Raw genomic sequence first — 57671 nt, forward strand, 5'->3', positions numbered from 1 at the left:
AGGGTAACCATAGATGTAGGAGCGGCCTTGCGTCGCGATGCGCCGCGCGGGCGGCGCTCGATCTTGTAGGCGCTGCAACTCTAATGTCGAACACCTCGAAAGGACCAGCGCTCAAAGCCTGCCGATCTTCTCCAGCTCAACCCCAAGCTGATCGCGTCCGAGGCGGTCCAGGGGCAGGGCCAGAAACGCCCGGCAGCGCCGTTCGATATGCGCCAGGGTGGCGCGGAAGGCGGCGTCGATGGTCTGCTCGTCGCCCACCACCTCGGACGGGTCCGCCAGTCCCCAGTGGCACTTCAGCGCCGGGCCGAAGTACACCGGGCAGGTTTCTCCGGCGGCCTTGTCGCACACGGTGATGACGATGTCCGGCGGGTTGTCCGCGAAGGCGTCGTTGCCTTTGCTGCTCAGCCCCTCGATGGCGATGCCGGTCTGTTGCAGGGTGCTCAGGCTGCGCGGCAGCACCTGGCCCCGGGGAAAGCTGCCGGCGCTCACGGCCTGCAAACCCGGCGGCGCCAGGTGGTTGAACAGGGCTTCGCTGAGGATGCTGCGGCAGCTGTTGGCCGTGCACATGAACAGGACTCGCATGGGGCGCTCCGGGTATCAAAGGCTCAGGCGCAAGGCCAGGGCCGAGAGGGTGATCAACAGGACCGGCAGGGTCAGCAGGATGCCGACCTTGAAGTAGTAGCCCCAGGTGATGCGCATGCCCTTGCGCTCCAGCACGTGCAGCCAGAGCAGGGTGGCGAGGCTGCCGATGGGGGTGATCTTGGGGCCCAGGTCGCAGCCGATGACGTTGGCGTAGATCATCGCTTCGCGTACCAGACCCTGGGCATCGCTGGCCTGGATCGACAAGGCGCCGATGAGCACGCTGGGCATGTTGTTCATCACCGACGACAGCAAGGCGGCGAGCAGGCCGGTACCGAGGGTGGCGCTCCACAGGCCGTGCGCGGCCAGGCGGTCGAGCAGTTGCGTGAGCAGGTCGGTGAGGCCGGCGTTCTTCAGTCCGTACACCACCAGGTACATGCCCAGCGAGAAGATCACTACCTGCCAGGGCGCCTCGCGCAGCACGCGACGGGTGGAGATGCGATGGCCGCGGGCGGCGACGGCGAACAGCATCGCCGCGCACACCGCCGCCACCGCGCTGACCGGCACGCCCAGCGGTTCCAGGGCGAACAGCCCGACCAGCAGTACCAGCAGCATCCAGCCGCCGACCACGAAGGTGGCGCGGTCATGGATCGCCGCCTCGGGGGCCTTGAGCGCATCGAGGGCATAGTGACGCGGCAGGTCGCGACGGAAGAACAGCCACAGCACGCCGAGGGTGGCGGCGACGCTGACCAGGTTCACCGGGACCATCACCGCGGCGTACTCGCCGAAGCCCAGGCCGAAATAGTCCGCCGAGACGATATTGACCAGGTTCGACACCACCAGCGGCAGGCTCGCGGTGTCGGCAATGAAACCAGCGGCCATGACGAACGCCAGGGTCGTGGCGGCCGAGAATCGCAAGGCCAGCAGCATCGACATGACGATGGGGGTGAGGATCAGCGCGGCGCCGTCGTTGGCGAACAGCGCCGACACCGCCGCGCCCAGCAGCACGCAGAAGGCGAACAGGCGGTAGCCGCTGCCATTGGCCCAGCGCGCCACATGCAGGGCGGCCCATTCGAAGAAGCCGGCTTCATCGAGCAGCAGGCTGATGATAATGATGGCGATGAAGGTGGCCGTGGCGTTCCAGACGATGGCCCAGACCGCCGGGATGTCCTGCAGCGAGACCGCGCCGACGGCCAGGGCGATCAGCGCGCCGAGTGCCGCGCTCCAGCCCACGCCCAGGCCACGGGGTTGCCAGATCACCAGCACCAGGGTGAAGACGAATACCGCGATCGCGATCAGCATGGGTGTTTTCCGGGGGCAGGTTCAGCAGCAGGCGGCGCGTTGCGGGCGGCCGTCCATGTGCTGCAGGCGGGTGGTGTTGTCGTGCAGCCAGGTTTCGTTGGCTCGCAGGGTCAGTTGCAGCAGGTCATGCACCCAGGCAGGGAGCTGTGGGGCGAGGCGGTAGTACACCCACTGGCCCTGGCGGCGGTCCTGCAACAGGCCGCAGTTGCGCAGTTGGGCCAGGTGGCGGCTGATCTTCGGCTGGCTGTCGCCGAGGGCGCACATCAACTCGCAGACGCACAGCTCGCCCGACTGGGCGATCAGCAAGGTGGCACGGGCGCGAGTCTCGTCGGCGAGGCATTTGAATACCTCAGGAGGCGTGAGCATGGTGAAGGCCTATACATATGGAAAATCGAATATACGTATTTTCGTATGTATCGCGCAACCCCATCACGGGGCAAGCCCGCTCCCACGCTGTGCAAGCTAAATCAGCACGTTATGTTTTGTTCCAGAGGGAAGCTGGCAGCGCGTGGGCTGTTCAGCGACGATAGTAGCGGTGGTCGTCGTCATAGCGATGACGCAGGGCGCGCTCGTGATGGCGTTCCCAGTAACGTTGCCGTTCCATTTCCCGGCGGTGCTGCTCCCGGCGCCATTGTTCGCGGCGCCACTGTTCCCGACGCCAGTCGTCGCGGTGATCGTGCCAGCGCTCGTCGTGCCGGTAGCGGTCGTCATGGGCCAGCAGCGCTGCCGAGGGTGCGCTGGCCAGGCTTGGCCAAGGGTTTTCGCTGGCCTGGCGGTCCGCCAGGTCGAGGGTGTGAGGTGTCGACGTCTTCATCGGTGCGGCGGATGCCGAGCCTGCGGCCGCGAGTGCGAACAGGCCAACGAGCAGCATGCATGGGGCAGGGAATTTCATGAGAGAAGACAACCTCTGAATGGCAGGTGAGCGTGCGTTCGGTGGCTGTTGGAGCAACCGAGGAATGCACTCACCCAATAGACCGGGAAAATGGAAAAAGTTCTGGAGGGGGGGTTGTCCCGATTCTTGTCCTCAAGGTGTTCGCCGTAACCGTTGCAGCGCCTATCAGATCGAGCGCCGCCCGCGCGGCGCATCGCGGCACAAGGCCGCTCCTACATCTGTTTCGGACCAGTCAATCCTGTGCCATCACCTGGTACGCCTTGTGAGTACCGCGCGGTTTCAGCGTGGGCACCAAGGCAGGCAACCATGGCCTGACAGGTTCGGTACGTTGCAACAAATGTAGGAGCGGCCTTGTGCCGCGATGCGCCGCGCGGGCGGCGCTCGATCTGATAGGCGCTGCAACGGTTACGGCGAACACCCCCAGAGCAAGTCAGAGCAACTGGCAAAAAGTAAATGATAAGAATTATCATAAGCACCTTTCGCCCTCCCCAGAGAGTCGCCGCATGTCTTCAACCCACCGCGACCCGGCACTGGACCTGATCCAGAACCGTGACTCCCAGCCCCAGGGTGGCCGGGCGAAGGTGTCGCGGCGAACGCTGCTCGGCAGCCTGACCGCGACCGGCGTACTTCTCGCCAGTGGCTATGGCGTGAACCAAGGTGGCGCGCTGCCAACGCTGTTCAGCGATTGCGCCACCGGCACCGGACAACGACGCGGTTGGCGACTGGCACCGGGCCTTTCGGTGCTACTGGACAGCCGCAGCGCACTGGACAACGCTGGCCGCGCCGTGACCTTGCAACGTGGGCGGGTGCTGCTGGAGGTGACACAGGGCGCCGGTGTCAGCCTGCGAACCACCCAGGTACGGATCATGCCGGGGCAGGCGGCGCGCTTGATCGTCCAGCAACAAGCATCCGCGACCCTGGTGCAGATGCTTGATGGCGTGGCATCGATCGCGTGGGGTTCGGCCGCTCCGCTGGCACTGGAAGCCGGGTGGCAGCAACTGTTCGGCGACACGGGCAGTACCCCGAGGGTCGCACTGCCAACTGGGGCCGGAGCCTGGACCCATGGACACCTGGTGGCCGAGCGCATGCCCCTGGCCGAGGTGCTCGAGGAACTCGACAACTATCGCCCAGGCGTGCTCAGGTGCGACCCGCAGATCGCGCGATTGCAGGTCAGCAGGTCATTGTCCCTCGACCAACCGGATGCCAGCCTGATGCTGCTGACCGAGACCCTGCCGGTTCGGATCCAGCGGGTACTGGGGTACTGGGCCAACGTGGTGCCGGCCTGAGCCCACTCACTTCACCTGGCCGTTGTACACCACGGTCGCGGCGCCATCCTTCTTGATGGTCAGCTTGTTGCCTTCGGCCATGCTTTCGACCATTTCCGAACAGCCGTCCACCTCAGCCTTGCCGTCCACGTACTCGCCGCTGGTATCGAAGCTGAAGACATAGGTGGACGCCGGGCAGGCATTGCCGCCTTCGCCCGTGGACACCACCAGCACATAGCGGCTCGGGCCGAAGGCGTAGGCTTTCTCGATGGCGACGTAGCCGGTGCCTTCGGCGTCGGCGACGACGGACTCCATGACGTTCATCACGCCTGCCCGGGACTGGTAGTTCAACGCGGTGCCCATTTCCATGCCCTGGACGCTGAACGGACCGGCACCTTCGTCGCTGATCGGCAGCGGCTCATAGGCAATGCTCGGCGCCAGCGGTGCGCTGACGGTAGGCTTGGCCAATAGCGCGGCCTGAGGCTGCGGGTTGACGCACTGGCCGCTTTCACAGATGCGCTCACCCTTGCAGTCGGTGTCCTTGGCGCATTGGCCGGTCGCCGCGGTGGTCTGGTCGGCCTTGTCGCAGCCGGCGATGGCCAGGGTGAGGAGGGTGAGGGCAAGCAGTCGCTTCATCAGCGAAGTCCTTTTCATGGATGAGGGCTGAGCAGTATCGCCAAACTGTGGGCCGATGTCGCGGGCTGTATCTCAATCTAGTTGTTCACCAACAACTCCGGCCCCAGGTACCGGTTGATCTGGTCGATGTCGTCATCCCCCAGGCTGCCCACCGCCGAGGCCAGGCGCAGGCGCGACATCAGGTAGCGCAGCTTGGCCTCGAACAGGTCATGCCGTGCCACGAACAGCAGCTCCTCGGCGTCGAGCACATCGGCGTTGGTGCTGGTGCCGCCGGCACTGAAACCCTTGCGTGCCGATAGCAGCGAGCGTTCGTTGGAGGTCACCGCCTTTTCCAGCGCGTGCACGCGCAGGGCGCCGCTTTGCACGCCGCGAAACTCGCGGGTGGTGCCAGTGATGACTTCCTGTCGCGTGGCATCGAGCTCGTCCAGGGCCTTGGCGCTGTTGGCGCTGGCCTGGCGGCTCAGCGCGCTGACGCCGCCGCCGCTGTACAGCGGGATGTTCAGCTCCAGGCCGATCGAACTGTAGTGGTTGCGCTGGTTCAGCTCGGAGATCGACTGGCTCTTGCCAGCGGTGTAGCCGGCGACGAAGTCCAGGGTCGGCCAGTGGCCGGCCTTGGCGCGCTTGACCTCTTCCTCGGCCAGCGCGTAGCTGTGCCGGCGCGCCTGGATCACCGGGCTGTCGGCCTGGGCCCTGGCCAGCCAGTCGCGCAGGTTGTCCGGCAGCAGCGGCGGGGTGGCGAAGTCCGCCTGCAAGGTGGTCAGCGACACGGGTGTCTCGCCGATGTACTCGGCCAGTTTGCGGCTGGCGTTGGCCAGGTTGTCCTGGGCCTCGATCAGCTCGGCCTCGGCAAGGTCGCGCCGGGCCAGGGACTCGTCGATGTCGGTGATGGTGCCGGCTCCAAGCTGCATGCGTCGCCTGGCCGAGCCGAGCTGCTCCTCGAAGGCACCGAGCTTGGCCCGGGCCAGGGTGATGGTCTCGCTGGCCAGGAGCACGTCGAAGTAGCTGTCGGCCAGGCGCACGGCGGCGTCCTGGCTCTTGGCGTCGAATACCGCCACGCTGTAGTCGGCGCGTTGCTGGCCCTGGCGGTATTCGGCCATCTTCTGCTTGTTGAACAGCGGCTGGCGCAGGCGCAGGTTGGCGCCGGTGGCGTCATAGTCGAGGTCGTTGTCGATGCCGTGCTGGCGCTGGCTGCCGTCGATGCGGTTGGCGTAGGCCGAGGCGTTGACCTGCGGCAGCAGGCCGGCCTGGCCGATGGCGCGGTTTTCCAGGCCGGCCTGCTGTTCATGCACCGCGGCGCGGTAGATCGGCCCCTGGTACTGCAGCAGGTCCCAGGCCTGCTTGAGGTCCATGGCGCCGGCCGGCAACGCCAGCGTCAGCAGGCACAGGCCAAGGCAATGGCGATTCATCTCATTGCTCCTTGAACGCGGCGTCGACGCGTTCGAGCAGGGGTTTGAGCAGGTAGCTCAGCAGGTTGCGCTCGCCGGTCTTGATGGTGACGGTGGCGGGCATGCCGGGGCGGATATGGTTGCTGCCGAGTAAAGCCATGCCGTCGGCGGTGACTTCCACCTGGGCCAGGTAGAACGGCTGCTTGCTCTCCTCGTCGAGCAGGCGGTCGGCGGAGACGGTCAGCACGCGCCCGGGAATGTTCGGCGTGCTGGCGTGGTTGAAGGCGGGGAAGGCGATGTCCACGGCCAGGCCCGGGGTCATGCGGTCGATGGCCTGCACCGGGATCATCGCGTCGACCTGCAGTGGCTCGTCGAGCGGGACGATCTCCATGATCCGGCTGCCGGGCTGGACCACCCCGCCGACGGTGGCGATGCTCAAGGCCTGGACCATGCCGTCGATGGGCGCGCGGATGATCGTATGGGTCACTTCGTAGTCCAGGGCGCGCAGGCGGTCGGCCAGGGTGGTGCTTTCCTTGGCGGTGTCGGTCAGCTGCGACTGCACCTCCTTGAGGTAGTCGTGGCGGCGCTGCAGGACGCGCAGCCTGAGCTCGTTGATCTGGCTGCGCACCCGGGCGATGTTGTTGAGGTTCTCGGCCTGGCCGGCGGAGAGGTCGGCGTTGCTGCGCTCAAGCTCCAGCAGGCGGTTGCGCGGTACATAGCCTTCGGCCGCGAGCATGCGCGTGCCTTGCAGTTCCTGGCCGAGGAAGCCGATCTGCGAGGCGCGGGCGCCATACACCTGCTGCAGGCCCTTGAGCTGCACCGCCGAGGCGGCGATGTTCTCCTCGAGGATGCCGATTTCGCCGGCCAGGCCCGCGCGCCGGGTCGCCAGCAGGTGCTGTTGCAGGTCCATGGCCGCCAACAGCCGCGGATCGTCTTCGAACTGGCGCAGCAGGGCAGGGGCGAAGGTCACCGTGTCGTGGCCGTCGCGTTCGGCCTCCAGGCGATTCTCCACGGTCTTGCTGACGATGTACTGGGCGCTGACCGCGCCTTGCTCGGCCAGCGCATGCAGGGCGTCGAGGCGCACCAGCGCCTGGCCTTTGTTCACCCGCTCACCCTCGTGCACCAGGATCGCCTCGACGGTGCCGCCGGTCAGGTGCTGCACGGCCTTGCGATTGCTGGTGACCTTGACCGTGCCGGTGGCGACCACGCCGGCGTCCAGGGGCGCCAGCCATGACCACAGGAGGAAACCGCCGAAGCCGGCGAGCACCAGCCACAGGCCCCAGCGCACGGGTTTGCCGACGTCGAGGTCGATCGGGTTGGCGTCGGCCGGAAGCAGTTCGGTTTGCATGGAATGGATCATGATCGGTCACTCCCGTACCTTGACGGCGGCCAGCGGGGTCGCGGCGCCAGCGGGGATCACGCTGGCCGTGCGCAGGGCGGCGAACACTTCTTCACGGCTGCCGAGCATCTGCACGGCGCCGTCGCGCAGCATCAGCACCTTGTCGACGGCGCAGAGCACGTTGGGGCGGTGCGAGATCAGCACCACCGTGGCGCCGCGGCCCTTGAGTTCGGCCAGGGCGTCGACCAGGGCTTTCTCACCGAGGTCGTCGAGGTTGGCGTTCGGTTCGTCCAGCACGATCAGGTTGGGTTCGCCGTACAGCGCGCGGGCCAGGGCGATACGCTGCTTCTGACCGCCGGACAGCGGGCCGCCGTCGCTGTCCAGGCGGGTGTCGTAGCCCTGGGCAAAGCGCAGGATCATGTCGTGCACGCCGGCGCTTTTGGCGGCGCGGATCACCGCCTCGCTGTCCACCTCGGCGAAGCGGGCGATGTTGTCGGCGATGCTGCCTTCGAACAGCTCGACATCCTGGGGCAGGTAGCCGAGCCAGGGGCCCAGTTCACGCTTGTTCCAGGTGAAGATGTCGGCGCCGTCCAGGCGCACCTTGCCGGCCTGGGCCGGCCACACCCCGACCAGCAACCGCGCCAGGGTCGACTTGCCCGAGGCTGACGGGCCGATCACCCCGAGGCTTTCACCCGGGGTCAGGCCCAGGCTGACACCGCGCAGGATGGTGCTGCCGGTGCCGGGCGCGCCGGCATACACGTTCTCCACCGCCAGCATGCCCAGCGGCCGTTGCAGCGACATGCTCGGCGGGCGCTGCGGATAGTCCTGCAGCAAGCCGTTGAGCCGGCCCCAGGCCAGGCGGCAGCCGAGCAGTGGCTTCCACGCGGCGATCACCTGTTCCACCGGGCCCAGGGCCCGGCCGGTCAGGATCGAGCAGGCGATCATCATGCCCGGGGTGATCTTGCCCTCGATCGCCAGCAGGGCCCCGGTGCCGAGGATCAGCGACTGCAGGGTGATGCGCACGAAGCGCCCGATGCTGCCGATGACGGCGGCGCGGTCGGAGGCCAGGGTCTGCATCTGCAGGATGCGCAGGTGGCTCTGGAACCAGCGCTGGCTGATCGACGCCAGCATGCCCATGGCCTCGATAACCTCGGCGTTGCGCAGGTTGTTGTTGGCGTAATGGGCGCAGGCGAGGGCGGCGTGGTTGGCCTCGCCCAGGGGCTGCTTGGTGGCCTTTTCGGTGAGCCAGGCCAGTGCCGCGAGGATCAGCGAGCCGACCAGCGTGACCAGGCCGAGCAGCGGGTGGATCAGGTAGGCGACGAGCAGGTAGATCGGTGTCCAGGGCGCGTCGAAAAAGGCGAACAGGCCGTTGCCGGTGAGGAACTGACGCACCTGCGCCAGGTCCTGCAGGGCCTGGCCGGGGCTGCCGCCGGCACGGCTGAGGTTGCGCTCGAAGGCGGCGCTGAACAGGCGCCGGTTGAGCGCCATGTCCAGGCGGTTGCCGACCCGCACCAGCACCCGGCTGCGCAGCATCTCCAGGGTGGTCATCAGCAGGAACAGCCCCACCACCAGCACCGTCAGCATGCCCAGGGTCGTGAGGTTGCGGCTGACCAGCGCGCGGTCGTATACCTGCAGCATGTACACGGCGGGCGTCAACATCATGACGTTTATCACCCCGCTGAACACCGCCAGGGCATAGAAACTGCGTCGCAGTTGAAACAGTGCCTCGGCCAGCTCGGAGCGGGTACCTGTCTGCCTGGTCATCGGGGGAGCCTCCCTCTGCGAAAAATGCCGGCCGCCGTTGCGGTGGTCGGGCTAAAAGCCTTGTGGTTGCTGGCCTGCAGAAGGTTTTGTCGCTCTTTTGGCGGGTTATTCCAAATACGCTGCAGGGAGCCCACAAACAGCAGAGTAGGTTGCGTAGAAATATCTTGTAATATCTTTTTGCTCTATTGATTCCTTCAAGTTCCTATTAAAAACAGTGGCTTGATAAGCATTATCGATGCGCGACATTTTTTGCTGACGAGATATTGACAATATTTTGCCACGCAACTTTAGTCTTAATCAGTTCGTGGGAACTTTCGCCGCAGGCCAGCTGTCGCCCCGACCCCTCGCGAATCCTTGTCGACATTCCTGTGGGAGCAGAACATGACTCGTCTCCTGTTCTTGTACCGAGTGAATGGGCTCTACAGGACGTTCCCCTGCCATTCGAGAAACCATGGCCCGCCCCGGGCCCGGGAGCGCCGCGCCTGAGCGACGGCGAGCCCTGAACCTTCGCGAATCCGAGGCACGTAGCCCGCACGACGGGTAACGCTGTCGCGCACCCGTATTCGCCATAAAAAAACCAACTGCATGACCGTGCACGCCACCGACCGGGCGCGACGGGCGCCTGCGCCTCGCTCCCGACAGACAGAGGTCAACCATCATGGCCAATTTCAGCAAGTCCGACCTGCAATTCATCCTCCAGCAGATTTTCATCGCCGAGGCCCACGCCAAGGGCGCCAGCCTCATCGACCTGCTGCCCAACAGCCAGGTGCCGTTCGGCCTGCGCACCGTCGATGGCAGCTACAACAACCTGGTGACCGGGCAGAGTGAGTTCGGCGCCTCGGACAACGCCTTCCTGCGCCTGATGGATGCCCAGTACCGCGCGGCGTATGCCGGCACCGGCACGGTGAGCGACAGCCAGCCGCGCACCATCAGCAACCTGATCGTCGACCAGACCGCCAACAACCCGGCCGCGGTCGACGCCAACGGCGGCGCCGCTCCGGTGCTCAGCCCCGGCATCGACGGGGTGTTCGGCACCGCCGATGACAAAGAGGTGTTCTTCATCCCCAACCAGTCGCCGGACGTCGGCCTGACCGCCGGCTTCAACGCCTGGATGACCTTTTTCGGCCAGTTCTTCGACCACGGCCTGGACCTGGTCACCAAGAGCAGCAGCCAGATGGTGTTCATCCCGCTGCAACCGGACGACCCACTGTACGTGGCCAACAGCCCGACCAACTTCATGGTGCTGCCGCGTGCCGTGCGCACTGCCGGCGCCGATGGCGTGGTCGGTACCGCCGACGACGGCCAGCCCAACACCACTTCGCCCTTCGTCGACCAGAGCCAGACCTACAGCTCGCACCCCTCGCACCAGGTGTTCCTGCGCGAGTACGCCCTCGACGCGGCTGGTCACCCGGTGGCCACCGGGCGGCTGATCACCAACCGTGACCTGGGCGCCGATGGCAAGTTCGGCACCAGCGACGATGGCAACGGCGAGAACGGCGGCATGGCCACCTGGGCCGTGGTCAAGGCCCAGGCCCGCGACATCCTCGGCATCAACCTGACCGACGCCGACGTGCACCGGGTGCCACTGCTGGCCACCGACGCCTATGGCAACTTCCTGCGCGGACCCAACGGCATGCCGCAGGTGGTGATCCGCGTGGGCAATGGCGCCGACGGTATTGCCGGCACCGCCGACGACGTCACCCAGCTGGTCGAAGGCAACCGCGCCGCGCCCATCAGCCTGGTCAATGCCGTGAGCAGCGGCCATGGTTTTCTCGACGACATCGCCCACAACGCCGAGCCGGTGCTGGTCGGCGGGGTGCTGCAGGCCGATGCCGACAGTGCCGTGGGCAATGCCCAGCCCATGGGCCCGGGCGGCAACAACCTGACCTACGACAACGAACTGCTCGACGCCCACTACATTGCCGGTGACGGCCGGGTCAACGAGAACATCGGCCTGACCGCCGTGCACCACGTGTTCCACGCCGAGCACAACCGCCTGGTCCAGCAGACCAAGGACACCATCCTCGCCTCGGGCGACCTGGCGTTCCTCAACGAGTGGCTGATCGACGATGTGGCCGCCTTGCCCGCCACGCCCGCCGAGGTGGCGGCGCTGGTGTGGAATGGCGAACGCCTGTTCCAGGCGGCCAGGTTCGGCACCGAGATGCAGTACCAGCACCTGGTGTTCGAGGAGTTCGCCCGCACCATCCAGCCACAGATCGACGAGTTCCTCGCCCCCAGCGGCTATGACACCTCGATCAACCCGGCGATCCTCGCCGAGTTCGCCCATGTGGTGTACCGCTTCGGCCACTCGATGCTGACCGAGACCGTCGACCGCTTCGACCCGGCGTTCAACCCGATCCTCAGCGACCCGGACAACCCGGACCAGCAACTGGGCCTGATCGCCGCCTTTCTCAACCCGCTGGCCTTCGCCGGCAGCGGCGCCACCGCCGATGAAGCGGCCGGGGCGATCATCCGTGGCGTGACCCGCCAGCTCGGCAACGAGATCGACGAATTCGTCACCGAGGCGCTGCGCAACAACCTGCTCGGCCTGCCCCTGGACCTGCCGGCGCTGAACCTGGCCCGTGGCCGCGACACCGGCATCCCCTCGCTCAACGAGTCGCGCCGCGAGTTCTACGCCATGACCGGCGACAGCCAGCTCAAGCCCTACATCAGCTGGGTCGACTTTGCCGACCACCTCAAGCACCCCGCGTCGCTGGTCAACTTCATCGCCGCCTACGGCACGCACGCCTCGATCACCTCGGCAACCACCCTGGCCGACAAGCGCGCCGCCGCCCTGGCCCTGGTGCTGGGCGGCAGCGGCGCGCCGTCCGACCGCCTGGACTTCCTCAACGGCAGCGGCGCCTGGGCCAACGTGACCAAGGCCGGCAAGGATGGCGTGCTGGGCACCGCGGACGACCTGAGCGGGGTGACGGTGACCGGGGTCGACGCCATCGACTTCTGGGTCGGCGGTTTGGCCGAGCAGAAGATGCCTTTCGGCGGCATGCTCGGCTCGTCCTTCAACTTCGTCTTCGAGACCCAGCTGGAGGCCCTGCAGAACGGCGACCGCTTCTATTACCTGTCGCGTACCGCGGGCCTTAACTTCGGCGCTGAGCTGGAGAACAACTCGTTCGCCAAGCTGATCATGGCCAACTCCGATGTCACCCACCTGTCCAACACCGTGTTCCTCACCCCGACCTTCACCCTCGAGGTCAACCAGGCCAACCAGTTCACCGGTCTTGGCGGCGACGGTCGCGCCGACCCCACCGGAGGGATCGAGATCAACGGCGTGGAGATCGTGCCGCTGGTCATTCGCGACAACCCCGACACCGTCGGGCCGGACGACAACTACCTGCACTACACCGGCGAGGACCACGTGGTGCTCGGCGGTACCTCGGGTGATGACATCATCCTTTCCGGCGAAGGCGACGACACGCTCTATGGCGATGGCGGCAACGACTACCTCGAGGGCGGCGCCGGCAACGATGCCGTGCTCGGTGGCGCAGGCGACGACATCATCACCGATTCGTTCGGCGACAACCGCCTGGAAGGTAACGCCGGCAACGACGTGATCGTCGCCGGCAGCATGCTCGCCGCCGGCAACCTGATCCTCGGCGGCGACGGCCAGGACTTCATCATCACCACCGAGGACATCAGCACCACCTTCGGCGGCCAGGGCGATGACTTCATCCTCGGCGCCAAGACCAACCTGCCGCCCACCGGCAACGAAGGCGATGACTGGATCGAGAAGGGCACCCAGGACGGCGCGCCGGGCGACAACTTCGCGCCGCTGCTTACCGATGAAGTGGTGGGCAACGACATCTTCGTCGGGGGCGGCGGCTTCGACGAAATGATCGGCGAGGGCGGCGACGACATCTTTGTCGGCAGCGATGCCCAGGACAAGATGGACGGCATGTCCGGCTTCGACTGGATCACCTACAAGAACGACCAGGTCGGCGTCACCGCCGACCTGAGCCTGGCCGCGCTGGCGCAGCCCCATGGCAACGCGCCGAACCAGAACGCCGGGGTGTTCAACCCGGTCGGCGCTTCGCCAGCGTCGATCCTCGATCGCTTCGCCGAGGTCGAGGGGCTGTCCGGTTCGCGCTTTGCCGACGTGCTCAAGGGCGACGACGTCGATGCGGTCACCATCCTCAACCATGGCGGCACCACCGGCAGCGCCCTGAGCAATGTCGCGCTGATCCGCGGCTTGGCGCAGTTCCTCGCCGACGCCGGGCTGCCGACCACCGGCTTTGCCACCGGCAACATCCTGCTGGGCGGCAATGGCAGCGACCTGATCGAGGGCCGTGGCGGCGACGACCTGATCGACGGCGACAAGTGGCTCAACGTGCGTATCGCGGTCTACGCCGCCGATGACCTCGACCACACCGGGCCAGAAATCGCCAGTTTCGACAGCATGGTCGAGATGATCCCGTTCATGCTCGACCGCACCTACAACCCCGGCCAGCTCAAGGCCATCCGGGAAATCCTGCCCGGCACCTCGACTGGCGGCGCGGCCTTCGACACCGCGGTGTTCTCCGGGGTGCAGGCCGAGTACGTGGTGACCCAGGACACCCGCGGCACCGCCGACCTGGCGGACGATGTGTGGACCGTGGCCGATACCGTGGCCGGGCGTGACGGCACCGATACCCTGCTGCACATCGAGCGCCTGCAGTTCGCCGATGCCCAGCGCGTGCTGGTGCCGGGGCTGAACGCGCAGCCGACCGGCAGCCCGAACCTCAGTGACGGCAACGGTGGCGCGATCACCGTGGGCGATATCCTCAGCGTGAGCATGGCCGGGGTGCGCGACGGCGACAACGTCACGGCGGGCAACCCGCTGGGCACCCTGGCCAATGCTTCGGTGTCCTACTACTGGCAGTTCGAGGCCGACCCCGGCAGCGGTGTGTTCGAGGACATCATCCTGCTGCCGGCCGGCGACCTGGCGTTCCAGAGCGCCGATGGCACCGCGTTCAAGGTGTCGCCGGACCTGGTCGGCCTGTCGCTGCGGGTCAAGGCGATCTACCAGGACGCCCACGGCACCACCGAGGTGCTGTTCAGCGCGCCCACCACCGTGGTCGAGGCCGGCGCGCCGGTGGTGCCGACCGCGCCGACGCCGGTGGTCGATGCCAGCGCGGGGGGCGAGGGCCTGCACATGGTCCGTTCCGACCTCAACTTCATCCTCGCCCAGATCAAGATCGCCGAAGCGGATGCCGCCGGGCAGGACATCCTCTCGCTGATCCCCAACATCCGCGCGCCCTTGGGCCTGCGCGCGGTCGACGGCTCTAACAACAACCTGATGAACCTCAATGGCCATGACCATACCGAGTATGGCGCCGCCGACAATGTCTTCCCGCGCCTGACCGACCCGGTGTTCAATACCGCCGAGGGCGCGCCCGCCGGGTTCTTCGGCCCCGGCTCGCCGGCCATCCCCGGCTCGTCGTACCAGCAGACCAGCGGTTACGTGTTCGACTCAGAGCCGCGCACCATCAGCAACCTGATCGTCGACCAGACCTCGAACAACCCGGCGGCCTACGCCAGCGCCTACGACCCCGGCGCCAACGGCGTGCTGGACTTCGGCACGCCGGGCAACGACGACCAGCTCAAGGACGGTGTGCGGGTCGTCGCCAGCCCCGGCATGGACGGCCAGTTCGGCACCGGCGACGACCATGATGTCTTCCTGTTCGAGAACACCTCGGCGGATGCCGGGCTGTCGGCGCCGTTCAACGCCTGGATGACCTTCTTCGGCCAATTCTTCGACCACGGCCTGGACCTGGTCACCAAGGGCGGTTCGGGAACCATCTTCATTCCCCTGCAGCCGGACGACCCGCTGTACGTGCCGGGCGGCGCCGCCAACTTCATGGTGCTGACCCGGGCCACCAACCTGCCGGGGCCGGACGGCATCCTCGGCAACGCCGACGACATTCACGAGCACACCAACACCACCACGCCGTTCGTCGACCAGAACCAGACCTACAGCTCGCACCCCTCGCACCAGGTGTTCCTGCGCGGCTACCAGCTCAGCGCCAGCGGCCCCATCGCCACCGGCCGGCTTATCACCAACCGCGACCTGGGCGCCGACGGCAAGTTCGGCACCGCTGACGACAGCGAGATCGGTGGCATGGCCACCTGGAAGGTGGTCAAGGCCCAGGCCAACGACATCCTCGGCATCCACCTGACCGACGCCGACGTCGACAACGTGCCGCTGCTGGCCACCGATGCCTACGGCAACTTCATCAAGGGGCCGCATGGCTATCCGATGGTGGTGATGAAGGGCGCCGACGGCTTGGGCGGCACCGCCGATGATGTGCTGGTCGAAGGCAACCCGTTGGCGCCGATCGACCTGACCAATGCCGTGCGCACCGGCCATCAGTTCCTTGCCGACATCGCTCACAATGCCGTGCCGGTATCCATCGGTGGCGTGCTCGCGCCGGATGCCGACAGCGCCACCGGCAACGCCGTGCCGGTCAATCCGCACACCGGTGCCAACCTGGCCTACGACAACGAACTGCTGGACGCCCACTACATCGCCGGCGATGGCCGGGTCAACGAGAACATCGGCCTGACCGCCGTGCATGCGATCTTCCACTCAGAGCACAACCGGCTGGTGGCGCAGACCCAGGACACCGTGCTCGACTCGGGCGACCTGGCCTTCCTCAACGAGTGGCTGCTGACCCCGGTCAGCGCCTTGCCCGTCAGCCAGGCCGAGATCGACGCCCTGGTGTGGAGCGGCGAGCGACTGTTCCAGGCGGCCAAGTTCGGCACCGAGATGCAGTACCAGCACCTGGTGTTCGAGGAGTTCGCCCGGACCATCCAGCCGCGCGTCGACCTGTTCTTCGCCCCGACCCAGGTCTACGACGTCGACCTCGATGCCTCGATCGTCGCCGAGTTCGCGCACACCGTGTACCGCTTCGGCCACTCGATGCTGACCGAGACCGTCGACCGCTTCGACATCGACTTCAAGGTGATCGGCGATCCGGCCAGCGCCAACCCCGAGCAGCAGATGGGCCTGATCGCGGCGTTCCTCAACCCGCTGGCCTACGCCGCCAGCGGCGTGACCCCCGAGGAGGCAACCAGTGCCATCGTGCGCGGGGTGACCCGCCAGGCCGGCAACGAGATCGACGAGTTCGTCACCGAGGCGCTGCGCAACAACCTGCTCGGCCTGCCGCTGGACCTGCCGGCGATCAACATCGCCCGTGGCCGCGATGTCGGCATCCCCTCGCTCAACGCCGTGCGCCGCGACATCTTCGGGCAGACCGGCGATACCCAGCTCAAGCCGTACACCAGCTGGGTCGACCTGGTGCAGCACCTCAAGCACCCGGAGTCCTTGATCAACTTCATCGCCGCCTACGGCACCCACGGCTCCATCACCTCGGCCACCACCCTCGACGGCAAGCGCGCCGCGGCCCTGGCCCTGGTGTTCGGTGGCGCGGACGCGCCGTCCGACCGCCTGGACTTCCTCAACGGCAGCGGCAGCTGGGCCAACGTGACGCTGGCGGGCAAGGACGGGGTGCTGGGCACTGTCGATGACCTCAAGGGCGTGACCGTGACCGGCGTCGATGCCATCGACCTGTGGATCGGCGGCCTGGCCGAGGCCAAGACCCCGTTCGGCGGCATGCTCGGCAGCACCTTCAACTTCGTGTTCGAGAACCAGCTGGAGAAACTGCAGGACGGTGACCGCTTCTACTACCTGGAGCGCACCGCCGGCCTGTCAATGAACGCCGAGCTGGAAAGCAACTCGTTCGCCAAGCTGATCATGGCCAACACTTCGGCCACGCACCTGCCGGGCCTGGTGTTCTCCGACCCCGGGTTCTACCTGGAGCTGGACCGCAGCAAGCAGTACAACGACGGCTTGGGCAACGCCGACCCGCTCGGCGACAACGGCCAGCAGGTGGTGTTCCGCGACAGCCCGCTGACCGAAGGGCCCGACAGCAACTACATCCGCTATGCCGGTGACCAGCACATCGTGCTGGGCGGCACCCAGGGCGACGACATCCTCGTCTCCAGCGAAGGCGACGACACGGTCTGGGGCGACGGCGGCAACGACCGTATCGAAGGCGGCTACGGCAACGACCAGCTGCGCGGCGGTGCCGGCGACGACATCATCAGCGACATGGGCGGCGACGACAACATCCAGGGCGGCGACGGCAACGATGTGCTGCATGGCGGCAATGGCGTCAACCTGATCATCGGCGGCTTCGGCAATGACTTCATCGTCACCGGCGAGGATGCTTCCGAGGCCATCGGCGGCCAGGGCAACGACTTCATCCTCGGCAGCAAGGCCAACGAGCAGGACATGGGCAACGAAGGCGACGACTGGATCGAGAAGGGCACCTCGGACGGCGCCCCCGGCGACAACTTCGACCCTCTCGGCAACGATCCGGTGATCGGCAACGACGTGTTCGTCGGCGGCAACGAGAACGACAAGTTCAACGGTGAAGGCGGCGACGACATCATGGTCGGCAGCCTCGGTTTCGGCGATCGCTACATCGGCGGCTCCGGCTATGACTGGGCGACCTTCAAGGGGCTGGCCCAGGGCGTGACCGTCGACTACAGCGACCGCTTCTTCGATGTGCCGCCGGTACCGGGCTCGGGGGCTTCGGCGCTGGTGCGCTTCGACATCATGGAAGGCCTGTCGGGCTCGGCGCACGGTGACTTCCTGCGCGGCGACAACGAGGACGCCACCTCGCTGCCGACCGCCGGGGCCACCGGCAGCGTGCTCACCAACATCAGCCTGATCAACGGCCTGGCCGGGCTGCTGCCTGTTGGCGCGACCTTCTACGACGGTGGCAACATCATCCTCGGCGGCAGTGGCAGCGACCTGATCGAAGGGCGTGGCGGCGACGATATCCTCGACGGCGACAAGTGGCTGAACGTGCGCATCAGCGTGCGTGCCAACAGCGACGGCAGCGGGCCGGAAATCGCCTCGTTCGACAGCATGGAGCCGATGGTGCCGCTGATGCTCAAGGGCACCTACAACCCCGGCCAGCTGGTGATCGTGCGGGAGATCCTCAGTGGTACCGACCAGTACGACACCGCGCTGTTCTCCGGCATCGCCACGGACTACCGCATCGTCGTCGAAGGCAACACGGTGATCGTCACCGACACGGTGGTCGGACGCGACGGCGTCGATCGCCTGACCGGCATCGAGCGTCTGCAGTTCGCCGACGGCGCCCAGGCTTCCGGCGTGGGCAGCGCGCTGAACAACGGCCCCAGCGGCCACCTGGCGATCGTCGACGATGCCACCGGTCTGCGCGATGACACGCCCGTGGCCGGGCAGTTGCTGCGGGTCAGCGACCTGGCGGTGCATGACGCCGACAACCAGGGCGCGAGCAACCCCAGCGGCGCGCTGAGCGGGCCGGTGGCCTACTACTGGCAGGTGGAGAACATTCCCGGCACGGGCGTCTACGAGGACATTACCTTCGTCGCCGCCGGCGAGGTCTCGCGGGCGATCGGCAGCACCTACCGGGTGGCGGACGATGTCGCCGGCCTGAACATCCGCGTGCGGGCGGTGTACCAGGACGCCAAGGGCACCCTGGAGATCGTCGACTCCTCGGCCAACAGCGCGCCCAGCAGCGGGCCCGCCGTGGCCGGGCTGCTGGTGCAGAACCAGGTGCTGAGCGCCAACCCGGCGACCATCGTCGACGCCGACGGCATCGGCAGCGCGCCGTTCACCTTCCAGTGGCAGATGAACAACGGCGCGGGCTGGGTCGATATCGCCGGTGCCACCGCCAGTACCTTCACCCTTGGCCAGCCCCAGGTCGGCCAGCATGTCCGGGTGCAGGTGGGCTACGTGGACACCTTCGGCGTGGCCGAGCGCGCCGCCTCCGACATCCTCGGCCCGGTGGCCAACGTCAACGACGCGCCGACCGGCACGGTGCTTATCAGCGACACCACGCCGGACCAGGGGCAGTTGCTGACCGCCTCGACCGCCGGCATCGCCGACCTCGACGGGCTGGGCGCCTTCAGCTTCCAGTGGCAGCAGGGCGTGGGCGGCATCTTCGTCGACATCGCCGGCGCCACCACGGCGAGCTACACCCCGGGCTTCGCCCAGGGCAACCAGCAACTGCGGGTGATCGTGCGCTACACCGACGGCTTCGGCGCCCAGGAAACCGTGACCTCCGCCGCGACCACGGCGGTGCGCCTGCTGACCGGCGTCACCCTGGTGGGCACCAATGCGGCGAACACACTCACCGGCGGCGCTGGCAACGATGTGCTGCGCGGCCTGGGCGGCAACGACACGCTCAATGGCCTGGGCGCGGTGGACCAGCTGTTCGGTGGGGCGGGCAACGACATCCTCAACGGCGGTGACGACGCTGACTTGCTGTTCGGCGAGGACGGCAACGACACCCTCAACGGTGGCCTTGGCGCGGATGCCATGGACGGCGGCCTCGGCAACGACACCTTCGTGGTCGACAATGCCGGCGACAGCGTTGTCGAGGCGGCTGGGGGTGGTACCGACCTGGTGCAGACCAGCCTGCTCAGCTATCAGCTCGGCGCCAACATCGAGAACCTCACCTTCACTGGCAGCGGCAACTTCACAGGCTTCGGCAACACGCTGGCCAACACCCTCACCGGCGGGGCCGGCAATGACCAGCTCGATGGCGGTGCCGGCGGTGACCGGATGGTGGGCGGTGCCGGCAACGACACCTATATCGTCGACTCCACCTCGGATGTGGTGGTCGAGGCGGGTGGTGGCGGCATCGACACCGTGCTGACCGCGCTGGCCAGCTACAGCCTGAGCGCCAACGTCGAGAACCTGACCTACACCGGCGTCGGCAACTTCATCGGCAGCGGCAACGGGCTGAACAACGTCATCACCGGTGGTGCCGGCAACGACACCCTCAGTGGCGACGGCGGCAACGACACCCTGGTCGGCAACGCCGGCAACGACACGCTCAACGGCGATGCCGGCAACGACCAGCTGATCGGTGGCCTCGGCGCCGACAGCCTGAACGGGGGTGGCGGCGACGACAGTCTCGACGCAGGGGAGGGCGATGACACGCTCAACGGCGGTGTCGGCAACGACACGCTGCTGGCCGGAGCGGGCAACGACAACCTCGACGGTGGTGTCGGCATCGATGTGGTGGTCGGCGGCGACGGCAACGACACGGTGCTGGGCGGTGGCGGCAACGATGTCGTGCAGGGCGGCAACGGCAACGACTTCGTCAATGGCGGGGCCGGTGACGACATCGTCAGCGGTGGTGCCGGCAACGACTCGCTGGTGGCCAACGACGGCAACGATATCTTCCAGTTCGCGGCAGGCTTCGGCACCGACCAGGTGTTCGGCTTCGACGCCGCCCCGGCAGGGGGGCAGGACCGGCTGGATATCACGGCGCTGAGCATTACCGCGGCGAGCTTTGCCGTCAGTGTCAGCATTGCCGATGTGGGCGCCGATACGCTGGTCAGTTTCGGGGGGCCTGACTCCATCCGCCTGGTCGGGGTGGGGGATGCGACCAGTGTGACGGTGGCGGACTTTATCCTCGCGTCTTGAGGGAGGGCGATGTGTTTGGCGAGAGAGTTGTAGCGCCTATGCGATCGAGCGCCGCCCGCGCGGCGCATCGCGGCACAAGGCCGCTCCTACATTTGTTGCAACGTGCCGAACCTGTCAGGCCATGGTTGCCTGCCTTTGTGCCCACGCTGAAACCGCGCCGTACTCACAAGGCGTACCAGGTGATGGCACAGGATTGACTGGCCCGAAACAGATGTAGGAGCGGCCTTGTGCCGCGATGCGCCGCGCGGGCGGCGCTCGATCTCGAGAGCGCTGCAAGACTATCGCCTGGCACCAGCCCCCCCACACCCGCTCAAAAGTCATAACTCAGGCTGGTGTAGTAGAACGCCCCCTGCGCCCCTTCGGGGCTGGTGATCGAATACTTCTGCACACCATACAGCTGCGCGCCCTCGAGCTTGTCGGGGTGGCTGTCGAACAGGTTGATCGCACCCACCGACAAGGTCAGCCCCAGCCCGAAACGGTAGGCCACGTCCAGGTCGGTCACCCACTGCGCGCCGAAGGTCTGGTCCAGCGCCGGGTTGGCGGCGTTGCGGTTCTGCCACTGGCCGTAGCGGCGCTGGGCCACGGTCACGCTCCAGCCCTGGTACTGCCAGTTGGCGCTCAGGATCAGCTTGTCCTTGGGCGTGCCGTCCTCGATCAGCCCCTGGGTGTTGCGGCCGATGATCTGGTTGCCGGCAATGCCGCCGACATCGTCCAGCCCGGTGATGCGGGTGTTGGTGCGGGCATAGCCGCCGTTGAGGTCCAGCCGGCCCCAGGCGCCGAGGTCGAGCTGGTAGTGCCCGGCCAGTTCGATGCCGTCGGTGCGGGTGTCGGCGATGTTGCTGTAGAACGCCGCGCTCTGGATATTGGCGTAGGGCGTGCCGGCGAAGATCGGCCCGACCACCGACGCCGGCAGTTGGTCGGACAGGGTGATGCGGTTGTCGATGTCGATGCGATAGGCGTCGACGGTCAGCGACGCGTTGGCCAGCGGGCGCCACACCAGGCCGACCGAGAAGTTGGTCGACTCCTCGGGCTTGAGCGCCTTGCCGCCCAGCAGTTGCGCTTCGGGGCTGTCGGCGCGCAGGGTGCGCTGTTGCACCTCGACCCAGTTGCCGCTACCCGGCGGTTGCTCGACCACCTGCACGCTGAACGACGACAGCCCCGACTGCACCAGGGACGGTGCGCGGTAGCCGGTGCTGGCGCTGGCCCGGGCGGCGATCTCGGGGGTGAAGTCGTAGCGCAGCGACAGCTTGCCGTTGGTGGTGTCGCCGAAGTCGGAGTAGTGCTCGCTGCGCAGGGCGAAACCGGCCTGGAATTGCTCGGTGATCTGCCCTTCGAGGTCGAAGTAGGCGCCGATCACCCGGCGGTCGAGGGAGGCGGCGTCGACCTGGGTGATGCCCGAGTAGTAGCCGGGGATGCGTCGCCCGGTCAGCGGGTCGACGGTGTTGAACAGCGGCCCGTTCTGCCAGCCCTGTGCGTCACCGGCGCTGAGCTGGTAGTTCTCCTCGCGCCAGGCCAGGCCGGCGGACACCGTCAGTGGCTTGAACAGCAGGTCGGTGGCGAAGTCGCGGGTCCAGTCCAGGGTCAGGTTGGTCTGGTCGGCCTCGCGCCGGCCGGTGTAGATCGTCGAGGCGCTGGCCGTGCCCCAGCTGGGGTTGATGGCATCGCGGTCGGTGGAGTCGACGCGGTTGTTGCCATGGTTCAGGGCCAGGTCGAAGTGCCCGAGGGTCTCGTCCTCGTAGCGCAGGCCGCCGGTGACGGCGTAGTCCTCCAGGCCGTAGCGGGTGATCGGCAGGCGCCCGTCCGGGTAGCGCGCCAGGGCCACGCTGCCGTAATTGCTGCGCAGGGTGGTGGGCGGGTCGAAGAAGTTCTCGGCGTCGGTGTTCTTGTGCGCGTAGGTGGCCAGGCCATAGGCGCTCAGGCCATCGCCCAGGCCCATTTCGGCGTTGGCGGTGAAGTTGTACTGGTCCGAGACATTGCCCGAGCCCCAGCGCCAGTTGCGGTAGCGGTTGTTCTGCTCACGCGCAGTGTTGGTGCTGGTGGAGCCGGGGTAGAAGATCCGGTTGTCGTCGCGGGTGTCGCTGGCCGGGTCCTGGCTGCCGGCGTCGAAGGCCAGGGTGAGGAAACCGTCGTTGGGCAGGGCGAAGCCTTTCCAGCCGCTGAGCTTGCGCTGCAGGCCGTCGCCCTTGTCGTAGCCGCCGAAGCGGTAGCCGAGGTTGCCGCCTTCGTCGCGCTCCTTGAGCACGATGTTGATCACCCCGGCGATGGCGTCCGAACCGTACTGGGCGGCGGCGCCGTCGCGCAGGATCTCCACCCGCTCGACCGCCGCCAGCGGAATCAGGCTCAGGTCCACCGCCGCCGCGCCGCGGCCGTTGGCCAGGCCCTGGCGGGTGACGTTGGCGCTGGTGTGGCGGCGCTTGCCGTTGACCAGCACCAGCACCTGGTCGGAGGCCAGGCCGCGCAGCGAGGCGCCCTGGGCGATGGAACCGGCGAAGGCGCCCTGGGGCGACTGCGGGTAGTTGAACGAGGGCGACAGCGCGGTGAGGGCGCCGGACAGGTCCTGGGCGCCGGTTTCCTGGAGCTTTTCGCCGCTGAGCACGTCCACCGGGGCGGCGCTTTGCAGGGCGGTGAGGTCGCTGCGGTGGGTGCCGACCACGACCACGGTGTCGAGGCGGTCGGTGGGTTCGGCGGCCAGCGCGGGCACGGCGAGGCTGCCGATGGCCAGGCTCAGGGCCAAGGGGGTGTGGTGGGGCATGGGGCTGTCCTTTTGAAGGGCAATGGGGCCTCTGCGAGGCCCTTTCGCGGCGCAAGGCCGCTCCTACAGGGGCCGCGCAAACCCTGTAGGAGCGGCCTTGTGCCGCGAAAGGGCTGCGCAGCAGCCCCAGGGGGCAGAAAAATCAGAACCGGCTGGTAACGCTCATCCCCACGGTGCGCGGGTCGCCGTAGGTGATCACGTACTGCCCGGCACCGCCGTTGGGCCGGCCATGCACCTGGTAGCGGCGGTCGGTGAGGTTGTTGACGAAGCCGGTGACGCTGAGCTTGTCGTCGGCGCTGAACCAGCTCAGGCGCGCATTGGCCAGGGTGTAGTGCGGCTGGCTGAGGGTCTCGTCGGCACTGCTCTGGCGGTCGGCGAGGAAGTACTCCTTGTCGCGGAAACTCACGTCGCCACCGGCCACCACGCGCCCGGGCACGTCCAATGGCAGGGTGTAGTCAGCGCCCAGCGACACCACGTTGCGCGGCGAGCGCACGAAGCTGTTGCCGCTGTAGTCGCCGGTCACCGCGCCGGTGGTGGGGTTGGTGTTCTTGAAATCGGTGTACTCGGTGTCGAGGAACGACACGGCCGCGCGCAGGTGCAGGCGTTCGGTGGGCTGACCCTCGATCTCAAGCTCGGCGCCCTTGACCTTGCCCTTGGCGCCGTTGGTCAGGGCGGTGGTGAGCACGCCGTTGTTGACCGTCAGCAGGTTTACCTGGATGTCCGAGTAGTCGTAGTAGAAGACGTTGGCGTTGACCGTCAGGCGCCGGTCGAACCACTCGGACTTGAGCCCCAGCTCGTAGGCGTCCAGTTCTTCCGGATCGACCGTGGTCAGCTGCGCCAGGCTGGTGGAAAGCCCCGTGTTGAAACCGCCGGAACGGAAGCCATGGGCATAGCGGAAGAACACCCGCAGGTTGTCGTTGATGCGGTATTCCGGGGTCAGGTCGTAGGTCCAGGCTTCCCAGGTCTTGTCCTGCTGGCGGTTGCCGTTGCTGCCAACGCCGGCGATGGGGATCAGCGGGCCGTTGGCGCTGGCGCGGGTCAGCTGCACCAGGTCCAGGTCGATGTCCTTCTTCTCCTGGGTCCAGCGCAGGCCGCCGGTCACGCTGAAGTCGTCGGTGAAGTCGTAGGTGACGTTGCCGAACAGCGCGTAGCTGTCGGTGCGATGGTCGAAGCCCAGGTCGCGAAACGCCGTGCTGCCGACCTGGTTGGAGCCGCTGCCGTTGGGTGTCGGGCCCGGGGTGACGATGCGCTGCGAGGCGCTGTCGAGGTCTTCGTGGAAGTAGTGGGCGCCGAGCAGCCAGTGCAGAGAACGGTCCTCCGGCGAGGCCAGGCGCAGTTCCTGGGACCACTGGCGATAACGGTTGTCGGTAATCGAGGCGCCATTGACCTCGTAGGGGGTGTAGTCGGCGTCGGTGGTGGAGCGGTTGCGGATGTCGTCGTAGGCGCTGATCGAAGTCAGGGTGTAGTCGCCCAGGTACCAGTTGAAGGTCAGCGAGGCGCCGTCGTGGTCGAGGCGGTAGTCCTCGTTGACGTTGAGCGAGATGTCGCGGCCATTGGGGCGCTGGTAGCCGACGTTGTAGTAGCTGCCCACCGGCAGCGAGCCGTTGCTGCCGTCGCCCTTGAACTGGCGGCTGTGGATCTTCAGCAGGGCGTCCAGGTCCGGGTTGAGCTGGGCGAGGAATTGCAGGCGCACGGCCTTCTTGTTGACGTCGCCGTAGGTGTTGCCGTCGAAGTCGTTGTGCTGGAAACCGTCGCGTTCCTCGGAGTACAGCGACACCCGGCCGGCCAATTTGTCGTCCACCAGGGTACCGCCGAGGGCGCCGTTGAGGATGCGCTCGTTCTTGCTGCCGAAGCCGACCGTGCCATAGCCGTCGGTGTCGAAGGTCGGTTTCTTCGAGATCACGTTGACCGCGCCGGCGGTGGTGTTCTTGCCGTACAGGGTGCCCTGCGGGCCGCGCAGGATCTCGATGCGCTCCAGGTCGAACAGCGGACCGCCGCCGGCGATGGGCGCGTTGAGGTAGACGTCGTCGGCGTAGATGCCCACCGGGTAGACCGTCGCCGCACCGGTGTCGCCGGTGCCCAGGCCACGGATGTACCAGCGCGGGCGGCCGTCGCCGTCGGGGTTCTTGGCCGAGGCGTTGGGCACGAAGGTGGTGATGTCGCCCATCGAGCGCACGCCGTCGGCGACCAGTTGCGTGCCCTTGATCGCCGATACGGCCACCGGCACTTCCTGCAGGGTCTGTTCGCGGTGCTGGGCGGTGACGGTGACGGTCTCCAGGGCCGGCTCGGTCTTGTTCTCGTCGGCGGCGAAGGTGTGGCTGGCGGTGCTGCCGAGCAGTAGCGCGAGGCTGATCTGGCGGGCTAGTGGATGGCGCTGGTGCATGTGGAATCTCCCCGAGTGAACGCGTTGTTGGGGAGGACAGAGCAGGGACTGTGCCAAGCTCGTAATACACTGTTTTTATTCGTATTTATTGGTCTTTCAAGCGGTCGGTGCGGATGCTGCAGCAGTGGGGTGTTTGGCGGGTGTTGCTGGGGCAGCAGGGCCGCCCCAATCGCGGGGCAAGCCCGCTCCCACGCCCCCGTGATGCGATCAGACAGCCAATCGCGAGGTGGAGCCGATCACCTGCTCCAGCACGCTCGAATCGATCCACTCGCGCACATCGATGCGCCGCGGGATGAACCCCCAGCGATGAAGGAATTCGCTGAAGTCCTGCAACGCCGCGATGGAGCGGCCATCCAGCGCCGTGCGCAGGCGCCGGTGGGCATCCTCGCCATAGGCCGCCGCCACCCAGTACTCGCTGGTGTTCAGCTCGCGGGCGAGAAAGCGCCGGGTGTCCTCGGGGTTGGCCCAAGCCCATTGCTCGGTGCGCAGTACGGTGTCGACCAGGGTGCGGCTGGCCTCGAAATGCTCGTGCAGCAGGTGGGTGTCCACTGTCAGCGTGCGTGGCGTGCCGTTGTTGCTGCGGATCAGCGGGTCGGGGTGGCTGCCGGTGTCGACCACCACCCGCAGGCCGAACTCGTGGGCCAGTTGCACCGCGTGGGCGCCCTTGAGGAAGATCGCGTCGATGTCGCCGCGCAGCAGGCCGATCAGCTCGTTGTTGCGCCGACTCACGCGGCGGGTGTCCAGTGCCACCTCCGAGCCGTACAAATGCTGCTTGGGTTCATCGCTGTAGGTGCCGCCGTAGGGGTAGTCGACCAGCTCGACGTCGGCCACGTTCAGGCCTTCGAGCTTGAGCGCGTTCTCCAGGCCGCGCAGGGCCTGGGCGCGGGTGAAATCGATCTGCACGTTGGCCCACTTGGGCAGGCCGAAGCGGCGGTTCTTCAGGTCGCGGATGCCGCGTACGCCGCTTTCTTCAGTGGTGAGGATCAGCTGTACCTCGTCGATCCAGCTCAGCCCCAGCACCCGGGTCTCGACGCCGCTGGCGTAGGCCCAGATCGCCGGGATGCTGCCGCCGTGGCGCACCGAGTTCTGCAGGTGGTGGTCGTAGTGGGCCTCGCGCACCTCGCGCTCGCTGGACTCGCGCAGCGACTGGATGCGCGTGCCGAACGGCGCGAAGGCCTGGGCCAGGCGCCCGGACTGCACGGCGATGCCAAGGCCGGTGGGTACCGGGCTGTGGGTGTACCAGAGGGTTTCCAGGGGCTTGCTCATAAGGCGACGGGTTTCCTGTCCATGGCAGAAGGGGCGGCAAGCAGCGCGTCCAGCGGCTGCCGGTCGATCCAGTCGCGCACCGCGAAGCTGGCCGGGATGAAGCGCCAGCGCGCGAGGAACTGCACGAAGTCCTGCAGCGCGTCGATGGCCTGTTCGTCCAGGGCGGTGCGCAGGCGCAGGTGGGCGTCATTGCCATAGGCCACGCCGACCCAGTATTCGCTGCTGTTGGTTTCGCGGGCGAGGTAGCGACGGGTCTCGTCCGGGTGCTGCTGCGCCCAGTGCTCGGCGCGCAGCACGCTGGACAGCAGCGTGCGGGCCACCTGCGGGTGCCGTTCGAGCAGATGGCTGTCCACCGCCAGCGTGCGCGGCGTGCCGTTGTTGCTGCGGATCAGCGGGTCGGGGTGGCTGCCGGTGTCGATCACGGTGCGCAGGCCGAAGGCGTGGGCCAGTTGCACGGCGCTGGCGCCCTTGAGGAAGATCGCGTCCACCTCGCCGCGCAGCAGGCCGGCCAGCTCCAGGTTGCGGCCCTCGCCCTGGCCGGTGGACACCGGCGTGCCGGCGACATTGCGCACCGGACGGTCGCTGAAGGTGCCGTGGTAGCGGTAGTTGACCAGTTGCAGGTCGCCCACCTGCAGGCCGTGCAGCTTCAGGGCGTTTTCCAGGCCGCGCAGGGCCTGGGCGCGGGTGAAGTCGATCTGCGCCGCGCTCCAGTCGGGCAGGCCGAAGCGCCGGCCCTTGAGGTCCTGCACCGTGTGGATGGCGCTGTCCGGGCGGGTCAGGATCAGTTGCGCCTCGTCGGCCCAGGACAGGCCGAGCACGCGGGTCTCGCGGCCCTGGGCGCGGGCCCAGATCGCCGGGATGCTGCCGCCGTGGCGCACCGAATTGCGCAGCGTGTGGTCGAAGTGCGATTCGCGCACGGCCTGTTCGTCGGCTTCGCGCAGCGACTGCACGCGGGTACCCAGGGCGGACAGGTCCTGCTGCAGCCAGCCTTGCTGCACGGCGATGCCCAGGCCGGTGGGCACCGGACAGCGGGTGTACCAGAGGGTGTCGAGGGGTTGGCTCATGGTCGTTCTCCTCAGGCGCTGGCCTTGAGCGGCGTGGCGGCGGCCTGCTGCACCAGCGGCAGGACTTCCTGGCCGATGCGCAGGGCCTCTTCCAGGTGCGGGTTGGCCGCCAGGATGAAGGTCGAGAAGCCGGCGTCGCGGTATTCGGCCAGGCGCTCGGCGATGTTCTGGTGGCTGCCCACCAGGCCCACGGTCGGGCCGGGTTTGGCCTTGGCGAAACCGGCCCACAGGTTGCGCGCCAACTTCAGTTCGTCGAAGTCCTGCAGGTGCTGGTGATAGGCCGCCTGGCGCGCACCGCCGACCGAGTCGGAGCCGCTGGCGAAACCCTTGGCAATGGCGCTGCTTTTGCCTTCGAGGCGTTCGAACTGCTGGCGCAGCTCGCGCCAGGCCTGCTCTTCGGTTTCGCGGGCGAATAGGTCGACGCGCAGGCCGAAACGCACCGTGCGGCCCTGCTTGTCGGCCAGTTCGCGCACCCGCTCGAGATGCGGCTTGAGCTTGTCGATCGGCTCGGCCCAGTTCAGGTAGACGTCGGCGTGGCGGGCGGCGACCTCCAGCGCGACGTCGGAAAAGCCGGAGAAGTACACCCCGGGCTTGCGCTCGTGGGCCAGGCCCGGCGGCAGGCTGCCGTGCTCCAGGCGGTAGATGTCGCCTTCGTAGGAGAAGCTGTCGTTGGCCCACAGGCCCTGGATCACGTCGAGGAATTCGCCGGTGCGCTTGTAGCGCAGGTCGTGTTCGAGGAAGTCGCCGTTGGCGCGCTGGCTGGCCGGGTTGCCGCCGGTGATGATGTTCCAGTCCAGCCGCCCGCCGCTGAGGTTCTGCAGGATCGCCGCCTGCTGCGCGGCGTAGGCCGGCAGGGTCCAGGTGGCCTGGAAGGCGATCAGGAAGCGGATGCGCCGGGTCTCGCGGGCCAGGGCCGCGGCGGCGATCCATGGCTCGGGGCCGGTGGGCAGCAGGGCGCCTTCGAAACCGGCCAGCTCGGCGGCCTTGGCCACCTGGGCGATATAGTCGATGTAGGTGAAGCCGTCGGCCTCGCCGCCGGGCAGGCGGCCGGGGGCGATGTGGCCCGGGCGGTGCTGCGGGTTGCCACGGGTGTGGCGATCGGTGGAGAGTTGCGGGCCGTCGGTGCCCAGGGGCAGGCGCCAGAAGAATTCGGTGGTCATGGGGGCTCCTGAAGGGGAGGTGGTCGATGGGGAGGGTGGTGCAACGGCTGTGCCATGGCACTGCAGGGCCGGAACGGCGTGGGGTGGCAAGGGTGGGGTGCTGCTGTGGCAGCAGTCAGGCAGCAGCCGTTGCCCGGTGAGCAGCAGGGGAACGCAATTTCCCTGTAGGAGCGGCCTTGTGCCGCGAAAGGGCTGCGCAGCAGCCCCGGCGATATGTGCGTTACCCTGAGATCCTGGGGCTGCTGTGCAGCCCTTTCGCGGCACAAGGCCGCTCCTACACGGGTTGCGTGGTTCCGCCAACCTGCTCCCCGGCACTGCGCAGATACGCCGCGTACAACCCTGCATACACCCCGCCGGCCTCCACCAGCGCGGCATGCCGGCCCAGCTCGACCACCTGCCCATGGCGCACCACGGCGATCCGGTCGGCGTCGCGGATGGTCGCCAGGCGGTGGGCGATGATGATCGCCGTGCGGCCCTGGCACAGCCGGCGCAGCGCCTGCTGGATGCGCCGCTCGGTGTGCACGTCGACCGCCGAGGTCGCTTCGTCGAGCACCAGCACCGCAGGGTCGGCCAGATAGGCGCGCACCAGGCACACCAGCTGGCGCTGACCGTGACTCAGGTGGCTGCCCAGCGGGCCGGCTTCGGTGTGGTAGCCCAGCGGCAGGCGCTCCAGCACCTCGTCGGCACCCAGTTCGCGGGCGGCGGCGATCAGTTGGGCGTCGTCGGCGCCGGGCCGGGCCAGGCGCAGGTTGTCGAGGAGGGTGCCGCTGAACAGCACGTTGTCCTGCAGCACCACGCCGACGTTGCGCCTCAGGTCGTGCTGGGCCAGCTCGCGCAGGTCGATGCCGTCGAGCTTCACCGCCCCGCGTTGCACGTCATAGAAGCGCGTGAGCAACTGCACCAGGGTGCTCTTGCCATGCCCCGAGGGGCCGACGATGGCCAGCACTTCACCCGCCGGGATATGCAGCTCGAGCCCGTCGATCACCGGGCGGGCGCTGGCGTTGTAGGCGAAGCCGACCTGCGCGAAGTCCACCTGGCCACGGGCCCGGCCCAGCGCCCGTGGTTGCGCGGGGTCGAGCACCTGGGCGCGGGTGTCGAGCAGCAGGAAGATGCGCTGCGCCGAGGCGCTGCCGGTGGCGTAGCGCTCGAACAGGTCCGACAGCTCCTGCAGCGGGCCGAGGAACAGGAACACGTAGAACAGGCTTTCGGCCACCTGGCCGACGCTCACCCGGCCTTCGGCCAGGCCGAAGGCGCCCACCAGCAACAGCACGGCCATGCCCGCCGTGCCCAGCAGCGCGGTGAACGGCGCGAACCAGCCGGTGCGCAGGCTGCCGCGGATCAGCGCCTGGTTGAACACCTCCAGCAGCTGCCGGTAGCGCCGCTGGTTGCTGGCCTCGCGCCCGCACTGCTGGATCAGCCGCACGCCGCTGACGCTTTCGACCAGGTGCGCGGTGAAGCGGCTGCGCTGCTCGGCGACCTTGGCCCAGTTGCGCTGCGACACCCGCTTGAAGCGCCAGGTGGCCAGTGCCAGCAGTGGCACGGTGGCCGCCAGGCTGTAGAAGAAGCTCGGCTCGATGCGCCACAGCATCACCCCGGCCAGGCCGCAGCGCAACAGGGCGCCCAGCAGCTCCGGCGGGCCTTGCACCAGCAACGGTTCCAGCGCGTCGACGTCGCGGTCGGCACGGGCGATGATGCGCCCGGCGCGGGTCTGGTCGAAGTAGCTCACCGACAGCGCCTGGACATGGGCGAACACCTGCACGCGCAGGGTGTTGAGCACGCCGATGGCGGCACCGCCAGCAATCAACTGCGAGATGCCCGCCAGCAGGAAGCGGCCCAGCCAGCTGGCGGCCAGGCCCAGGCCGAGCCACAGCACCAGGCGCTCGTCCAGCAGCCAGTGGCCGGCGTTCTGAATCAGCCCGCGGTCGAGCAGCTCGCGGACGAACCACGGCCGCAGGAACACGGTGAACACCAGCAGCAGCTCCAGGCCGATCACGCTCAGGATCGCCCCACGGATCGGCCGCAGCAGCGGCAGCAAACGGCCCAGCATGCCGCGGTCGAGGGCCTGGCGGGCCAGGCGCTGTTCGATGTCGATATCGCTTTCAGCCATGCTCGATCCCCAGCAGGTCGCGGTAATGGGCGTTGTTCGCCGTCAGCTCGGCGTGGCTGCCGCTGGCGCTGATGCGCCCGCCGTCGAGCAGCAGCACGCGGTCGGCCAGCAGCAGGGTGGACAGGCGGCTGGTGATCAACAGCAGGGTCGGCGCACGGCCGGTCTGGCTGCGTTGACGGCGCAGGTTGTCGAGCACGCGGCGCTCGCTCTGGGCGTCCAGGGCGCTGGTGGCGTCGTCCAGGCACAGGATGTCGGGCGCGCCGAGTAGGGCGCGGGCCAGGCACAGGCGCTGGCGTTGGCCGCCGGAAAGGGTCACGCCACGGTCGCCCAGTGGCGTATCCAGGCCGTGGGGCAGGCGCTCCAGCACGTCCTCGGCGGCGGCCTGGCGCAGGGCCTCGCGCAGCTCGCTGTCGCTGGCGTCGGGCGCGGCCAGGCGCAGGTTGGCGGCGAGCGAGTCGGAAAACAGGAAGCTTTCCTGCGCCAGCACCTGCACCCGGCGGCGTAAGGCCGCCAGGTCGAGGTCGCGCACATCGTGCCAGCCGTGAGCGTCGCTGCCGACCCGCACGCTGCCACCGTCCACCTCGGCCAGGCGCGGCAGCAGGCTGGCCAGCAGGCTCTTGCCGCTGCCGGTGGCGCCGACCAGCGCCACCACCTCGCCGGGGCGCAGTTGCAGCGAGCAGCCGTGCAGCAGGTCGCGGCCGGCATCCGGCGCACGTACGCGCACCTGCTCCAGCTTCAGGCCCAACGGCCCTTCGGGCAGTGCGCACTGACCGCTGATGATGGCGGGGCGTTCGTCGAGCAGTTGCCAGATGCGTTCGGCGCTGGCGCGGGCGTCGGCGAAGGTCTGCATGACCCGGCCGATGCCTTCGATGCGGAACACCAGGGTGGTGGCTACCAGCAGCGAGGTCACCAGCTCGCCGATGCCCAGGCGGCCGGCGGCCACCTGGTGGGCGCCGTACACCAGGATCCATACATGGCCGAGGGCGACCACCGCCTGCGGCAACGGAATGCGCGAGCTGGCGTAGGCCAGCGCCGCACGGGCGTGGCCGCTGAACAGTGTCACCTGCTCGGCGAAACGAGCGATGCGCCGTTGCTCAAGGCCGAACGCCTTGATCACCCGCACGCCGCCGATACCTTCGGCCAGATCCTGGCTGACCTGGTCATACGCCGATGCAACTGCCCGATCAAGGGTGACAAGGCGCTCGGTCTGACGTACGAACAGCCACAGCCCGGTACCGGTCAGCAGCAACGGCACCAGGCCCAGCAGCGGGTCGTACCAGCCCAGCAGGCCGACCGCCGCCAGCACCACCAGTGGCGTCTCGACGATCTGTCGCCAGAAGGTGATCAGCGCATCGCGCACCTTGTCGGCATCGCGAGTGGTGCGGGTCACCAGCTCGCCCATGCCATGGCGCCAGTGGTAGCCCAGGTGCAGGGCCTGGACCTGTTCGAGAATGCGTTCGCGCAGGCGCGTCAGCAGGGCCTGGCTGAGCACCAGCGACAGCACTGCGGCGGCGTACTGCAGCAGGCCGCGGGCCAGGGCGATGGCCAGCAGGGTCCACAGCCAGTGCCAGCCCAGGCTGGCGTCGAGGCTGCCGTCGGCCAGGCGGGTCACGGCGCGGCCGGCGCCGACATCGTCGACCGCGTGGCCGATCAGCCATTGCTGCCAGGCCAGGCCCAGGTTGCCGGCGATGTACAGGGTGGTGACCAGGGTGAAGCGCCAGGGCATCTCGCGGTAGATGGCCAGGGCGCGCAGGAGGGGGTGTCTGGAGGTCATGCAGGGCTCGGGTCTGGTGGTGGCGGGAGGTCTTCGAGGTCGCCGGGGGCGCTGCGCGCCCCTTTCGCGGCACAAGGCCGCTCCTACAGGAATCGCGCGGTCTCTGTAGGAGCGGCCTTGTGCCGCGAAAGGGCTGCGCAGCAGCGCCAAGGGCGCAGCCTCTCAGCGACGTGTAGCGCCTTGCGCTTCCTTGGCATTGAGCACCGCCGTGTACTCCCCCGGATCCACCCCGTTGAGGTAGTAGTTGCCGACGTTGTGCAGGCGCCAGCGGATCGGGTCATGGGTGGTGTGCACCCGGGCATCACGCCAGAACCGGTCCAGGTTCCACTTGCTCAGCGAGGCGCTGGCCCCCAGCAGCGAGAACAGGTCACTGGCGATCTTCAGCGCGGCGCCGTCGGCATGCGCCCGGGCGGTGGCCACCGAGAGGATCAGCTCATCCTCCAGCGCCTTGTCCGCCGGGTCGCGCTCATGGGCGTCAAACACCCGCGCCGCCTCGCGCAGCACCGACTCGGCGCCGCGCAGGGCCACGGCGTACTCGCCGACCTGGCGGATGATGTGCGGCTCGTCGCTGGCCTGCTCGACGCCGCTCTCGACCCAGGCCCGGGCGTGCTCGCGCAGGTAATCCACCGCCGCCTGCAGGGCGCCGGCGGCGATGCCGCTGTCGATGGCGGCGTGAAGGATCTGCGGGAAGGTCAGGCCGGTGCGCTTCATCGGCCCGCTGCGCAAGGTGACGAAGCGTTCGTCGAGGACGATCTCGTCGAACTTCACCGTGCCGCTCACCGAATGCTGCTGGCCGAAGGCGTCCCAGTCATCGACCAGGGTCAGGCCGGGGGTGTCGCGGTGCAGCAGCACGCCGGCGCCACCGTCCTCGCTGGCGGCGGTCAGCGAGATCCACTCGGCCAGGTAGGCGCCGGTCGAGTAGAACTTGCTGCCATTGAGCACCAGCTTGCCGTCGGCGCGGCGTTCGACGCGGGTCTTGAGGGCGAACTTGTTCTTGCCGCCGACCTCGGCCAGGGCATTGCCCAGGCGCTTGCCGGCCAGCACATCGGCCAGCACGCGGTCGCGGACCTCGTCGGGGTAGCCGCCGAGCACGCCGCGCAGCATCACGTTGTGGATCTGCAGCAGCTGGCCGACGCCGCCATCGGCGGTGGAGATCAGGCGCACGGTCTCGACGATGGTCGCGACCGAGGCGCCGAGGCCGCCGAACTGCGTGGGCACGCCGATGGCGGTGAGGCCGCTGCTCGACAGCAGCTCGGCCTGGCGGCGGGGCAGTGGCCGGTTGTTGCCCGGGTCGGCGGCGAGGGCGGCGATTTCGCCGGCGACCTGGCGGGCGATGTCGATGGCTTCGGATTCGCGGGTGATGCGCCGGGCTGGCGGGTGTTCGATGGTGGTCATGGGTTACCTCGGTGGCAGTGTATGGCCCATCGCGGGTCGGTGTGGGAGCGGGCTTGCCCCGCGATGCCTGCAAACGCCAGAGCAACTTCTTTGCCACAGCCCTGAAGTCCACGCAGTACCGGGCTTTCAGCGCACCCTTGCTGCTCCAGCAGCACCTCTGATCGTCGCTTCTGCTGATCAGGCAACACCCGCGCCGCAATCCTGCATCCTGGTCAGCAGTCGCCACCCTGGCCATCACCGAAAAGCCCGGTATTCCGGGCATCCCAGCCCTTGGCACGAGCGCTGCAACGGTCCTTGCACGACGTCCAAGGAGCCACCCATGACCCTCGCTCAAGCCACTCCCAAACCTGAAACCCTGGAGCGCCTCTGGTTCACCCGCTGCCCGGTACCCACTGCCTCGGGCATCGCCTACAAGCTCGGCTGGCTGCAAGATGAATTCGCCGCCGACGGCCTGCCCATCGATACCCTGCAGGAGGCCCGCCAGCTCGGCCATCACCATTACGATCACCAGCTTCCCGGCCTGTTCCGCGAGGGCGGCAACCTGCCGGCCCTGGCCGCCCGCGCCGCCGGTGCGCCGACACGGCTGATCGGCCTGACCTGGATCGAGGAGTGGCAGACCATCCTGGTCCGCCCCGACAGCGACATCCGCCGCCCTGAAGACCTGCGCGGCAAGCGCCTGGCCCTGCCGGCCTGGGGCGACAACCGCCCCGGCAGCATCGCCCGGGCCATGAGCCTGCATGGCTACAAAGGCGCGCTGGCCTCGGCCGGCCTGGGCTTCGATGACGTGCACCTGGTGGAGGTGGCGCTGCTCGACCAGTTCGATGCCGGCACCCCGCAACTGGGCCTGCAACGGCTGTGGTCGGGCCTGGATCCGCTGGTGCGCGGTGAGGTGGATGCGGTGTACGTCAAGGGCGCCGCCGCCGCCGATGCCGCCCGCCGCCTGGGCCTGGTGGTGGGCATCGACCTCGATGCCCTGCCTGATCCGCGCCACCGCATCAACAACGGCACGCCGCGGCCGATCACCGTGCACCAGCGCCTGCTCGACGAGCATTTCGACCTGGTAACGCGCTTCCTCGCCCAGACCCTGCGCGCCGCCGACTGGGCCGCCGGCAACCGCGACGCGCTCAACGGCATTCTCGAGGACGAGACCCGCGCCGGCAGCCAGGGCGTGGCCGAAGCCTATCGCGGCGACTTCCACACCACCCTGGCACCGGACCTGTCGCCCCAGCGCCTGGCCTACCTCGACACCCAGAAGACCTTCCTCAACCTGCATGGCTTCCTGGAACGCGACTTCGACCTCGCCGACTGGGTCGACCACCGTCCCCTGCAAGCCGCCCATGACCTGCTGGCCCAGCGCCGCGCCTGATACCGGAGACCGACCATGACCGTACTGATCAACGAACGTCCCCTCAGCACCGAGCTGCAAGCCTTCACCGACCAGGTGCTGGCCGAGGCCGAAGCGGCCTTCAGCGTGTTCCGCGAAACCCGCACCATCACCGCCAACGGCACCGTCGGCTTCATCGAGCGGGTACCCGGCGAGGAACTGCTGGTGTCGGTGAACTACGGCGGCCCGTGGAACCACCGCAAACCGCTGGAGGCGACGGTCAGCGACTTTGCCGGCAATGTCATCCTCGGCAAGGGCAAGGGAGGGCTGGGCCGCTACACCAAGCTGTTCCAGACCCACGCCGACATCACTACCGTGTCCCACGTGCACAGCCCGTACCTCGGCGCCTGGGCCCAGACCCACCGCAGCCTGCCGTTCCACTACGTGCCGGTGCAGCGCTACCAGCTGGCCCGCGAGCTGCCGGTGTACATCGACCGCCGCCAGGCCGAGGTGGATTTCATCCTCGAGCAGATCGCCGCCAACCCGTTCAACCTGGCCATTCTCGAGGCCAACGGCGGCGCCACCGTGTGGGGCAAGCAGGGCCTGCGCGCCACCGCCGAATTCATCCTGCTGCTGGAGGAGGGCGCGCAGATCCAGCTGCTCGCCGACGCCCTCGGCGGCTCGCGTCCTTACGGCCCGGGCGTGCTCACCCAGCAGTGGAAGATGAGCGGCCTGTACGAGCGCGCCAGCGAACTGGGCCTGGTGCCCGGCATCGACCGGCGCAACTGATTCCCCACCTTTCGCGCATGGAGCACGCCCATGGAGGTCAAGATCCTCTGGGGCGTGCGACCCGTCCTGCCGTGGACACGCTGCGGCAATGCATCAGGTGAAGGCTGCGCAGGCCAGCCGCGACCTCCGTACGTTTGCAACTGCCCGCTTGCTCCGGTGCTTCACTGATCGAACGCTATGCCGCCTGGGGCAGCCCTTGGTAGCGTCGCCGTGCAGCGTCACCGAACTGCACCTGGGTGAAACGAAGGATTTCGCTGATGTCATTACGAGCCGCGTGAGACAGGCGGATCGCGGGTGTGGTCATTCTTTGTCAGCTTGCCCCAGGCACTCGCAGGCCACCTGCGCCTGCGGTTGGGCGCACTGTAGGAGCGGCCTTGTGCCGCGAAAGGGCTGCAGAGCAGCCCCGACAATCTAGGCCAGTGCGCAGCTCCCGGGGCCGCTGCGCGTCCTTTTCGCGGCACAAGGCCGCTCCTACAGGGGGCAGTGCCCAGCCTTTTAGCCAGATATTCTCGAAGCGCCAGGCACTGAACAGCGAGCGCTCTGGCTGCGCCGAGGTCAGGCCTGGCTCGGACGGGTGAGCGGGGCGCGTTGCTCACGGAAATGCGGCAGGATGTGTTCGCCGAGGCGGTAGGCCTCCTCCAGGTGTGGGTAGCCGGCGAGGAAGAACAGGTCGATGCCGATGGCATGGTATTCCCGGATCCGCGCCACCACGTTGGCGTGGCTGCCGACCAGGGCGCAGCCCGGCGGGATGCCGATGTAGCCGAAACCGGTCCACACGTTGGGATGGATGAAGAAGTCGTCGAAGGCACGCGCTTCGTCTTGCTCGGCGTATTCGTGCTCGTAGCTCAGCTTGCGCGCGGTGCGCAGCCCGGCATGGGCGGCGCGGGCCTTGACCGTGCCCTTGGCCACGCCCTCGTCGAAGAAGCGCTTGGCCTCGGCCAGCGCGGCGTGCTCGGTGTCGCGGGTGATGACATCGATCGACAGGCCGAAACGGATATCGCGGCGCCCGTGCTTCAAGGCGCGTGCGCGGATATCGGCGATCAGCGCGGCGATTTCGTCGGGGTGCTCGGCGCGCATCAGGTAGAAGTCGGCGTGCCGGGCGGCGAACTCCCGCGCCGCCTCGGACGAGCCCGCGGTGCAGATCAGCGGCAGCTCGGCCTTCTTCAACGGCCCGCGCAGGCCACCGCCTTCGGCGCTGTAGTAGCGGCCCTGGTAGTGGAAGTCGGGGTTGTGCCAGTAACCGCGCACCACGTCCATGAACTCGGTGGCGCGGGCGTAGCGCTCATCGTGCCCTTCGAAGTCGCCGACCTGGCGCTGGATCGCGTCCGAGCCGCCGTTGATGATGTTCCACACCAGCCGGTTGCCGGTGGCGCGCTGGTAGGTGGCGGCCTGCTGCACCGCCACCCAGGGCGTGTAGTGGTAGGGCTGGAAGGCGGTGACGAACTTCAGCGTGCGGGTTTCGCGGGCCAGCAGCGAGCACACCGTCCACGGCTCCTCGCCGGTCGGCGCGTTGACCATCAGCGCGCCGCCGAAGCCGTTGATCTCGGCGGCGCGGGCCACCTGGCCGAGGTAGTCGATGTAGCTGAAGTGATCGCCCACGGCGAAGCCCGAGACGGCTCCGGTGCTGGGGCCGCCGGCATGCCAGTCGCCGCGGTTGCGCGGGTCGCCCGGGAGGAACTGGGTCTCGCCGTGCAGCGGCAGGCGGGTGAAGAATTCGAGGCTCATGGTCGTGCTCCTGGCTTACTGGACACTGGGGTTGCAGATCGGGGTGACGGGCTGGCCGCTGATGACCTGGCGGGCGAACGGGATCGAGTCCCTGAGCGAGGCGTTGACCGTCTCGCTGTGGCCCAGGCCCTTGTACAGGTGGCCCTGGACCACGGAACCGGCCTTGCAGGCGTCCTGCATCAGCGCCACCTGGGTGCTGGCGGCGGGGGTCTTGTCCTCGGCGCCGGTGCCGATGAAGATCGGTTGCGCCAGCTTGAGGGTGGGGTACGACACCTGGGCCTGCCAGGCCTTGAGTTGGTCGCCCTGGTAGTCCTTCTTGGCATTGGCCGGGGTCAGCCCGCTGCCGACCACATCGCTGACCAGGGCGGACAGGCAACTGCTGCGCGCCTGCTCGAACAGCGGCAGGGCCTTGTCGGTGTAGAAGTCGCGCGGGTCGATGCTCGGGTCGTACTGCTGCGCCGCCAGCAGGGTGTAGAAACCGTAGGCCAGCGCCGGGTCGACCTTGTTCACATCCTGCTCGCCAACGTTCTTCGCGCCGATGGTGTAGATCACCCCGGTGCCGATGCTGCCCTTCACCCCCAGGTCCGGCGCATAGGTGGCCGCATAGGCACCGGCAGCGAAGGCCCCGGCGCCGCCTTGCGACTGGCCGACGATCAGCACCTTGTTGGCCAGGCCCGGCACGCCGGCGACCACGGCCCTGGCCGCGTCGAGGATGCCGTAGGCGGCCATGCGGTTGTTCAGCAGCGGGTGGCCGCCGGGCACGCCCAGGCCCTGGTAATCGGTGGCGACGATGGCATAACCCTCGTCGAGCCAGCGGTTGAGGTACTGCACATCACGGTACGAACGGCCGGCCCAGGACGGCGCGCAGATATCGGCGACGCCTACGGTGCCATGGCCCCAGCTGGCCACCGGCCAGCCGCCGGCGGGCGCCTTGCCCTTGGGGATGAACAGCGCGCCGGAGACCACGATCGGCGTCTTGCCGTCGATGCCGTCCAGCGAGGTGTAGAGGATGCGTTGCGCGCTGGCGGCGTTGGGCAGGCTCAGGGCGCTGTCCAGCGGCTCGCTGCGCAGCAGCTTGCCGGGGGTGGCCGGGATGGCCTTGCTCCAGGTGTAGAAGGCCGAGACCCGGCCGTCGCCCTGCTGCGGGTCGGGCTTGGGAGCGAAGGTGTCGGCGGCCACGGCGGCGATGGACAAGGCCAGGGCTGACAACCCCAGGGCGAAAGTAACGGGCAGTTTCATGGGCGGATCTCTTGATCAGTGTTGGCTGAGCTGGGCGTCGAGGGACGGCCAGTAATGGGTGAGCTGCAGGTCGCTCAGGGCCTGGCGGGTGAAACCGGTGGCCAGGTCCGGGCCGATGTCGTAGGGCGTGCGGATCAGGCGGTTGTCCAGGGCGTAGCGGGCCAGTGCCTGGTAATGGGCCTTGAGCTGGGCATCGCTCTTCGGCGCCCAGCGCGCCTGCCAGGCCACCGGGTCGTCCTGGTCGTCGCGGCGCAGCACGCTCTCGGCCACGCCGGCGCGGGACGACAACTTGTAGTAGGCGTCGCGGTTCTGCTCCTGGGAGATCCACCAGGCGGCCTTGACCCAGGCGGTAGCCACCAGCTGGGTGAGGTCGGCGTGCTGCTCGACGAAACGGTCGGTGGCCCACAAGTCCGAGACTAGCCGCCAGTCGTCGGCGCCTTGCTTGGTCGACCAGAGGATGCGCGCCACGCCCTTGTCTTCCAGGGCATAGGCCTCGTTCAGCAGCACCGCCGCATCCACCTTGCCCGCCGACACCGCCGCCGCGCCAACCTGCGGGTTGAGGTTGGCGATCTTGAAGTCGTTCAGTTGCAGCCCCTGGCTTACGAGGAAGTTGCTGAAGGCGAACTCCCATGGCCGGCCACGGTGTAGGGCCAGGCGCTTGCCCTTGAGGTCCTGGATGCTGCGGGCGCTGGAGTTGGCCGGCACCACCAGGTACACGTTGTTGCCGCTGCCACCGGGCACCACCAGCTTGCCCGGCACGTTGCCGGCGCCGGCGATCACCGAGGGCAGGTCGCCGCGCACGGCGAAGTCCAGGCTGTCGTTGCTGAAGCCTTCGTTGATCTGCGGACCGGCGCCGGCGTGGGGCAGGGCGACCCAGTCCAGGCTGATGCCGCGCTGGGCGAGTTGCTGGGCGAGCCAGCCATCCTCGATCACCCGCCCGGGGATGCCGCCGAACACCGGCACGCCGCCCTGGGTGAAGGCAACGATGGCAATGCGCACGGATTTGGGCGCCTCGCCGGCCCAGGTGGTGAGGCTCAACAGCAGGCCGAGCAGGGCGAGGCCATGGCGCCAGAGGATTTTCATGATGTTGCACTCCCGACAGTGTGCGGGCCGCGTGTTTGTGCGGCCCAGGCGTTTGTCAGGCAGGAGCGAAATGCATGCCAGGGCGCTGCGGGCAGGGCTGCAGCCCTTGTGCGACAAGGGCTACGCGCTACAGCGAAGGCATTGGCGCGCGGTCCGGGGTGCTGATCGGCAGGCAGGCCGTTGCTGACCGGTTGCTGCTCCAGCAGCACTGCAACGATTGGTTTTCTATATATTCACTAATCGAATATATAAATATTTATTAATAATTTTTCGGTCTAACTCGTTTCATGCACTATGAGGGCGCGCACACACTGCCAGGAATGCCCCCATGTCGCTGATTACCCATCCCAATGCCCGCGAGCTGACCAAATCCGTGCGCGCCACCGTGCTCGTGTTCAAGGACCCGCGCTCCCAGGAGCTGCTCAGCCGCATCGAGCGCCTGGCCCCCAGCGAAGCCAACACCCTGATCATTGGTGAGACCGGCACCGGCAAGGAGCTGGTGGCCCGCCATATCCACAAGCTCAGTCGCCGTCATGGTGAGCCTTTCGTCGCGGTGAACTGCGGCGCTTTCGCCGAGACCCTTGTGGAGAGCGAGCTGTTCGGCCACGAGAAGGGTGCCTTCACCGGCGCCACCTCGAACAAGGCCGGCTGGTTCGAGGCCGCCAACGGCGGGACGCTGTTTCTCGACGAGATCGGCGACCTGCCGCTGAACATGCAGGTGAAGCTGCTGCGGGTACTGCAGGAGCGTGAAGTGGTGCGCCTCGGCTCGCGCACCCCGGTGCCGATCAACGTGCGCCTGGTGGCGGCGACCAACGTCAACCTGGCCGACGCCGTGGTGGCCGGGCACTTTCGTGAAGACCTGTTCTACCGCCTGCACGTGGCGACCATCCGTCTGCCGCCGCTGCGCGAACGGCCCGGGGATATCCTGCCGCTGGCCGAGTTCTTCATCGAGGAGCATTGCCGGCGCCTGGGTTACGAGCGCGCCAGCCTGAGCATCGAGGCCGAGCGCAAGCTGCTGGCGCATAGCTGGCCGGGCAACATCCGCGAACTGGAGAACGCCATTCACCATGCGCTGCTGGTGTGCCGCCAGCAGCAGGTGGCGCCGGGGGACCTGCACCTGGTGGACATGCGCCCACAGGCGCTGGGGCAGCCGGAGGTGACCGGGTTGCCAGCGCCGGGCGCGGTGGCGCCGGTGAGCCTGGAAAGCGCCTTGCTGGCATTGTTCGAGCAGAATATTCCGGACCTCTACGAGCACATCGAGGAGACCGTGTTCCGCGCGGCGTACCGTTATTGCCATGGCAACCAGTTGCAGACCGGGCGGTTGCTGAACATCAGCCGCAATATCGTGCGGGCACGGTTGGAGAAGATCGGGGAACTCGGAGGGCGCTGAGTGTGGTGGCGAATGACAGCCCATGCGCGTTTCCCTGTAGGAGCGGCCTTGTGCCGCGAACGGGGCGCGTAGCGGCCCCGGCGATATCAGCTTGAGGCACAAGTTCTGGGGGCGCTTCGCACCCCTTTCGCGGCACAAGGCCGCTCCTACAGGAGTCGTGGATGGCTTGGGATATCGTTACACCTCTGCCGGCCGCTCGACTTCATCCACATAGGATTCGAAGAACCAGTCGGGAATTTCTTCGTTACGGTATTCCAGCTGCACGCCATCGGTGATTTCTGCCAGCCAAACCGCGCTCTGGCCGGAGTTGTCGAACACGTAGGCACGATGGCTGGCGGCGATGGCTTCGGGCAGCAGGTCGAGGGAACGTTCGTAGCGGCTGCGTACCAGGTCGTCCCTGACCGGATGCCCGCCGGCGCGCACGCGAATGGCGACCCGCTCGATATTGATCCGCGGGTTCTCGGTCGAGACGAAGTAGAGGTAGGTGCGATAGCCCTGGGCCTGGGCCAGGCGCATGAATTCGATTTTGCTCGGGTGCGACATGACGCTTTCGAAGGTGAAGCTCTGCTTTGCCTCCAGCAGGCGCTGGCGAATGAAATCGGCGATCACCGAGGCGAAGTACGAGTCCACCGGCACCGCGCGGTAGTCGATCCGGTTATCGAGCAATTGCAGCAGCCGCGCCTGCGCAACCAGCTGCCGGGATGCGATCAGATGATGCTTGAGATGGAAGGCGTGTAATTCGGCCTGGGTGGCCTGAATGCCGAACGGGGCGAGGTCGATGAAGCCGGTGTCTTTCGCCTCGTGTTCGAGTTCGTCGGCATTGACGAAAAGGCGTGTCAGCGCCGCAGGCAGGCTGGCCTTGATGGTGCTCTTGCCCGAGCCGTTGGGCCCCGCGAAAACCCGCAGTCTAGGCACGCCCGCCGGCCGTCTCGTCATCGACCCTGCGCACGCTGATTACCTCGCCGACCCGCACCTTGCGCCGGGGGCTGGCCTTGCCCAGCACGGTTCGGGCGCCATCGGCCTCGACGCGCACCAGTTCGCCTTCATCGACACACAGGACGCCGCGCTGGCTGGCCTGCAGGGCACGCAGGTAGGCCGAATGCGTGGCCTCGCTGGCGTGCAGGGGGATTTGTTGCTCAAGGGCATCGAGGTCTCGTTCGGAGACTTTCTTTGCTTTTGCTGCCATCGCTGGACACCTCCGCGCAACGCGAAACCGCTTGCGCACATGGGAAGCATCATAGCGCCGACATTGTAAAAAGGCATCAAGGAGGGTCATCGGGCTGTCCTGGAGTGGAGTCGACCTGCAGTCTGGCACAACGCTGCGCTCACGGTTTCCCAGGCTCACGTAGTCCGTTTCCTAAAGCTGAAACGGGGCCGTCGAGCGGCCCCGCAGATCCGGCGTCGCTCCTCAGAAACCGAAGTCGCTCAGCCCAGGATGATCGTCCGGGCGGCGTCCCAGCGGCCAGTGGAACTTGCGCTCGGCCTCGCTGATGGGCTGCTCGTTGATGCTGGCGTGGCGGTTGCGCATCAGGCCGTCCTCGGCGAACTCCCAGTTCTCGTTGCCGTAGGCGCGGTACCACTGGCCGCTGTCGTCGCGGTACTCATAGGCGTAGCGCACGGCGATGCGGTTGTCGGTGAAGGCCCAGAGCTCCTTGATCAGGCGGTACTCCAGTTCGCGGTTCCACTTGCGGGTGAGGAAGGCCTGGGCCTCTTCGCGGCTGCTGCAGAACTCGGCGCGGTTGCGCCAGTGGGTGTCGAGGGTATAGGCCAGGGCCACCTTGGTGGCGTCGCGGCTGTTCCAGCCGTCTTCGGCCAGGCGCACCTTCTGGATGGCGGTTTCACGGGTAAAGGGGGGCAGTGGTGGGCGGGACATCGTGGTCGATCCTTGCGGGAAGTGGGTTTGCAGGACCGAGATTAGACCCGTCGCCGGGCAGGGAGAATCGGTGCGCCGGGCACTTCATAATTGTCCTCGGAGGAACAATCCGCGCGGGAGTGCCAGGCCTGGCTGTCTATAGTTACCGCACAAGTTACCGCCAGCCCCACTGGAGCCCACTCATGAACCTGATCAGCCGCGAACCCTGGTGGCTCGTCCCGCCCAAGCCCGGGGAGACCGAGCAGGACCTGCACTGGGGCTACCTGGAAATCTACGCCGACGGCCGCACCGTGTTCGTCGACCAGCGCCCCAGTGAGCGGGAGCTGGCCGAACGCAAGAGCTGCCGCAATTTCCCCGACGCCGAAAAGCCCTGAATCAACCTTCGAGCTGGGCCAGGCGCGCCTCCAGCGCCGCCACTCGGGCTTCCAGCGCTTCGATGCGCTCGTCCGCCGCGCTGGCGGAGCGGGTGCCGCCGTCTTGCTGGCGGGCGGCGAGAATCGCCTCGATCTCGGCCGGGTCGCCCAGGGCGTGGGTGTAACGGTCTTCGCGCTGGCCGGCCTGGCGTGGCAGGTGCAGGGCCAGACCGCGTGAAATCAGGCGCTCCAGCTGGTGCTGGATCTGTTCGGTGTCATCGAACTCGTGCAGGCGGTTGCTGCGGGTCAGCAGCTCACTGAGGGTCTGCGGGCCGCGCAGGAACATCAGCCCCATCAGCACCAGCTGCGCCGGTACCAGCTCCAGGGCCTTGTCGACCCGCTGCTCCCAGCGGTCGGCGCGGCTGCCCATCTGCAGGCGTGCCATTTCCTGGTTCTCCAGGGCGCGCAGGGCCTGGCCGACCTGGCCGGGGGAGAGGTTCATGACGGGTTCGCGGCTGGTCTTCTGGTTGCAGGCCAGGACCAGGGCATTGAGGGTCAGGGGGTAGGTTTCCGGGCTGGTGGCCTGCTTCTCGATCAGCGAACCGAGCACGCGGATCTCGATGCTGCTGAAACGGCCTTCGCCGGTGGTTTCGTGTTCTGACATGGCCCTGTCTCATTGCGAGGAAAAGGCCACTAGCCTAGGTAAAGCGCCGAGCTTAAGCAATCACCGGGGGCATCGCGGGGCAAGCCCGCTCCCACAGGGCGTGGGAGCGGGCTTGACCCGCGACAGCGGCCTCAGGCGCTGCGCTGCTCCATGGCCTGGCACGCCGCCGCAGTGAACAGCACGTCAGTGGAGGAGTTCAGCGCGGTTTCCGCCGAATCCTGCAGCACGCCGATGATGAAGCCGACCGCCACCACCTGCATGGCAATCTCGCTGGGGATGCCGAACAGGCTGCAGGCCAGCGGGATCAGCAGCAGCGAGCCACCGGCCACGCCCGAGGCGCCACAGGCGCAGACCGCCGCCACCACGCTGAGCAGCACCGCGGTCGGCAGGTCCACCGGGATGCCCAGGGTGTGCACGGCGGCCAGGGTCAGCACGGTGATGGTGATCGCCGCGCCGGCCATGTTGATGGTCGCGCCCAGCGGGATCGACACCGAATAGGTGTCCTCATGCAGGCCGAGCTTTTCCGACAGCGCCAGGTTGACCGGGATGTTGGCCGCCGAGCTGCGGGTGAAGAAGGCAGTAATGCCGCTCTCGCGCAGGCACAGCAGGGTCAGCGGGTAGGGGTTGCGGCGAATCTTCCAGAACACGATCAGCGGGTTCATCACCAGCGCCACGAACAGCATGCAGCCGATCAGCACACCGAGCAGGTGCAGGTAGCCGAGCAGCGCGTCCAGGCCCGATTGCGCCAGGGTGGCGCTGACCAGGCCGAAGATGCCCAGCGGGGCGAAGCGGATCACCACGCGCACGATCAGGGTGACGCCGTTGGACAGGTCCTCGACCACGGTGCGGGTGGTTTCATTGGCATGACGCAGGGCCACGCCCAGGCCGATGGCCCAGGTCAGCACGCCGATGAAGTTGGCGTTGAGCAGTGCGTTGACCGGGTTGTCCACGGCGCTGAGCAGCAGGTTCTGCAGCACCTCGCCGATCCCGCCGGGGGCGCTCAGCGCGGCATCGCTGGTGGTCAGCGCCAGGTTGGACGGGAACAGCATGCTCGCCGCCACGGCCACCACCGCCGCGGCGAAGGTGCCCAGCAGGTACAGCCAGAGGATCGGGCGGATGTGGGTTTCCTGGCCATGGCGGTGGTTGGCGATCGAGGCCATCACCAGGATAAACACCAGCACCGGCGCCACGGCCTTCAGGGCGCTGACGAAGACCTTGCCGAGGAACGCCAGGTCACGGGCCACGGCGGGGGCGAGCAGGGCGAGGAGAATGCCGGCCACCAGGCCGATGCAGATCTGCGTCACCAGGCCGGTGCGGTTGATGAGGCGGAGGATGGGGGTCATGTGCAGCGCAATCCGATTACGTGAAAGCGCGCGACTTTATCACAGACCTGCGGGGCATAGCGTGGGAGCGGGCTTGCCCCGCGATCACTGGCCGAAGCGGTTTCGCCTGAATCGCGGGTCAAGCCCGCTCCCACGCACCCTGTGTACCCGTCGGGTTACCAGTGGAACAGCTCCCGCCGCGCGCCCTCGGTGATCGCCAGGATCCCTGGGTGCTTGACCTTGCGCTCCACCGAAATGGCGTAGAACGACTCGTTCACCGCCTCGGTCTGGCCGATCAGGCGCACCCCGTACTGGCGGCAGACTTCCTCGGCGATCACGCTGGGGGCGACGAAGATGCCGCTGCCCGACTGGCCGAAGGCCTGCATCAGCGCGCTGTCGTCGAATTCGCCGACGATGCGCGGCTGCACCTGCTGCTCGGCCAACCAGCGCAACAGCCGGCTGCGCACCACGGTCTCCTGGCCGGGGATCAGCAACGGCGCGTCGTCCAGGCAGGCGGGGAAGGGCCGGGCGAGGCGTTCGGCCAGCGCGGGCGTGGCGAAGAAGCTCAGGCCGCACTCGCCGAGCTTTTGGCTGTAGCCCTTGATGTCCAGGTGGCTGGGCATGGGGCTGTCGGAGATCACCAGGTCCAGGCGCTGGATCGCCAGGTCCGCCAATAGCCGTTCGAGCTTGTCCTCGCGACAGCTGATGCGCAGAACCTCGTCCAGCTCCATGGTCGGCGCCAGCAGGCGGTAGACGATGGACTTGGGCACCACGTCGGCCACCCCCACGCGAAACAGGATCTGCTCCTGCGGCCCGGCCCGCAGCATGGCTTCCAGCTCGCCGCCGATCTGGAACATCTGCTCGGCGTAGACCAGCGCCTGGCGCCCGGTCTCGGTCAGCTCCAGCTGGCGGCCGACGCGCTGGAACAGCTCCAGGTTCCAGGTCTGCTCGAACAGGCTGATCTGCCCACTGATGGTCTGCGGGGTGAGGTTCAGCTGCTCGCTGGCGCGGGCGATGCTGCCGGTCTTGGCCACGGCCCAGAAATAATGGAGCTGACGGTAGTTGAGCATGGCCTGTCTCAGTTCGGGAAAACCGAAGTATACACGCCGAAAAAACGAATTTTCCGGATGTTTCAGCCTCTTTAGAATGCCTCCCCATCAGGCGCATGACGCGCCGCCCGGAATTCGACAAGCGAGGACCTCATGCTACAACTCAAATCCATTGGTACACCGTTGGTGCTGGTATTGGCCCTGTTCGCCATGTCCGGCTGCGACCAGGCCGAGAAATCCGCCCAGCAGATGCTCGACCAGGCCGCCGAGACCGCCAAGCAGGCCATCGACAAGACCAACGACGCCGCCCAGCAGGCCCTGAGCGACGCCATCGGCAGCGAAGGCGAGAAGGCCAAGGCCGAAGACGACAAGAAAGACACCCAGGACATCTGAGAGCAGGACTGACCAATGGAATATTTGCTGGAACTCGCCGCAAGCCCCACCGCCTGGGTTGCCCTCGCCACCCTGGTGGCCATGGAGGTCGTGCTCGGCATCGACAACCTGATCTTCATCTCGATCCTCACCAACAAGCTGCCTGAGGCCTATCGTTCCAAGGCACGCCGCATTGGTATCAGCATGGCCCTGATCATGCGCCTGGCGCTGCTCAGCACCGTGGCCTGGATCGTCCAGCTGACCGAGCCGGTGATCGAGGTGTTCGGCCACACGTTCTCGTGGAAGGACATGATCCTCATCGCCGGTGGCCTGTTCCTGCTGTGGAAGGCGACCAAGGAGATCCACGAAAGCGTCGACCCGCATGGCGCCAAGGAAGAGTCCAAGGCCGGCAACGCCGTGACCATCGGCTTCACCGCGGCGATCTTCCAGATCCTGCTGCTGGACATCGTCTTCTCGATCGACAGCATCATCACCGCCGTGGGCATGACCGAGCACCTGCCGATCATGATCATCGCCGTGATCAGCGCCGTGATCGTGATGCTGGTGGCCGCCGACCCGCTGGCCAAGTTCATCAACGACAACCCGACCGTGGTGATGCTGGCCCTGGGCTTCCTGATCATGATCGGCATGACCCTGATCGCCGAAGGCTTTGGCGCCCATGTACCGAAAGGGTATGTGTATGCGGCCATGGCGTTCTCGACGGCGATCGAGATCCTCAACATCCTGGCGCGCCGGGCGCGCTTGAAGCGTGAGGCGGCCGAGGGCAACTGAGCCGCAAGCTGCAAGTGATAAGCAAGAGGGAGCCTAGGCTCCCTCTTGTCATTCATGGCTCGACGTTTGTAGATGCTGTCAATGCGCCCCGGCATGGCGCCGGGCACGGCGCACCGATGGGGCCTTGGCCACGGCCTGTGGGGGCAGGTGGTGAGGATGGGAATGCCGGCGCACGATGCGCAACACCCCCCAGAGCATGGCCGCCGCGACGCTGAGCCACATGCCGACCAACACGAGAATTGCCATTGTCAGGCTCATGTGTGCCTCCTTCTCTCTGGCGAGCCGTGCTCGCCATCCAGACACAGCTTCAGTCTAGCCTGTCGGCTGTGACGTTCCATTGACCGAAGGTCTAGTCCTTGGGCCGTTTCGTTCCAAGACCGCGCCGGGCTATACCCGCGGACGCCGGCATCCTATGATCGGGGTTCTTGGTCGGGCGCCGCCTGCCTGGCCGCGGAACAAGCGAGTGTCCACGTTGCAAAAGCTCTCCAAGTTTCGGGCCCTGGGCCCACGTCGCCTGCTGGTCGCCTGCCTGGTGGCGGCGACCCTGTCTGGCTGCGCCGGCACGCCGCCGGCTGCGCTCAAGGGCCTGCCACAGCGGGTCGAGATCAGCAGCGTGCCGTTCTATCGCGGCAACGCCAACCACAGCGGCTCGATGGCCCTGGCTGCGGTGCTGTCGCAACAGGGCGCGCCGATCACCCCGGGCCTGCTCGACAAGGCGCTGGGCCTGCCCAAGGCCGCCGAATCGCTGGACACCGGCATTCCCCGGGTAGCCCGCGAGTACGGTCGGGTGGTCTACCCGCTGGACAAGCACCTGGACGCGCTGCTTGCGCAAGTGGCCGCCGGCTATCCGGTGCTGCTGCGTTATCAGGAAGGTTCGGCCTGGTGGAGCGAGCCGCGCTATGCGGTGCTGATCGGCTACGACCGCTACAAGCAGCGGGTGCTGCTGCGCTCAGGGATGCATCGGCGCCAGTTGATGGCCTTCGATGATTTCGAGTCGGCGTGGGCCAAGGAGGGCAATTGGGCGGTGCTGCTGCAGTCGCCACGGCAACTGCCGGCCCAGGTGGATCGCCAGCGTTGGTTGCAGGCGGCGGACGAGCTGGCCCGTGCCGGGCAGGAGATCGCGGCGAAGCAGGCGGTCACCAGTCTCGGGAATTGAGACCCAGCCCTTTCAATATGTTGATAATTGGCGTCCGACTTGGACTTGCCGGGGCTGCTTTGCAGCCCTTTCGCGGCACAAGGCCGCTCCTACAGAAGAATGCGATCCCCTGTAGGAGCGGCCTTGTGCCGCGAAAGGGCCGCAAAGCGGCCCCGAACTGTCTTAGAAGCCCAGACGATCGCGCAGGCTGTAGTACCAGGCACCAATGGCGCTGAACGGCACACGCAGCATCTGGCCACCCGGGAACGGGTAGTGCGGCAGGCCGGCGAACGCGTCGAAGCGCTCGGCCTGGCCGCGCAGGGCCTCGGCCAGCACCTTGCCCGCCAGGTGGGTGTAGGTCACGCCGTGACCCGAGCAACCCTGGGAGTAATAGATGTTGTCGCCGATACGACCGACCTGCGGCAGACGCGACAGGGTCAGCAGGAAGTTGCCGGTCCAGGCGTAGTCGATCTTGACGTTCTTCAGCTGCGGGAAGGCCTTGAGCATCTTCGGACGGATGATCGCCTCGATGTTCGCCGGGTCGCGCGCGCCGTACACCACGCCACCGCCGAAGATCAGGCGCTTGTCGCTGGTCAAGCGGTAGTAGTCGAGCAGGTAGTTGCAATCCTCGACACAGTAGTCCTGCGGCAGCAGGGTGCGCGCCAGCTCGTCGCCCAGCGGCTCGGTGGTGATCACCTGGGTGCCGCACGGCATCGACTTGGCCGCCAGTTCCGGTACCAGGTTGCCCAGGTAGGCGTTGCCTGCGACGATGATGAACTTGGCGCGGACCTTGCCCTGCGGGGTATGCACGACAGGGTTGGCGCCACGCTCGATGCGCACGGCGGGGGTTTGCTCATAAATGATGCCGCCCAGCGACTCGACCGCGGCGGCTTCGCCCAGGGCCAGGTTCAGCGGGTGGATGTGGCCGCCGCTCATGTCGAGCATGCCGCCGATATAGCTGTCGCAAGCCACCACTTCACGGATGCGCTTCTGGTCCATCAGTTCCAGCTGGTTGTGGCCGAAGCGCTCCCACAGGCGTTTTTGCGATTCCAGGTGGCCCATCTGCTTGCTGGTCAGCGCGGCGAACACGCCGCCGTCCTTCAGGTCGCACTGGATGTCGTACTTGGCCACGCGCTCACGGATGATACGCCCGCCTTCGAAGGCCATCTGGCCCAGCAGTTGCGCCTGCTTGGGGCCGACGGTGCGTTCGATGACGTCGATGTCGCGGCTGTAGCTGTTGACGATCTGGCCGCCGTTGCGGCCCGAAGCGCCGAAACCGACCTTGGCGGCCTCGACGATGCTCACCTTGAAGCCGTTCTCCAGCAGGAACAGGGCGCTGGACAGGCCGGTGTAGCCGGCGCCGATGATGCACACATCGGTTTCCACCTCACCCTGCAGCGCCGGACGTGGCGGCACCGGGTTGGCCGAGGCGGCGTAGTAGGACTGGGGGTAGGGGGTGTTAGCCATGCTCGAGGAACCTCGTGTTTTATATTTTTAACGAATGTACCGATGCTATCAATAATAATAAACACCCGCTAGTCGTCCGGTGAAAATCCTTTACGCCCCCCTGAAACCTGGCCTTCCTATAAATAGTTTAAGATTCAGTAGCTTAGCGTGAAAAAAAGTGTTGACAGGGTATCTGGATCGGGTAGAATGCGCCCCACACGACAGGCACATAGCTCAGTTGGTTAGAGCACCACCTTGACATGGTGGGGGTCGTTGGTTCGAGTCCAATTGTGCCTACCAAATCAGAAGAGGGCGATCCGCAAGGATCGCCCTTTTTGCATTCTGGCGCTCTACGGCCATGCACGGCCCCTGTAGGAGCGGCACAAGGCCGCTCCTACAGGGATTGCGTCGCCTGGCAGGGCTGGCATTAAGCAGTTTCGCAAAGTTTTTGATTTTTTTGAAAAAAACGCTTTACAGGTACGCATTCGATCACTAATATGCGCACCACACGACAGGCACATAGCTCAGTTGGTTAGAGCACCACCTTGACATGGTGGGGGTCGTTGGTTCGAGTCCAATTGTGCCTACCAAATCAGAAGAGGGCGATCCGCAAGGATCGCCCTTTTTGTTTTGCGCAGGAAAAGACGCCCCGGTGCGGTCTCAGCGCTTGCTGCTGTGGCGTCGCACCAGTGCACCGTCATCGCACGTATGGGCAAGCGGCAGCAACCAGTCCAGCATCTGCTGGCGTTCATCGGGCTGCAAAGGACAGTCTGGGCCGTCGAACTGAGCGCCCAGGGCCTTCAGCGCATATTCGACCACTGTATTGTTGACGACGGTTTGTGACGTCTCGATGTGGCGGTGGATCGATGCCATCAGCGCTTCGTGATCGTCTGTCGGTTCCAGGCTCAGCGACCGGGCAAGATACCTGGGCAGCCCTCGCTTGTGGCCTGCCATCATGGCGACTGCGCGGTACAGGTTGACGACATCTTCCTTGTCGATGTGTCCTGCCGAGCGGCCTGCATAGTAGCGCTCGAGTCGGTTGATGGCGTGCGGCAGGTCCGCCTGCCAGTTGCCTTGTTCTACCAGTGCTCGTTCGCGCACATCCCCGATCGTCAGCAGATAATCCAGATAGCCTGCGAAGTTGCGAGCCTCCCTGGCGTAGCGCAATCTGCGCCAGCGTGAGCCGAATTCGCGCTCCCAGGTCCAGCGCCTGACCTCGGGCAGCAGTTCCTGGTCGAGCCAGTCCAGGGTGTCCTGGCAGGGCCACCAGCCTCTGGACGAGGGTTCGCGTTCGCTGAGGTCGTGGGGCGTCCACAGCAGGTCCAGCCAATCGCTGGAAAACGCGTCGGTCGACGTATGGGTGGTGATCAGCGCGTGGTATCCGCTGTCGTGGCGGTCGGTTGCCTGTGCGTGGCAGGGCTTGAGCATGCTCGGGTGGGCGTCGAACATGTGCCAGGGGCTTGTGCCTGCGGCGTAGTCGTGCGCCTCGCAGAAGCGGGCGATGTAGCGCCAGGCGTGCTTGCGCAGCGAGCCGATCTTCACCCGGTGCGAGCCACCGTGGGCGATAAACGCAAATCCGCTGGCGGACAGGCTGCGTTCCAGTGCCTGCAAGGTGTCGCGCATCACCACCGTGAGCGCGTCGGCGACATCGGCGAGTGCCTGGACCACGGGTTCTTCGAGTATCAGGCGGCTGTTGGGCAGGTCGATCAGGTAACGGTCCTTGTCGCCTGGCATCAGCCCGACGATGAACGGGCGCGACTGGCTGTCCAGTGGCGCGCCGCTGGCAAACAGAAAGCGCTCGAGCAGCCATTCGTGGCTGACGGTGATGGTCACGCCGCGCAGGTCGTGCTGGTGGAAGTCGAAGGCGGCGGTGGCGCGGGACGAGGTCAGGTCCGGCAGGAACACGCTCAGCGAAAACCAGGGGCCGCGGTAGTACCAGTGGCGGCCGTGATGGCCGATGCGGGTGAAGGCATCGGGGCTGCAGGCGCTATCGGGCGCATGCCTGGCGGCGGCCAGGTGGTCGCTCAGCCTGCCGGGGCGTTCGACGAATGCCCTGGCTTTGCGTGCCACGTAGGGGCGCGGGTCGAAGATGGATTTGGCAACCAGCTCTGAGAACCCCACGCGTTCCATCCACAGGTTGCCGAACGTCTCGATATGCGCGCCTGGGAAGAACTTCGACAGCACGTCGGGGTGATGCTGCAGTTTCTGCGTCAGCTCATGGGCGGTCCACAGCCGCCCTTCGATGCCTGCCGCTTTCAGGCGCTGTTTCTCATTGATCCAGCGACTGGCCAGCGTGCCGATCTCGCGCTGCGCCAGGATCAGGGTGAACGAGCGCGTGAGCGAAGGCCAGGGGCCATTCAGGAAGGCATCGATGGCGCCCGTCAGCTCGCTGCTGGTGAAGTCCTTCCAGGCCTTGCATTCGAAGACGTTGAGTCGGTCGGGGCTTTCTTCGTCATGGGCGAACAGGTCGATGCCGCCTTGCCGGGTGCCGCTTTTCCCGAGACGGTGGCAGCCGCCAAGCGGTTGTTCCTTGCTCAGCAGCCACCAGCACAGCTGTTCGAAGGATTCCGCCGGCATCGCGAAATCAAGCACGAAGGTCGTACGCGGGTAGATGCGCGTGTCGGGGCTGATGCTGGCTTCGGGCTGCAGGTGCGTGGGCCACTCTTGCGGCAGTTCGGGCGTGCTGGCAGGGGTGGCTGTGGCGTTTGAAGGTTCCAACCTGAGGTCCTTGTGTCGCTGTCTGTCCATTGTGGCGCGGCGACATCTTCGGCCAGGTCGAGGGCCACAGGCAACAGACAAAGCCTGCGACAGAAGTGCCATGAGGGGATGTTCCCGGCCATGCTAGAATCCGCCCCTTCGAATCTGGAGGTACAGGCGTGCGCAAACTGGCGGTGGTAATGGCGGTGTTGGCCCTGGCGGGTTGTAACAACGAGGTCGAAGGCGTGCACAAGCAGGTGGCCGAGCACCTGAACAACCCCAAGACGGCCAAGTTCGCCAACGTGCGTTTCGACACTCAGGGCTCTATCTGCGGCCAGGTGCGCGGCAAGGACGACGCCGGGCAGTACCAGGCCTATCGCAGCTACGTGGCGATCAAGCATGACGGCCAGTACGAAATCCTCATCGACGAAACCGGCAACAACCTGCGCATCCGCGAGATCTGCGGCGGTGCCGACCTGCAGCGCCGCGCCGAGGCGCTGGCCGACCAGCCGGCGCCGGAGGGCTGGGACGTCGAGGTGATTCAGGGGCCGAACATGGGCGCCCTGACCGACATGACTGCCCGTTTGATCGAGAAGGGCATTCCGTCCTGGGTCGAGTACCGCGATGGCAAGCCGGTGGTGCTGATGGGCCCGTTCCCGGCCAAGGCCGAGGCTGATGCGCGCAAGGCCGAGGTAATGGCCAAGCTGGGCACCGACTCGATCGTCATCCAGCACGGCGTCAAGCGCTGATCGCGACGGCCATATAAATCCCTGTAGGAGCGGGCTTGTCCCGCGATGGCGTCAGAACAGGCGGAGTTGCTTCCCGGCCAGCCCGTGCAGCAGCAGCTATGCTGTCTACTGTGGGGGTTGAATGGGGGAGCGCCTCATGGCGACGCTGGAGCGGGCCATTGCGATGGCCATCAAGGCACATGAAGGGCAGTTCGACAAAGGCGGTGCGGCGTACATCCTTCACCCGTTGCGGGTGATGGAACGGGTGATCACCCCGGAGCAACGCATCGTCGCGGTACTGCACGATGTGCTGGAAGACACCCCGCTGACCCTGTCCGACCTCGCCCGTGAAGGTTTCCCGCTGAAGATCCTCGCCGCGCTGCTGGCGCTTAGCCGTCGCGAAGGCGAGAGCTACGAGGCCTTCGTCATCCGCCTGGGCGTCGACCCCCTGGCGCGCCAGGTCAAGCTGGCCGACCTGGCCGACAACAGCGATCTCTCGCGCATCCCTTGCCCAGGCCCGGCGGACCTGGCCCGGCTGTGCCGTTACCAGCAGGCCAGCGTCTACCTGCAGACGCTGGCCTGAGGGGCCTCAGCCGCAGGCCTTGAGGTTGACCGGCCCGACGAACTCATTGCCGCGCCCCATCACGCACGCCACCTGCTGGTTGCGCTGCAGCTCCCAGGCCTGCGGCGGGTAGGTCTTGTTCCAGGCCTCGAACAGCTGGCGGTCCTGCCTGGACAGCCTCAGGTCGTACTGCTTGCTCATATAGAAGTAGGTGCGCGCGATCATCCCACGGATCGACGGGCGCGGCATGACCTTCTTGGCTTTGAAGTCGACCTGGGTCAGGCAGCTGCCGTACTGGCCATGCTGCTCGGGCAGCCAGCCGAAGCTGAAGTTGCTGCGGTCGCCGTTGACCTCGCCGATGCTCGGCACCAGGTTGTGCAGGTCGGCCTCGGCGCGCTGATAGACCTTGTCGTGGCGCGTGCAGTTCTTGCGCCCGCCGTCCTGCCAGCACTGGCGCTGGTGGCCGATCTGCCAGGCCGGGACGATGTGCTCCCATTCGATGCGCGAGGCGCGGTTGAGGTTCTTGCGTGGCGCGTAGCCGCAGGAGGCCAGGTCGACCTTGTTGCCCTTGTACTTGCAGCCGCAATAAAACTCCGTGGACTGCGGCGCGTACAGCTTCCAGGCGACCTTCTTGGCCTCCTGGAAGGTGCGTGGGGCGTCGGCGTGGGCGAGGGGGGCAAGCAGCAGCAGGCAGGCGGCGAAAAGCGAAACTCTCATGCGCGGTCAGTCTTCCTTCGGCACGGTCCAGAAAATCTGCACGCCGCCATCGTCGCGGTGGGCGAGGGTGACGTTGTCGTTCTCGGCGATTTCCTCGAGCAGGGTTGCCCAGTCGTCGGGCGACTCGTGCTCCAGGCGGAAGATCAGGGCGGCGCGGCTGCGCTGGGCGGTGGGACTGTTGATGATCTTCTGGATGCGCTGACCCAGTAGTTCATAAGGGCTTGGCGACGCGGAGGCGGGTTTGGCCACGGGGCTGTTCCTTGTTTTGCTGTATGTGCATACAGTATTTCACTGTAAGCCGTTTCGCAACAGCAGGTAGGATGAAAGCCGTATAAGACCGTGGTAGAGGGATTGGTTCCATCGAAAGCATCGCGGGGCCAGCCCGCTCCCACAAAGCCTGTCTGGCTCTCGTGGGAGCGGGCTTGCCCCGCGATAGGGCCGGTATGTTCAACACACCAGCCCGAGGCGCATGCCGATCAATATTCCCAGAAGATCCGCTGCAGCTCCTTGCTGTCCTGGGTCTTGGTCATCGCGACCATGGCCAGGATCCGCGCCTTCTGCGGGTTCAGGTCGTGGGCCACGACCCAGTCGTTCTTGTCGTCAGGCTGTTCGGCGTTGCGCAGCACGAAGCCGCCCTGGTTGACGTGGGACGAACGGATGATCTGCACGCCTTCCTTGCGCAGTTCCTGCAGCGCCGGTACTACGCGCGACGACACCGAACCGTTGCCGGTGCCGGCGTGGATGATCGCCTTGGCGCCACCCTGGGCCAGCGCCTTGTAGGCGGTGTCGGTCACGTTGCCGTAGCCGTAGGCGATGTCCACGGCCGGCAGCTTGCTGATGGTCTTGATGTCGAACTCGGAGTTGACCGTGTGGCGCTTGGCTGGCAGGCGGAAGAAGTACGACTTGCCTTCCACGACCATGCCCAGCGGGCCCCACTGGCTCTTGAAGGCTTCGGTCTTGATGTTGACTGCCTTGCTCACGTCGCGACCGGACTGGATCTCGTCGTTCATGGTCACCAGCACGCCCTTGCCGCGGGCGTCCTTGCTGCTGGCCACGGCCACGGCGTTGTACAGGTTGAGCATGCCGTCGGCGGACATCGCGGTGCCCGGACGCATCGAGCCGACCACGATGATCGGCTTGTCGGTCTTCTCTACCAGGTTAAGGAAGTAGGCGGTCTCTTCCAGGGTGTCGGTGCCGTGGGTGATGACGATGCCATCGACGTCCTTGCTGTCGGCCAGTTCGGCGACGCGCTTGCCCAGCTTGAGCAGGTCGTCGTTGCCGATGCTTTCCGAGGCGACCTGCATCACCTGCTCGCCGCGCACGTTGGCCAGGTCCTTCAGCTCTGGCACGCCGGCGATCAGCTTGTCGATGCCTACCTTGGCCGCCTGGTAGGTGGCGCTGTTGGCCGCGCTGGCGCCAGCGCCGGCGATGGTGCCGCCGGTGGCGAGGATCACCACGTTGGCGAGTTTCTGTTGTTGCGCGGCTTCCTTGGCGGAAACGGTGGTCGGCAGTACCAGCAGCAGCGCCAGGGCGCTCGGTGCGAAGGTCTTGATAGCGGTTTTCATCATTTCTGCTTCTCTCTTCCTGGAGGAGATGTGCGTTATGTCGCACTGGGGTAAAGGCAGATTTCGTACCAGCAACTACCGTTCGTCGTATTTCATCTTGAAACCCCTGTTTTGACTGGGGGTACTCGACGCGACCAGAGGGTCAGAGACGGTGCGAGTGTTCGGATCACCGAATTTTTGCAGGAAAGGTGTTCGGTTTTTCGGACGAATTGCGGATAATCCGACGCGCGTAGCTGTGGCTGCCTACGCAATGGATTTGACAAAACCGACGCCTGTTTCCATAGTTGCTTACCGCAAA

42 protein-coding genes and 2 tRNA genes are annotated in these 57671 nt (G+C 66.8%); 13 read left to right on the forward strand and 31 right to left on the reverse strand.

The features are described 5' to 3' along the window. Positions 1 to 111: 111 nt before the first annotated feature. The 4 genes from POF53_RS08655 to POF53_RS08670 form a co-directional block, all read right to left on the reverse strand. A complete protein-coding gene (locus POF53_RS08655; protein ID WP_498967288.1) occupies positions 112 to 582 on the reverse strand; it encodes an arsenate reductase ArsC in 471 nt (156 codons plus the stop codon). A gap of 15 nt (positions 583 to 597) precedes the next feature. Then, the gene (locus POF53_RS08660) at positions 598 to 1881 is read right to left on the reverse strand and encodes an arsenic transporter (RefSeq protein ID WP_069017405.1); all 1284 of its coding nucleotides are present in this window, start codon (positions 1879 to 1881) and stop codon (positions 598 to 600) included. 21 nt (positions 1882 to 1902) lie between these two features. Continuing rightward, positions 1903 to 2247, reverse strand: coding sequence for a metalloregulator ArsR/SmtB family transcription factor (locus POF53_RS08665; protein ID WP_110739533.1), 345 nt, complete (start codon positions 2245 to 2247; stop codon positions 1903 to 1905). Positions 2248 to 2398: 151 nt separating this feature from the next. Next, entirely contained in the window at positions 2399 to 2773 is a 375-nt protein-coding gene (locus tag POF53_RS08670) for a hypothetical protein (RefSeq protein ID WP_232856891.1), read from the reverse strand. 503 nt (positions 2774 to 3276) lie between these two features. Here POF53_RS08670 and POF53_RS08675 point away from each other — a divergent pair. Next, positions 3277 to 4059 carry a FecR domain-containing protein gene (locus tag POF53_RS08675; protein WP_232856890.1) on the forward strand — a complete coding sequence of 261 codons (783 nt, stop codon included), beginning with the start codon at positions 3277 to 3279 and terminating at the stop codon, positions 4057 to 4059. Between the two features lie 6 nt (positions 4060 to 4065). On the opposite strand, the gene POF53_RS08680 is transcribed toward POF53_RS08675, so the two are convergent. The 4 genes from POF53_RS08680 to POF53_RS08695 form a co-directional block, all read right to left on the reverse strand. Then, on the reverse strand, positions 4066 to 4674 hold the full coding sequence (locus POF53_RS08680; RefSeq protein ID WP_203647283.1) for a hypothetical protein: 609 nt from the start codon (positions 4672 to 4674) through the stop codon (positions 4066 to 4068). A 77-nt stretch (positions 4675 to 4751) separates the two neighbouring features. Next, entirely contained in the window at positions 4752 to 6080 is a 1329-nt protein-coding gene (locus tag POF53_RS08685; RefSeq protein WP_498967292.1) for a TolC family outer membrane protein, read from the reverse strand. Position 6081: 1 nt separating this feature from the next. Next, entirely contained in the window at positions 6082 to 7407 is a 1326-nt protein-coding gene (locus tag POF53_RS08690; RefSeq protein WP_232856887.1) for an HlyD family type I secretion periplasmic adaptor subunit, read from the reverse strand. Positions 7408 to 7425: 18 nt separating this feature from the next. Further along, the gene (locus POF53_RS08695) at positions 7426 to 9162 is read right to left on the reverse strand and encodes a type I secretion system permease/ATPase (RefSeq protein ID WP_110739527.1); all 1737 of its coding nucleotides are present in this window, start codon (positions 9160 to 9162) and stop codon (positions 7426 to 7428) included. A 658-nt stretch (positions 9163 to 9820) separates the two neighbouring features. On the opposite strand from POF53_RS08695, the gene POF53_RS08700 reads away from it, so the two are divergent. Further along, positions 9821 to 20647, forward strand: a complete 10827-nt coding sequence (locus POF53_RS08700) for a peroxidase family protein (protein WP_498967295.1) — start codon at positions 9821 to 9823, stop codon at positions 20645 to 20647. 310 nt (positions 20648 to 20957) lie between these two features. On the opposite strand, the gene POF53_RS08705 is transcribed toward POF53_RS08700, so the two are convergent. The 8 genes from POF53_RS08705 to POF53_RS08740 form a co-directional block, all read right to left on the reverse strand. After that, on the reverse strand, positions 20958 to 23399 hold the full coding sequence (locus tag POF53_RS08705) for a TonB-dependent receptor plug domain-containing protein (RefSeq protein ID WP_498967296.1): 2442 nt from the start codon (positions 23397 to 23399) through the stop codon (positions 20958 to 20960). A gap of 142 nt (positions 23400 to 23541) precedes the next feature. Continuing rightward, the gene (locus tag POF53_RS08710) at positions 23542 to 25782 is read right to left on the reverse strand and encodes a TonB-dependent receptor (RefSeq protein ID WP_498967298.1); all 2241 of its coding nucleotides are present in this window, start codon (positions 25780 to 25782) and stop codon (positions 23542 to 23544) included. A 207-nt stretch (positions 25783 to 25989) separates the two neighbouring features. Then, positions 25990 to 27048 (reverse strand): ABC transporter substrate-binding protein, encoded by a 1059-nt coding sequence (locus tag POF53_RS08715; RefSeq protein ID WP_186713457.1) that lies wholly within the window; start codon positions 27046 to 27048, stop codon positions 25990 to 25992. Next, on the reverse strand, positions 27045 to 28112 hold the full coding sequence (locus tag POF53_RS08720; protein WP_203647278.1) for an ABC transporter substrate-binding protein: 1068 nt from the start codon (positions 28110 to 28112) through the stop codon (positions 27045 to 27047). The genes POF53_RS08715 and POF53_RS08720 overlap by 4 nt, the downstream gene beginning before the upstream one ends. 11 nt (positions 28113 to 28123) lie before the next feature. Continuing rightward, positions 28124 to 29272 (reverse strand): LLM class flavin-dependent oxidoreductase, encoded by a 1149-nt coding sequence (locus POF53_RS08725; RefSeq protein WP_498967301.1) that lies wholly within the window; start codon positions 29270 to 29272, stop codon positions 28124 to 28126. 274 nt (positions 29273 to 29546) lie between these two features. Next, the gene (locus POF53_RS08730; protein WP_498967303.1) at positions 29547 to 31379 is read right to left on the reverse strand and encodes an ABC transporter ATP-binding protein; all 1833 of its coding nucleotides are present in this window, start codon (positions 31377 to 31379) and stop codon (positions 29547 to 29549) included. Next, a complete protein-coding gene (locus POF53_RS08735; RefSeq protein ID WP_498967305.1) occupies positions 31372 to 33153 on the reverse strand; it encodes an ABC transporter ATP-binding protein in 1782 nt (593 codons plus the stop codon). The genes POF53_RS08730 and POF53_RS08735 overlap by 8 nt, the downstream gene beginning before the upstream one ends. A gap of 162 nt (positions 33154 to 33315) precedes the next feature. After that, positions 33316 to 34548 carry an acyl-CoA dehydrogenase family protein gene (locus tag POF53_RS08740; protein ID WP_475858158.1) on the reverse strand — a complete coding sequence of 411 codons (1233 nt, stop codon included), beginning with the start codon at positions 34546 to 34548 and terminating at the stop codon, positions 33316 to 33318. A gap of 319 nt (positions 34549 to 34867) precedes the next feature. On the opposite strand from POF53_RS08740, the gene POF53_RS08745 reads away from it, so the two are divergent. Both POF53_RS08745 and POF53_RS08750 read left to right on the forward strand, forming a co-directional pair. Next, positions 34868 to 35914, forward strand: a complete 1047-nt coding sequence (locus POF53_RS08745) for an ABC transporter substrate-binding protein (RefSeq protein WP_203647273.1) — start codon at positions 34868 to 34870, stop codon at positions 35912 to 35914. A 15-nt stretch (positions 35915 to 35929) separates the two neighbouring features. Further along, positions 35930 to 36661: a class II aldolase/adducin family protein gene (locus tag POF53_RS08750; protein ID WP_203647272.1), complete on the forward strand. Its 732-nt coding sequence runs from the start codon at positions 35930 to 35932 to the stop codon at positions 36659 to 36661. A gap of 555 nt (positions 36662 to 37216) precedes the next feature. On the opposite strand, the gene POF53_RS08755 is transcribed toward POF53_RS08750, so the two are convergent. Genes POF53_RS08755 through POF53_RS08765 form a run of 3 tightly spaced genes read right to left on the reverse strand, consistent with a single transcriptional unit; the run spans position 37217 to position 40708 of the window. Then, complete coding sequence (locus tag POF53_RS08755) at positions 37217 to 38386, reverse strand: LLM class flavin-dependent oxidoreductase (RefSeq protein WP_234563015.1); 1170 nt, start codon at positions 38384 to 38386, stop codon at positions 37217 to 37219. Between the two features lie 15 nt (positions 38387 to 38401). Then, entirely contained in the window at positions 38402 to 39625 is a 1224-nt protein-coding gene (locus POF53_RS08760) for a lipase family protein (protein ID WP_498967308.1), read from the reverse strand. A gap of 15 nt (positions 39626 to 39640) precedes the next feature. Further along, on the reverse strand, positions 39641 to 40708 hold the full coding sequence (locus tag POF53_RS08765; protein WP_203647268.1) for an ABC transporter substrate-binding protein: 1068 nt from the start codon (positions 40706 to 40708) through the stop codon (positions 39641 to 39643). Between the two features lie 328 nt (positions 40709 to 41036). On the opposite strand from POF53_RS08765, the gene POF53_RS08770 reads away from it, so the two are divergent. Further along, positions 41037 to 42098 carry a sigma-54 interaction domain-containing protein gene (locus POF53_RS08770; RefSeq protein ID WP_198745274.1) on the forward strand — a complete coding sequence of 354 codons (1062 nt, stop codon included), beginning with the start codon at positions 41037 to 41039 and terminating at the stop codon, positions 42096 to 42098. A gap of 177 nt (positions 42099 to 42275) precedes the next feature. On the opposite strand, the gene POF53_RS08775 is transcribed toward POF53_RS08770, so the two are convergent. From POF53_RS08775 to POF53_RS08785, 3 genes are all read right to left on the reverse strand, one after another. Continuing rightward, complete coding sequence (locus POF53_RS08775; protein WP_498967312.1) at positions 42276 to 43013, reverse strand: ATPase; 738 nt, start codon at positions 43011 to 43013, stop codon at positions 42276 to 42278. After that, a complete protein-coding gene (locus tag POF53_RS08780) occupies positions 43006 to 43284 on the reverse strand; it encodes a hypothetical protein (protein ID WP_198745276.1) in 279 nt (92 codons plus the stop codon). Before POF53_RS08780 ends, POF53_RS08775 begins: the two co-directional genes overlap by 8 nt. Before the next feature lie 222 nt (positions 43285 to 43506). After that, positions 43507 to 43971, reverse strand: a complete 465-nt coding sequence (locus POF53_RS08785; RefSeq protein ID WP_498967313.1) for a nuclear transport factor 2 family protein — start codon at positions 43969 to 43971, stop codon at positions 43507 to 43509. Between the two features lie 182 nt (positions 43972 to 44153). Between POF53_RS08785 and POF53_RS08790 the strand changes: the two genes are divergently transcribed. Further along, the gene (locus POF53_RS08790; protein ID WP_498967315.1) at positions 44154 to 44345 is read left to right on the forward strand and encodes a hypothetical protein; all 192 of its coding nucleotides are present in this window, start codon (positions 44154 to 44156) and stop codon (positions 44343 to 44345) included. Position 44346: 1 nt separating this feature from the next. Here the strand turns inward: POF53_RS08790 and POF53_RS08795 are convergent, their stop codons facing one another. The 3 genes from POF53_RS08795 to nhaR form a co-directional block, all read right to left on the reverse strand. Beyond that, the gene (locus POF53_RS08795) at positions 44347 to 44988 is read right to left on the reverse strand and encodes a YceH family protein (protein ID WP_254465188.1); all 642 of its coding nucleotides are present in this window, start codon (positions 44986 to 44988) and stop codon (positions 44347 to 44349) included. 131 nt (positions 44989 to 45119) lie between these two features. Continuing rightward, entirely contained in the window at positions 45120 to 46331 is a 1212-nt protein-coding gene (gene sstT / locus POF53_RS08800) for a serine/threonine transporter SstT (protein WP_234563018.1), read from the reverse strand. Positions 46332 to 46486: 155 nt separating this feature from the next. Then, positions 46487 to 47380: a transcriptional activator NhaR gene (nhaR, locus tag POF53_RS08805; RefSeq protein ID WP_203647262.1), complete on the reverse strand. Its 894-nt coding sequence runs from the start codon at positions 47378 to 47380 to the stop codon at positions 46487 to 46489. A gap of 132 nt (positions 47381 to 47512) precedes the next feature. On the opposite strand from nhaR, the gene POF53_RS08810 reads away from it, so the two are divergent. Both POF53_RS08810 and POF53_RS08815 read left to right on the forward strand, forming a co-directional pair. Next, positions 47513 to 47752, forward strand: coding sequence for a hypothetical protein (locus tag POF53_RS08810; protein ID WP_203647261.1), 240 nt, complete (start codon positions 47513 to 47515; stop codon positions 47750 to 47752). 15 nt (positions 47753 to 47767) lie between these two features. Continuing rightward, positions 47768 to 48523, forward strand: coding sequence for a TerC family protein (locus POF53_RS08815; RefSeq protein WP_203647260.1), 756 nt, complete (start codon positions 47768 to 47770; stop codon positions 48521 to 48523). 78 nt (positions 48524 to 48601) lie between these two features. Here the strand turns inward: POF53_RS08815 and POF53_RS08820 are convergent, their stop codons facing one another. Next, a complete protein-coding gene (locus POF53_RS08820; protein ID WP_203647259.1) occupies positions 48602 to 48781 on the reverse strand; it encodes a hypothetical protein in 180 nt (59 codons plus the stop codon). 205 nt (positions 48782 to 48986) lie between these two features. On the opposite strand from POF53_RS08820, the gene POF53_RS08825 reads away from it, so the two are divergent. Next, positions 48987 to 49679 carry a hypothetical protein gene (locus POF53_RS08825; RefSeq protein ID WP_498967319.1) on the forward strand — a complete coding sequence of 231 codons (693 nt, stop codon included), beginning with the start codon at positions 48987 to 48989 and terminating at the stop codon, positions 49677 to 49679. 162 nt (positions 49680 to 49841) lie between these two features. Here POF53_RS08825 and POF53_RS08830 read toward each other — a convergent pair whose 3' ends face one another. After that, positions 49842 to 51125 (reverse strand): NAD(P)/FAD-dependent oxidoreductase, encoded by a 1284-nt coding sequence (locus POF53_RS08830; RefSeq protein WP_203647257.1) that lies wholly within the window; start codon positions 51123 to 51125, stop codon positions 49842 to 49844. 202 nt (positions 51126 to 51327) lie between these two features. On the opposite strand from POF53_RS08830, the gene POF53_RS08835 reads away from it, so the two are divergent. Both POF53_RS08835 and POF53_RS08840 read left to right on the forward strand, forming a co-directional pair. Then, a tRNA-Val gene (locus POF53_RS08835) sits at positions 51328 to 51404 on the forward strand. Between the two features lie 213 nt (positions 51405 to 51617). Beyond that, positions 51618 to 51694 (forward strand) — tRNA-Val (locus POF53_RS08840). Positions 51695 to 51764: 70 nt separating this feature from the next. Here the strand turns inward: POF53_RS08840 and POF53_RS08845 are convergent. Continuing rightward, the gene (locus tag POF53_RS08845) at positions 51765 to 53822 is read right to left on the reverse strand and encodes a hypothetical protein (protein WP_232857154.1); all 2058 of its coding nucleotides are present in this window, start codon (positions 53820 to 53822) and stop codon (positions 51765 to 51767) included. Positions 53823 to 53980: 158 nt separating this feature from the next. Here POF53_RS08845 and POF53_RS08850 point away from each other — a divergent pair, with 158 nt between their 5' ends. Then, positions 53981 to 54550, forward strand: coding sequence for an SPOR domain-containing protein (locus tag POF53_RS08850; protein ID WP_203647255.1), 570 nt, complete (start codon positions 53981 to 53983; stop codon positions 54548 to 54550). Between the two features lie 136 nt (positions 54551 to 54686). After that, complete coding sequence (locus POF53_RS08855; RefSeq protein WP_203647254.1) at positions 54687 to 55112, forward strand: bifunctional (p)ppGpp synthetase/guanosine-3',5'-bis(diphosphate) 3'-pyrophosphohydrolase; 426 nt, start codon at positions 54687 to 54689, stop codon at positions 55110 to 55112. Between the two features lie 6 nt (positions 55113 to 55118). On the opposite strand, the gene POF53_RS08860 is transcribed toward POF53_RS08855, so the two are convergent. The 3 genes from POF53_RS08860 to POF53_RS08870 form a co-directional block, all read right to left on the reverse strand. Next, positions 55119 to 55808 (reverse strand): endonuclease, encoded by a 690-nt coding sequence (locus tag POF53_RS08860; RefSeq protein WP_050705217.1) that lies wholly within the window; start codon positions 55806 to 55808, stop codon positions 55119 to 55121. Positions 55809 to 55814: 6 nt separating this feature from the next. After that, entirely contained in the window at positions 55815 to 56057 is a 243-nt protein-coding gene (locus POF53_RS08865; protein ID WP_050705218.1) for a DUF1654 domain-containing protein, read from the reverse strand. A 227-nt stretch (positions 56058 to 56284) separates the two neighbouring features. After that, positions 56285 to 57373, reverse strand: coding sequence for an asparaginase (locus tag POF53_RS08870; protein ID WP_050705237.1), 1089 nt, complete (start codon positions 57371 to 57373; stop codon positions 56285 to 56287). Positions 57374 to 57671: the final 298 nt, after the last annotated feature.

This window comes from Mitsuaria sp. RG (assembly GCF_028369275.1).
Classification (GTDB): Bacteria; Pseudomonadota; Gammaproteobacteria; order Pseudomonadales; family Pseudomonadaceae; genus Aquipseudomonas; species Aquipseudomonas peradeniyensis.

Bases quoted from the DNA above. Each gene is read 5' to 3' on its own strand.
- POF53_RS08750 (WP_203647272.1), top strand. From the start codon at position 35,930: ATGACCGTACTGATCAACGAACGTCCCCTCAGCACCGAGCTGCAAGCC.
- POF53_RS08735 (WP_498967305.1), bottom strand. From the start codon at position 33,153: ATGACCTCCAGACACCCCCTCCTGCGCGCCCTGGCCATCTACCGCGAG.
- POF53_RS08870 (WP_050705237.1), bottom strand. From the start codon at position 57,373: ATGAAAACCGCTATCAAGACCTTCGCACCGAGCGCCCTGGCGCTGCTG.
- POF53_RS08720 (WP_203647278.1), bottom strand. From the start codon at position 28,112: ATGAGCCAACCCCTCGACACCCTCTGGTACACCCGCTGTCCGGTGCCC.
- nhaR (WP_203647262.1), bottom strand. From the start codon at position 47,380: ATGCTCAACTACCGTCAGCTCCATTATTTCTGGGCCGTGGCCAAGACC.
- POF53_RS08665 (WP_110739533.1), bottom strand. From the start codon at position 2,247: ATGCTCACGCCTCCTGAGGTATTCAAATGCCTCGCCGACGAGACTCGC.
- POF53_RS08725 (WP_498967301.1), bottom strand. From the start codon at position 29,272: ATGACCACCGAATTCTTCTGGCGCCTGCCCCTGGGCACCGACGGCCCG.
- POF53_RS08810 (WP_203647261.1), top strand. From the start codon at position 47,513: ATGCTACAACTCAAATCCATTGGTACACCGTTGGTGCTGGTATTGGCC.
- POF53_RS08695 (WP_110739527.1), bottom strand. From the start codon at position 9,162: ATGACCAGGCAGACAGGTACCCGCTCCGAGCTGGCCGAGGCACTGTTT.
- POF53_RS08675 (WP_232856890.1), top strand. From the start codon at position 3,277: ATGTCTTCAACCCACCGCGACCCGGCACTGGACCTGATCCAGAACCGT.
- POF53_RS08705 (WP_498967296.1), bottom strand. From the start codon at position 23,399: ATGCCCCACCACACCCCCTTGGCCCTGAGCCTGGCCATCGGCAGCCTC.
- POF53_RS08755 (WP_234563015.1), bottom strand. From the start codon at position 38,386: ATGAGCCTCGAATTCTTCACCCGCCTGCCGCTGCACGGCGAGACCCAG.
- POF53_RS08745 (WP_203647273.1), top strand. From the start codon at position 34,868: ATGACCCTCGCTCAAGCCACTCCCAAACCTGAAACCCTGGAGCGCCTC.
- POF53_RS08820 (WP_203647259.1), bottom strand. From the start codon at position 48,781: ATGAGCCTGACAATGGCAATTCTCGTGTTGGTCGGCATGTGGCTCAGC.
- POF53_RS08760 (WP_498967308.1), bottom strand. From the start codon at position 39,625: ATGAAACTGCCCGTTACTTTCGCCCTGGGGTTGTCAGCCCTGGCCTTG.
- POF53_RS08770 (WP_198745274.1), top strand. From the start codon at position 41,037: ATGTCGCTGATTACCCATCCCAATGCCCGCGAGCTGACCAAATCCGTG.
- POF53_RS08715 (WP_186713457.1), bottom strand. From the start codon at position 27,048: ATGAGCAAGCCCCTGGAAACCCTCTGGTACACCCACAGCCCGGTACCC.
- POF53_RS08785 (WP_498967313.1), bottom strand. From the start codon at position 43,971: ATGTCCCGCCCACCACTGCCCCCCTTTACCCGTGAAACCGCCATCCAG.
- POF53_RS08765 (WP_203647268.1), bottom strand. From the start codon at position 40,708: ATGAAAATCCTCTGGCGCCATGGCCTCGCCCTGCTCGGCCTGCTGTTG.
- POF53_RS08855 (WP_203647254.1), top strand. From the start codon at position 54,687: ATGGCGACGCTGGAGCGGGCCATTGCGATGGCCATCAAGGCACATGAA.
- POF53_RS08700 (WP_498967295.1), top strand. From the start codon at position 9,821: ATGGCCAATTTCAGCAAGTCCGACCTGCAATTCATCCTCCAGCAGATT.
- POF53_RS08710 (WP_498967298.1), bottom strand. From the start codon at position 25,782: ATGCACCAGCGCCATCCACTAGCCCGCCAGATCAGCCTCGCGCTACTG.
- sstT (WP_234563018.1), bottom strand. From the start codon at position 46,331: ATGACCCCCATCCTCCGCCTCATCAACCGCACCGGCCTGGTGACGCAG.
- POF53_RS08860 (WP_050705217.1), bottom strand. From the start codon at position 55,808: ATGAGAGTTTCGCTTTTCGCCGCCTGCCTGCTGCTGCTTGCCCCCCTC.
- POF53_RS08655 (WP_498967288.1), bottom strand. From the start codon at position 582: ATGCGAGTCCTGTTCATGTGCACGGCCAACAGCTGCCGCAGCATCCTC.
- POF53_RS08730 (WP_498967303.1), bottom strand. From the start codon at position 31,379: ATGGCTGAAAGCGATATCGACATCGAACAGCGCCTGGCCCGCCAGGCC.
- POF53_RS08670 (WP_232856891.1), bottom strand. From the start codon at position 2,773: ATGAAATTCCCTGCCCCATGCATGCTGCTCGTTGGCCTGTTCGCACTC.
- POF53_RS08780 (WP_198745276.1), bottom strand. From the start codon at position 43,284: ATGGCAGCAAAAGCAAAGAAAGTCTCCGAACGAGACCTCGATGCCCTT.
- POF53_RS08795 (WP_254465188.1), bottom strand. From the start codon at position 44,988: ATGTCAGAACACGAAACCACCGGCGAAGGCCGTTTCAGCAGCATCGAG.
- POF53_RS08685 (WP_498967292.1), bottom strand. From the start codon at position 6,080: ATGAATCGCCATTGCCTTGGCCTGTGCCTGCTGACGCTGGCGTTGCCG.
- POF53_RS08815 (WP_203647260.1), top strand. From the start codon at position 47,768: ATGGAATATTTGCTGGAACTCGCCGCAAGCCCCACCGCCTGGGTTGCC.
- POF53_RS08690 (WP_232856887.1), bottom strand. From the start codon at position 7,407: ATGCAAACCGAACTGCTTCCGGCCGACGCCAACCCGATCGACCTCGAC.
- POF53_RS08790 (WP_498967315.1), top strand. From the start codon at position 44,154: ATGAACCTGATCAGCCGCGAACCCTGGTGGCTCGTCCCGCCCAAGCCC.
- POF53_RS08740 (WP_475858158.1), bottom strand. From the start codon at position 34,548: ATGACCACCATCGAACACCCGCCAGCCCGGCGCATCACCCGCGAATCC.
- POF53_RS08660 (WP_069017405.1), bottom strand. From the start codon at position 1,881: ATGCTGATCGCGATCGCGGTATTCGTCTTCACCCTGGTGCTGGTGATC.
- POF53_RS08680 (WP_203647283.1), bottom strand. From the start codon at position 4,674: ATGAAGCGACTGCTTGCCCTCACCCTCCTCACCCTGGCCATCGCCGGC.
- POF53_RS08830 (WP_203647257.1), bottom strand. From the start codon at position 51,125: ATGGCTAACACCCCCTACCCCCAGTCCTACTACGCCGCCTCGGCCAAC.